At 41.4% G+C, this 57,671-nt stretch carries 49 protein-coding genes, 2 tRNA genes and 3 rRNA genes (2 of these 54 only partly in view); 24 read left to right on the forward strand and 30 right to left on the reverse strand.

Annotated elements, in window-relative coordinates; all coding sequences use genetic code 11:
* The 6 genes from ACLCDV_RS20610 to ACLCDV_RS20635 all read right to left on the reverse strand — a co-directional run.
* Positions 1–685: the 5' portion of an ABC transporter ATP-binding protein gene (locus ACLCDV_RS20610; RefSeq protein ID WP_411972133.1), read on the reverse strand. Its footprint begins 200 nt before the window's first position; the window shows 685 of its 885 coding nt (coding positions 1–685); it begins with the start codon at positions 683–685; the stop codon falls past the left edge of the window.
* A 260-nt stretch (positions 686–945) separates the two neighbouring features.
* The gene (locus ACLCDV_RS20615; protein ID WP_333577612.1) at positions 946–1,914 is read right to left on the reverse strand and encodes a hypothetical protein; all 969 of its coding nucleotides are present in this window, start codon (positions 1,912–1,914) and stop codon (positions 946–948) included.
* A 66-nt stretch (positions 1,915–1,980) separates the two neighbouring features.
* Positions 1,981–2,382, reverse strand: coding sequence for a VOC family protein (locus ACLCDV_RS20620; RefSeq protein ID WP_411972134.1), 402 nt, complete (start codon positions 2,380–2,382; stop codon positions 1,981–1,983).
* 9 nt (positions 2,383–2,391) lie between these two features.
* A complete protein-coding gene (locus ACLCDV_RS20625; RefSeq protein WP_411972135.1) occupies positions 2,392–2,841 on the reverse strand; it encodes an SRPBCC family protein in 450 nt (149 codons plus the stop codon).
* Positions 2,842–2,935: 94 nt separating this feature from the next.
* Positions 2,936–3,358 (reverse strand): DoxX family protein, encoded by a 423-nt coding sequence (locus ACLCDV_RS20630; protein WP_333577610.1) that lies wholly within the window; start codon positions 3,356–3,358, stop codon positions 2,936–2,938.
* Positions 3,359–3,420: 62 nt separating this feature from the next.
* A complete protein-coding gene (locus tag ACLCDV_RS20635; protein ID WP_411972136.1) occupies positions 3,421–3,843 on the reverse strand; it encodes an SRPBCC family protein in 423 nt (140 codons plus the stop codon).
* A gap of 135 nt (positions 3,844–3,978) precedes the next feature.
* Here ACLCDV_RS20635 and ACLCDV_RS20640 point away from each other — a divergent pair, with 135 nt between their 5' ends.
* On the forward strand, positions 3,979–4,968 hold the full coding sequence (locus ACLCDV_RS20640) for a GlxA family transcriptional regulator (protein ID WP_088162733.1): 990 nt from the start codon (positions 3,979–3,981) through the stop codon (positions 4,966–4,968).
* Between the two features lie 62 nt (positions 4,969–5,030).
* Here ACLCDV_RS20640 and ACLCDV_RS20645 read toward each other — a convergent pair whose 3' ends face one another.
* From ACLCDV_RS20645 to ACLCDV_RS20655, 3 genes are all read right to left on the reverse strand, one after another.
* Complete coding sequence (locus ACLCDV_RS20645; protein ID WP_411972137.1) at positions 5,031–6,785, reverse strand: DUF885 domain-containing protein; 1,755 nt, start codon at positions 6,783–6,785, stop codon at positions 5,031–5,033.
* Positions 6,786–6,853: 68 nt separating this feature from the next.
* Positions 6,854–9,553 (reverse strand): magnesium-translocating P-type ATPase, encoded by a 2,700-nt coding sequence (gene mgtA / locus ACLCDV_RS20650; protein ID WP_317664346.1) that lies wholly within the window; start codon positions 9,551–9,553, stop codon positions 6,854–6,856.
* Positions 9,554–9,626: 73 nt separating this feature from the next.
* Positions 9,627–10,331, reverse strand: coding sequence for an MgtC/SapB family protein (locus tag ACLCDV_RS20655; protein ID WP_317664344.1), 705 nt, complete (start codon positions 10,329–10,331; stop codon positions 9,627–9,629).
* A 224-nt stretch (positions 10,332–10,555) separates the two neighbouring features.
* On the opposite strand from ACLCDV_RS20655, the gene ACLCDV_RS20660 reads away from it, so the two are divergent.
* The 3 genes from ACLCDV_RS20660 to ACLCDV_RS20670 are packed head-to-tail and all read left to right on the forward strand — an operon-like array spanning position 10,556 to position 12,704.
* Complete coding sequence (locus tag ACLCDV_RS20660; protein ID WP_411972138.1) at positions 10,556–11,032, forward strand: carboxymuconolactone decarboxylase family protein; 477 nt, start codon at positions 10,556–10,558, stop codon at positions 11,030–11,032.
* Positions 11,033–11,072: 40 nt separating this feature from the next.
* Complete coding sequence (locus ACLCDV_RS20665) at positions 11,073–11,411, forward strand: YciI family protein (protein ID WP_317664342.1); 339 nt, start codon at positions 11,073–11,075, stop codon at positions 11,409–11,411.
* A gap of 51 nt (positions 11,412–11,462) precedes the next feature.
* Positions 11,463–12,704 (forward strand): RNA polymerase sigma factor, encoded by a 1,242-nt coding sequence (locus tag ACLCDV_RS20670; protein ID WP_336838489.1) that lies wholly within the window; start codon positions 11,463–11,465, stop codon positions 12,702–12,704.
* Between the two features lie 19 nt (positions 12,705–12,723).
* Here ACLCDV_RS20670 and ACLCDV_RS20675 read toward each other — a convergent pair whose 3' ends face one another.
* Positions 12,724–13,245 carry an STM3941 family protein gene (locus ACLCDV_RS20675; protein ID WP_411972139.1) on the reverse strand — a complete coding sequence of 174 codons (522 nt, stop codon included), beginning with the start codon at positions 13,243–13,245 and terminating at the stop codon, positions 12,724–12,726.
* Between the two features lie 4 nt (positions 13,246–13,249).
* A complete protein-coding gene (locus tag ACLCDV_RS20680) occupies positions 13,250–13,783 on the reverse strand; it encodes a hypothetical protein (protein ID WP_153845129.1) in 534 nt (177 codons plus the stop codon).
* 201 nt (positions 13,784–13,984) lie between these two features.
* Here ACLCDV_RS20680 and ACLCDV_RS20685 point away from each other — a divergent pair, with 201 nt between their 5' ends.
* The 3 genes from ACLCDV_RS20685 (at position 13,985) to ACLCDV_RS20695 (ending at position 16,741) form a co-directional block, all read left to right on the forward strand.
* The gene (locus ACLCDV_RS20685; RefSeq protein WP_317664336.1) at positions 13,985–14,803 is read left to right on the forward strand and encodes a hypothetical protein; all 819 of its coding nucleotides are present in this window, start codon (positions 13,985–13,987) and stop codon (positions 14,801–14,803) included.
* A gap of 211 nt (positions 14,804–15,014) precedes the next feature.
* Complete coding sequence (locus tag ACLCDV_RS20690) at positions 15,015–16,103, forward strand: DUF6688 family protein (RefSeq protein ID WP_411972140.1); 1,089 nt, start codon at positions 15,015–15,017, stop codon at positions 16,101–16,103.
* 77 nt (positions 16,104–16,180) lie between these two features.
* Positions 16,181–16,741, forward strand: a complete 561-nt coding sequence (locus tag ACLCDV_RS20695) for an AAA family ATPase (protein WP_411972141.1) — start codon at positions 16,181–16,183, stop codon at positions 16,739–16,741.
* On the opposite strand, the gene ACLCDV_RS20700 is transcribed toward ACLCDV_RS20695, so the two are convergent.
* Positions 16,735–17,313, reverse strand: a complete 579-nt coding sequence (locus tag ACLCDV_RS20700) for a TMEM175 family protein (RefSeq protein WP_317664332.1) — start codon at positions 17,311–17,313, stop codon at positions 16,735–16,737. The genes ACLCDV_RS20695 and ACLCDV_RS20700 overlap by 7 nt on opposite strands.
* Positions 17,306–18,025: an outer membrane beta-barrel protein gene (locus ACLCDV_RS20705; RefSeq protein ID WP_317664331.1), complete on the reverse strand. Its 720-nt coding sequence runs from the start codon at positions 18,023–18,025 to the stop codon at positions 17,306–17,308. Before ACLCDV_RS20705 ends, ACLCDV_RS20700 begins: the two co-directional genes overlap by 8 nt.
* A 265-nt stretch (positions 18,026–18,290) precedes the next feature.
* Here ACLCDV_RS20705 and ACLCDV_RS20710 point away from each other — a divergent pair, with 265 nt between their 5' ends.
* From ACLCDV_RS20710 to ACLCDV_RS20720, 3 genes are read left to right on the forward strand one after another with little or no spacing between them, the layout of a single operon-like run.
* Positions 18,291–18,719: an OsmC family protein gene (locus ACLCDV_RS20710; RefSeq protein WP_336838498.1), complete on the forward strand. Its 429-nt coding sequence runs from the start codon at positions 18,291–18,293 to the stop codon at positions 18,717–18,719.
* A gap of 12 nt (positions 18,720–18,731) precedes the next feature.
* Positions 18,732–19,046, forward strand: coding sequence for a hypothetical protein (locus ACLCDV_RS20715; protein WP_336838499.1), 315 nt, complete (start codon positions 18,732–18,734; stop codon positions 19,044–19,046).
* A 60-nt stretch (positions 19,047–19,106) separates the two neighbouring features.
* Positions 19,107–19,985 carry a pirin family protein gene (locus ACLCDV_RS20720; RefSeq protein ID WP_411972142.1) on the forward strand — a complete coding sequence of 293 codons (879 nt, stop codon included), beginning with the start codon at positions 19,107–19,109 and terminating at the stop codon, positions 19,983–19,985.
* Positions 19,986–20,055: 70 nt separating this feature from the next.
* Here the strand turns inward: ACLCDV_RS20720 and ACLCDV_RS20725 are convergent, their stop codons facing one another.
* The 7 genes from ACLCDV_RS20725 to ACLCDV_RS20755 form a co-directional block, all read right to left on the reverse strand.
* Complete coding sequence (locus ACLCDV_RS20725; RefSeq protein ID WP_411972143.1) at positions 20,056–23,922, reverse strand: TIM-barrel domain-containing protein; 3,867 nt, start codon at positions 23,920–23,922, stop codon at positions 20,056–20,058.
* A gap of 24 nt (positions 23,923–23,946) precedes the next feature.
* Positions 23,947–24,147: a hypothetical protein gene (locus ACLCDV_RS20730; protein WP_411972144.1), complete on the reverse strand. Its 201-nt coding sequence runs from the start codon at positions 24,145–24,147 to the stop codon at positions 23,947–23,949.
* Positions 24,148–24,204: 57 nt separating this feature from the next.
* Positions 24,205–24,316: ribosomal RNA gene (gene rrf / locus ACLCDV_RS20735) — 5S ribosomal RNA — on the reverse strand.
* 126 nt (positions 24,317–24,442) lie between these two features.
* Positions 24,443–27,324, reverse strand: a 23S ribosomal RNA gene (locus ACLCDV_RS20740).
* A 228-nt stretch (positions 27,325–27,552) separates the two neighbouring features.
* Positions 27,553–27,626: transfer RNA gene (locus ACLCDV_RS20745), tRNA-Ala, on the reverse strand.
* Between the two features lie 11 nt (positions 27,627–27,637).
* Positions 27,638–27,711 (reverse strand) — tRNA-Ile (locus ACLCDV_RS20750).
* Between the two features lie 120 nt (positions 27,712–27,831).
* Positions 27,832–29,361, reverse strand: a 16S ribosomal RNA gene (locus ACLCDV_RS20755).
* Together the 16S, 23S and 5S rRNA genes with 2 tRNA genes alongside form the textbook arrangement of a ribosomal RNA operon.
* 941 nt (positions 29,362–30,302) lie before the next feature.
* Here ACLCDV_RS20755 and ACLCDV_RS20760 point away from each other — a divergent pair.
* The 5 genes from ACLCDV_RS20760 (at position 30,303) to ACLCDV_RS20780 (ending at position 34,174) form a co-directional block, all read left to right on the forward strand.
* Positions 30,303–31,136 (forward strand): helix-turn-helix domain-containing protein, encoded by an 834-nt coding sequence (locus ACLCDV_RS20760; RefSeq protein ID WP_411972145.1) that lies wholly within the window; start codon positions 30,303–30,305, stop codon positions 31,134–31,136.
* A gap of 137 nt (positions 31,137–31,273) precedes the next feature.
* Positions 31,274–32,131 (forward strand): 4,5-DOPA dioxygenase extradiol, encoded by an 858-nt coding sequence (gene ygiD / locus ACLCDV_RS20765; RefSeq protein WP_411972146.1) that lies wholly within the window; start codon positions 31,274–31,276, stop codon positions 32,129–32,131.
* Between the two features lie 205 nt (positions 32,132–32,336).
* Positions 32,337–32,636, forward strand: coding sequence for a SelT/SelW/SelH family protein (locus tag ACLCDV_RS20770; protein WP_075993960.1), 300 nt, complete (start codon positions 32,337–32,339; stop codon positions 32,634–32,636).
* 67 nt (positions 32,637–32,703) lie between these two features.
* Positions 32,704–33,540: a methylated-DNA--[protein]-cysteine S-methyltransferase gene (locus tag ACLCDV_RS20775; RefSeq protein WP_411972147.1), complete on the forward strand. Its 837-nt coding sequence runs from the start codon at positions 32,704–32,706 to the stop codon at positions 33,538–33,540.
* 22 nt (positions 33,541–33,562) lie between these two features.
* Positions 33,563–34,174: an alpha-ketoglutarate-dependent dioxygenase AlkB family protein gene (locus ACLCDV_RS20780; protein ID WP_411972148.1), complete on the forward strand. Its 612-nt coding sequence runs from the start codon at positions 33,563–33,565 to the stop codon at positions 34,172–34,174.
* A gap of 123 nt (positions 34,175–34,297) precedes the next feature.
* Here the strand turns inward: ACLCDV_RS20780 and ACLCDV_RS20785 are convergent, their stop codons facing one another.
* Positions 34,298–36,178, reverse strand: a complete 1,881-nt coding sequence (locus tag ACLCDV_RS20785) for a M1 family metallopeptidase (RefSeq protein WP_411972149.1) — start codon at positions 36,176–36,178, stop codon at positions 34,298–34,300.
* A 198-nt stretch (positions 36,179–36,376) separates the two neighbouring features.
* Between ACLCDV_RS20785 and ACLCDV_RS20790 the strand changes: the two genes are divergently transcribed.
* The 4 genes from ACLCDV_RS20790 (at position 36,377) to ACLCDV_RS20805 (ending at position 43,998) form a co-directional block, all read left to right on the forward strand.
* The gene (locus ACLCDV_RS20790) at positions 36,377–37,687 is read left to right on the forward strand and encodes a BamA/TamA family outer membrane protein (RefSeq protein WP_411972150.1); all 1,311 of its coding nucleotides are present in this window, start codon (positions 36,377–36,379) and stop codon (positions 37,685–37,687) included.
* 107 nt (positions 37,688–37,794) lie between these two features.
* The gene (locus ACLCDV_RS20795; protein WP_411972151.1) at positions 37,795–38,586 is read left to right on the forward strand and encodes a hypothetical protein; all 792 of its coding nucleotides are present in this window, start codon (positions 37,795–37,797) and stop codon (positions 38,584–38,586) included.
* A gap of 18 nt (positions 38,587–38,604) precedes the next feature.
* The gene (locus tag ACLCDV_RS20800; protein ID WP_411972152.1) at positions 38,605–40,674 is read left to right on the forward strand and encodes a TonB-dependent receptor; all 2,070 of its coding nucleotides are present in this window, start codon (positions 38,605–38,607) and stop codon (positions 40,672–40,674) included.
* Positions 40,675–40,683: 9 nt separating this feature from the next.
* Positions 40,684–43,998 carry a DEAD/DEAH box helicase gene (locus ACLCDV_RS20805; protein WP_411972153.1) on the forward strand — a complete coding sequence of 1,105 codons (3,315 nt, stop codon included), beginning with the start codon at positions 40,684–40,686 and terminating at the stop codon, positions 43,996–43,998.
* Positions 43,999–44,070: 72 nt separating this feature from the next.
* Here ACLCDV_RS20805 and ACLCDV_RS20810 read toward each other — a convergent pair whose 3' ends face one another.
* On the reverse strand, positions 44,071–44,556 hold the full coding sequence (locus ACLCDV_RS20810) for a hypothetical protein (protein ID WP_317664310.1): 486 nt from the start codon (positions 44,554–44,556) through the stop codon (positions 44,071–44,073).
* 111 nt (positions 44,557–44,667) lie between these two features.
* The gene (locus ACLCDV_RS20815; protein ID WP_317664308.1) at positions 44,668–45,153 is read right to left on the reverse strand and encodes a hypothetical protein; all 486 of its coding nucleotides are present in this window, start codon (positions 45,151–45,153) and stop codon (positions 44,668–44,670) included.
* Between the two features lie 129 nt (positions 45,154–45,282).
* On the opposite strand from ACLCDV_RS20815, the gene ACLCDV_RS20820 reads away from it, so the two are divergent.
* Genes ACLCDV_RS20820 through ACLCDV_RS20830 form a run of 3 tightly spaced genes read left to right on the forward strand, consistent with a single transcriptional unit; the run spans position 45,283 to position 48,385 of the window.
* Complete coding sequence (locus tag ACLCDV_RS20820; protein WP_411972154.1) at positions 45,283–45,744, forward strand: MarR family winged helix-turn-helix transcriptional regulator; 462 nt, start codon at positions 45,283–45,285, stop codon at positions 45,742–45,744.
* A 32-nt stretch (positions 45,745–45,776) separates the two neighbouring features.
* Complete coding sequence (locus ACLCDV_RS20825; RefSeq protein ID WP_075993967.1) at positions 45,777–46,838, forward strand: HlyD family secretion protein; 1,062 nt, start codon at positions 45,777–45,779, stop codon at positions 46,836–46,838.
* Between the two features lie 2 nt (positions 46,839–46,840).
* Entirely contained in the window at positions 46,841–48,385 is a 1,545-nt protein-coding gene (locus ACLCDV_RS20830) for an MFS transporter (protein WP_411972155.1), read from the forward strand.
* Here the strand turns inward: ACLCDV_RS20830 and ACLCDV_RS20835 are convergent, their stop codons facing one another.
* The gene (locus tag ACLCDV_RS20835) at positions 48,386–49,135 is read right to left on the reverse strand and encodes a class I SAM-dependent methyltransferase (RefSeq protein WP_411972156.1); all 750 of its coding nucleotides are present in this window, start codon (positions 49,133–49,135) and stop codon (positions 48,386–48,388) included. It lies immediately after the preceding gene.
* A gap of 17 nt (positions 49,136–49,152) precedes the next feature.
* Entirely contained in the window at positions 49,153–49,851 is a 699-nt protein-coding gene (gene radC, locus ACLCDV_RS20840) for a RadC family protein (protein ID WP_120333384.1), read from the reverse strand.
* A gap of 164 nt (positions 49,852–50,015) precedes the next feature.
* On the opposite strand from radC, the gene ACLCDV_RS20845 reads away from it, so the two are divergent.
* Both ACLCDV_RS20845 and ACLCDV_RS20850 read left to right on the forward strand, forming a co-directional pair.
* The gene (locus ACLCDV_RS20845; protein ID WP_046671802.1) at positions 50,016–50,474 is read left to right on the forward strand and encodes a peptidylprolyl isomerase; all 459 of its coding nucleotides are present in this window, start codon (positions 50,016–50,018) and stop codon (positions 50,472–50,474) included.
* Between the two features lie 26 nt (positions 50,475–50,500).
* Positions 50,501–50,905: a DUF5606 domain-containing protein gene (locus ACLCDV_RS20850; protein ID WP_075993972.1), complete on the forward strand. Its 405-nt coding sequence runs from the start codon at positions 50,501–50,503 to the stop codon at positions 50,903–50,905.
* Positions 50,906–50,971: 66 nt separating this feature from the next.
* Here the strand turns inward: ACLCDV_RS20850 and ACLCDV_RS20855 are convergent, their stop codons facing one another.
* The 5 genes from ACLCDV_RS20855 to guaB form a co-directional block, all read right to left on the reverse strand.
* Positions 50,972–51,904, reverse strand: a complete 933-nt coding sequence (locus ACLCDV_RS20855) for a hypothetical protein (protein ID WP_317664300.1) — start codon at positions 51,902–51,904, stop codon at positions 50,972–50,974.
* 128 nt (positions 51,905–52,032) lie between these two features.
* Positions 52,033–53,358, reverse strand: coding sequence for a UDP-N-acetylglucosamine 1-carboxyvinyltransferase (gene murA, locus ACLCDV_RS20860; protein ID WP_046671805.1), 1,326 nt, complete (start codon positions 53,356–53,358; stop codon positions 52,033–52,035).
* A 211-nt stretch (positions 53,359–53,569) separates the two neighbouring features.
* Positions 53,570–54,406 (reverse strand): DUF4290 domain-containing protein, encoded by an 837-nt coding sequence (locus ACLCDV_RS20865; protein ID WP_411972157.1) that lies wholly within the window; start codon positions 54,404–54,406, stop codon positions 53,570–53,572.
* A 53-nt stretch (positions 54,407–54,459) separates the two neighbouring features.
* Positions 54,460–56,739 (reverse strand): ATP-dependent helicase, encoded by a 2,280-nt coding sequence (locus tag ACLCDV_RS20870; protein WP_070565989.1) that lies wholly within the window; start codon positions 56,737–56,739, stop codon positions 54,460–54,462.
* Positions 56,740–56,882: 143 nt separating this feature from the next.
* Positions 56,883–57,671 carry the 3' portion of an IMP dehydrogenase gene (gene guaB, locus ACLCDV_RS20875; RefSeq protein ID WP_317664294.1) on the reverse strand. 687 nt of this gene lie beyond the right edge of the window, so 789 of the gene's 1,476 nt are visible here — the last part of the coding sequence; its start codon lies beyond the right edge, outside the window; the stop codon is at positions 56,883–56,885.

Here is a 57,671-nt window from a genome sequence, read left to right on the forward strand (position 1 = left end):
AGATCTTACCATCCAATTGATCGATGGATTCTTTAGGAGTGCCTCTCAAAAGAATCTTTCCTCCATTCAGAATGGCCAACTCATGACACAGTTCACGCACATCATCCACAATATGCGTAGAAAAAATGACCGTATGATCTGTACCTATCTCCCGTAGAACGTTCAAAAAACGATGTCTTTCCGCGGGGTCAAGCCCTGCAGTCGGTTCATCTACAATGATTAACTTGGGATCATTCAGCAACAATTGCGCAATACCAAAACGTTGCTTCATCCCGCCCGAGTAACCACTTACGCTTTTATTGCGCACGTCCCAAAGATTGGTTACCTCAAGAACACGATTGATAATGGCATCCCGATCGGCTTTCGATTTAATTCCTTTAAGCTTTGCAAAATATTGCAGCAGATCTGATGCAGAGAGATTGGGATAAACACCAAATTCCTGTGGCAAATAACCCAAAACTTTCCGCAAATCGAGCTGATTTTTGAGTACATCAATATCACCAAAAGTAATACGGCCACTGTCGGGTTTCTGAAGTGTCGCAATTGTCCGCATTAAAGAAGACTTGCCAGCACCATTTGGTCCCAGTAAACCAAACATCCCAGGCTTAATTTCTAAGTTTACGGCGTCTAAAGCTTTTATTCCATTAGAATAGGTCTTACTAAGGGTCTCTATGGATAAATTCATAATTTATTTTAACTGTTAATAATATGTTAGTATACCAAAACAAGGATATGTTACATGAATATAGTAAAAGTTAAAAACAAACGAAAATGAAAGGCTTCCAATGGACGAATCTGCTGCCCAAAAAAAGTTTTTGCTTTTGGACAAATCCTCTAAAAGATGAGTCTCCAAGCGGGTCAGATAGCATTATCTGCAGACAAAAAAACTGTTTTTGCTTTGGACAAATAGCCCGCTAAGTGAGTCAGATAGCATTAAAAGATCTACTAAAAACTTCGCAATAATGGCTGTGTACTACATCGAAAGGATCCGCCAAAGCTACGGCTGATCTGGAAATCAACGTATTCAACATGAACACCACAAGCGGAGAGCTTATCTCCAATATAGCCAAAAACAGGATCAGTCACATAGACTGTCGGATTAATAGGCAGACCATTCGTTGCTAGCAAGCTCGCCTCCTTCAAATTGACCACAATTTTGTCCCATGTTTTCAGTTTTTGGGGTATCCCATAGGGTAGCGCTTCCTCACAAACGATCATCAATCCTTCGCGGATCAGTCCTAGTGCACAGTCCAAATGAAGTATATTGGGATGAAGCTTCACTTCTTCAACCTGATAACCATAAGGTTGTAATAGTTTAGCGAGCCACTTAATCCCAAGGCTGTTTGAGGAAAGCCCAGAGTTGCCGACAAAAATATGTTTACCGTATACCAGGATGTCGCCTCCTTCTATAAAAGGGCCATGCCATAATCCCAACTCCTCCTGCTCCGCCATGGCGGGTCTTGGCGCGGCCACATAAAGGCAGTCACTTTGATAAACTTCACGTTCCAACACATCCCGGATGGGCCATATTTCATTGCGGCGCTGCATAAAACGGATTGACCCCTCAATAACGGCATTTCCAATGGTAAAAAATGGGTCACGGACAAAGAAATTAGAATAACCGTGTTCTCCTCCGGACACTTTTTCAAGTGCTGTTAAGTTACGTGGCCGCAACACTTCAACGCCATATTTCTCCAACAGCAAAGCAAAATTATGCCGCTCTTGTTCCCATGCCTTTTGCAATTCGGGATACACTTCTCCAAAATCTTTTCCTGCATTGGCATATTCCCCCTCCAGCGCAGTGGAAGATAAAAACCGAAGATCTTCAACTTTCATCATTTCCGGAAAGCCAAATTCAGACACCGTAAGAATAACTTTCTTTAAAGGGGCAAACTCATTTTCTACAAAGATCATAGCACTGATTTTAAGTCCAATTTGCTTTTTTTTAACAAAAAAAACAAATGTATAGGAAAGCGGAATCTAAATTCCCAGCACCCAGCGTACATTGAACAAATCAGTTACTTCAATAAATTTCTGCTGCTTATCAACATCTATTCTTCTTTTTTGTTGGGATGTAAGTCTTTCAATCAATTCCCCACGCTCGGAAATATCCCGACAGGGCAAAAACACAGCGACGTAGTTTCCTACTCTCCGTCCCTCGTTGTGCACCAAATCAGAGCCGTAAATTGCGATACGTCCGGAAATAAGAGTGGCACTCACTACAGGTATTTCAGCACAGCCCTGCAAGGGTTCTTCGAACATATCAAAATGTAACGTTCCCCCAAAACAGGTCTGATAAAACGTAAGTGCCGCTCTACAATTTCCTGAGAAAGTAATGAAAATTCCGCTTTGCAAGCGTTCCATTGGCTGAACTAACATCATATCATTTGGCTATGCATCCGGTATTTCAGGCTCTACAAGTTTTCTCATTTTTTCCAACGACTCTTGCCATCCAAGATAGCACATCTCGGCAGGAATAACCTCAGGAATTCCAGTCTGTTCAATCTTAAGTTCTGTACCACAGATCACTTTACGCAAGGAAACAGTCGTAGTCATTTCGCCCGGTAAATTGGGATCATCAAATCGATCCACGTACTTGATAAAGGTATCTTGCTCAATTTCAAGGTACTCACCACCAAAAGAATGGCTATGACCGGTACTAAAATTAATGAAGGTCATTTTGAAACTTCCGCCTACTTTAAAATCCATTTGCTGTACTGTACAGACAAAACCATAAGGAGGTAGCCAGCTGGCATGTGCTATCGGATCTGCGAAAGCACGGAAAACCTTTTCAGGACTTGCCTGAATAATTCGATGTAATAAAACCTGATTCGTTTTCATATCTATATTGTTTATAAGTGAATAACCATTGCTTATTTTTTATTTTACTCGCTATTAGTACATTCTTTCAGTCCAATAAAATCCGGTAAACTTGCTACACTACTGAAGTCTGATGATATGCTCCTGTACTAGCTGTCTCCTTGTTGCTTAAACGAGCAATCTTAGCCTGATAGAAATAAGAAACAGCAAGTACCCCCAATACTAAAATGGGCATCAGCATAAATGCTGCATTTTTGTCAACACATGCGTGACTAATAAAAGCAAATATTAAATTGAATGTCAATCCAGCATAGGCCCATTCTTTTAATTTGGTTGGAACCTGCGGTACTGCAATTGCAATAACACCCAACAGCTTACAGATAATTAAAGCATAGGCAAAATAGTCGGGATATCCCAATGGTTTTGTGCCCGCATTGATATATTGCGGCGCAAATAACAGTGTTCCAAGTGGCATCAGTCCTTCCCAGAGAACTATAAATACCGTTGCTATCCAAAAAGCAATCTTGTTCTTTTTCATTGTATAAGTCGTTTGTGTAAATGTATAATTTCAGTGATAATCAGCCTTGAATCCTGGAATTACTAATTCGCAGATTCTACATAGTTTACGAAGTTATTTAAAATAGCCTGCCAGCCCGATTTTTGTAATTCAGGATCATTTTCCTGTTCCGCATCAAAAACTGTTATCACACTGGTTTTCCCTTCCGCTTCGGAAAAAAGCGTATTTACAGCTCTTCCATCAGCCATGGTATATGCAATTTCCCGGTATAAATTTACCGTATGGTAGGTTCCTTCGAAGTCAAATCCGAAGCTTCCATCTTTTGCCTCCATTCTATTTTTAAAAGTACCATCCACGCGAAGATCATTTTCACTGCTTGGGCAGTGCCAGCTCGGGTCTGCCGAGTTCCATTGCATAATATCCGTCGGACTGTTCCATAATTTCCATACTTTTTCTACAGGAGCATTAATCGTTGCTTCAACTGTAATTTTTGTCTGTCTTTCCATTGTTTTTCTATTGTTTATATTGATATAACAAAGATGCAAAGGATCACAACATTGCGGCTGTTGCAAAGACGACAACTTTAGGGGTAGATTACGACAAAAACTATTTGTACCTTTATATCATAAACCAAAAATGATATGCAAATCTCTGTTTTTGTTCCCGAATACGGCACTATCGAAGGTATTACCCCTGCGTTCAGAACCTTTCATACGGCCAATGAATTTCTAACGGCCTTTGGAAAACAGCCTATTTTTGAAGTCGAATATGTAGGTTTAACGACTTACGTTCCGGCCAATAGTGGGGAGTATACCATCAAGACAAACCGGCTACTACAGGACGTTCAGAAAACAGATCTGCTTATTATACCGCCTATTTTTGGCAACATAGAAAAAGGAATACGCGATAATGCCGAAGCGATCCCTTATTTCACAAAACTGTACCACAAAGGGGCTAGTCTTGCCAGTCTGTGCGTGGGTGCTTTCCTGCTCGCTGAGACAGGTCTTTTAGATGGAAAAAAATGTTCGACACACTGGGCACATATCGAAGAGTTCAAGGAAAAATACCCCCACATTGAAATTGAGGATGGCGCTGTGATCACTGAACATGAAAATATCTACAGCAGTGGTGGCGCGAGCAGCTTATGGAATCTGATCCTCTATTTAGTGGAAAAGTATTCCGACAGGGAAACAGCCGTACTCATAGCCAAATATTTTGCGCTGGATATCAGCCGGGATAATCAATCGCAATTCGCCATATTCAGAGGCCAACGTAATCATGCTGATCTGGATATCCAACAAGCTCAAGACTATATCGAGAAGAAGTACGAGGAGAAAATTACAGTCGAAGAACTGGCCAATCATGTCAATATTGGGCGGCGCACATTTGAACGGAGATTCAAAGAAGCAACCAACAACACGCCTGTCGAATACCTGCAACGCGTGCGCATCGAAGCTGCAAAAAAATTCTTCGAAGCTTCGCGAAAAAACGTTTCCGAGGTGATGTTTGATGTAGGTTATACCGACACAAAAGCCTTTCGGGATATTTTTCGAAAAATTACAGGCCTTACACCAATAGATTATCGAAACAAATTTGCCAAGGTAACTGCTGATGTCGCCATTGAGCAATAAGCTGTGATAAACAATAAAGCCACTCTGAGGAGTGGCTTTATCATTACTCGAATTCCTTCTATTTATTTTAACATCATTTCCCGAATATATTTCACGGGTGAATTACCAAAACTCAGGAATTTTTCATTGAACGCCTTCAAATTAAACTGTTTCCCTTCTTTTTGCTTTACAGCTTCCCTAAGGTCATAAATTTCTTTATATCCCGTAAAGTAAGACGTCAGCTGCACACTGCTCACAGACACACGTTTCCATTTACCGGCTGCTTCGGCCTGTTGTTGAAACGCTTCATCAACCAACAAATGCATGGCGTCTTTTTCACTCATATTTTTCACATGAACGCTATAATCGAGTATAGCATTGCACACGGTACGCAGATGCCATTTGTACCACATCAACCACATTTCAGGAGCATTGTCACCGTAACCGTTTTCGAGCATCATTTGTTCGGTATAGACAGCCCAGCCCTCAATCATTGCACCATTACCTAAAATACTCTTGATGAGACTCGGCGATTGGTTTGCATACACCAATTGGGTATAATGGCCCGGAATAGCTTCGTGGATATTGAGTATTTGCAAGATATAATGGTTATACTCCCGGAGGTAACTCTCCGTTGCCTCTTTGGTCCAGCCTGTTAGACTACCCACATTGTAATAGGTATTCCCACCTTTATCGTATGGACCAGGTGCACTGATTGAAGCTCCCGCAACCCCAGCCATATAAGCAGGCTCTTTACGCACCACGAGCGGCTTGCTATCATCGATGTACAATAAATCCTTTTGTTTGACAAACGCAACCAGCTTAGGTATCTGTGCTTCGATAGCGGATTGAAACTCTTCTGCTTTAACATGTTTGACCGACAGGGTGTCGATCATCTTTCGAATGACAAGCAAACTATCTGACGGCAAGGACAATTTCCCAAAATATTTAGGCCACAGTTCTTTGCTGATTTTATACATCTCTCCGTGTAAATAGCTTTTTCTCGCTAGAGCAGCCTGATAAATCTGTTCGGCCGTTGAACCCGATTGGATATCGAAATCAAATTTCTTGTCGTAAAGTTCTTTTCCTAATCTAAAACTTCGCGGAGAAGGATTCGGTGTCACTTTTAAAAATTGAACATATCCGTTGATCGCCGCAATAGCTTGTTGCGAAGCCTTCTGGATGGCATCCTTTTCTGAAGCCGGCAGATCGGATTTTTTCAGTGAATCCCGTAAATCGCTTTCAAAAACAGATAAACCGCCCAAATTCTGTTGAATTGCCAAATCGGTCAATACCAAGGCCGGATTTTTAAGCTGTACTTTCGCGGCCTCATAATAGGCCGGAATCTTCGTCAAACGTTGATAAATAGCTTTAAGTCGGGTCGATAATGGCGCATAATTTTCGGCAAGCATAAAAGCGATCGTCCCGCCAACATTGTACGAAGAAGGATTCCACTCATACGCGCGCTCTTGCTCAATGGACCAAACATTGGATTCAAGATAGTTTTGAATCAGATGATAATCTGTTTGCTGAGAAAGATTCAAGGTCCTCAGATCAAAACTTTTGAGGCTGTCCAAATGTCTTTTCGAAAACTCCAGACGTAGTTTTCGCGTATTGGCATCCGGAATTGTCAACAAGGAATCATACTGATGGAACCCTACTTGGGTAGCCCATTCCGGATTTTCTTTCCAAAGCTGCTGAATAAAACGGTCTTCATACGATTTAAATTTTTCATTCACAGCAGTATCAGCAGTAGATTGTCTGTTATGAGTTCCCGATCCACAGGAAGCCATTAGGCCCAATCCAGCGATAGCAAGGGTATATGTTATAAGTTTCATTGGAGTAATTTGTCTAAAATTAACATTATTGTTGATGAATTTCAGCATTTTACTCCAATAATTTAAAACTATAACCAGGTATGAAATTTCTGGATAAACCAATTTTTGACCCACTGTGTAAGTAAACAATAGCAGACCAAAATGCCGATTAGCCACGGAAAATAAGTCAGAGGCAGTGCCTCCATTTTTAAGGCAGCGGCAAATGGCGTAAACGGCAAAACGACACCAATAATCATAATTAAACTCGTCAAGGCAACAACCGGTGCAGCAGCCCAGCTTTGAATAAAGGGTATTTTCTTAGTTCTTATCATATGGATAATTAATGTTTGTGAAAGCAATCCCTCTACAAACCAACCAGTCTGAAAAAGTGTTTGATCCGATACCGTATTGGCCTTGAACACGAAAAACAATACCGCAAAAGTGGCGAAATCAAACAGTGAACTTATAGGGCCAATAAATAACATAAACTTAGAGACACTGCCAGCATCCCATTTCTTTGGCTCGACGATAAATTCCTCATCCATGCTGTCCCAAGGAATAGATACCTGCGATATATCGTAGAGTAGATTTTGAATTAGCAGATGCACCGGCAGCATCGGTAGAAAGGGAAGAAAAGCACTGGCCCCAAGCATACTGAACATATTGCCGAAATTGCTGCTTGCCGTCATCTTGATATATTTAATGATATTGCCAAAAGTTCGACGTCCATAAATAACCCCTTTGCGTAGCACCATAAGGTCCTTTTCCAGCAGAATGATATCTGCACTTTCTTTGGTAATGTCAACAGCCGTATCCACACTGATACCCACATCAGCCTCCTTAAGTGCCGCTGCATCATTGATACCATCGCCCATAAAGCCAACCGTATGTCCTTTTTCCCGCAATGCTTTAACGACACGAACTTTTTGGAGAGGACTCAATTTAGCAAATACCGATACCTCATCAACACATTGATTTAGCTCGGTGTCGGGAATGCTATCTAATTCATTTCCATTGACAATCCGATTCACCGGAATGCCGACATCCATACAAATTTTGCGTGTGATAATTTCATTATCTCCAGTCAACACTTTGATCCCGATTCCCAATTTTTGTAAAGCTTCAATAGCCGGCTGTGAAGAGGGTTTGGCCGGATCCAAAAAGCCGATGAAACCGGTTAAAGTTAACTTCTCTTCATCTGCAACAGCATAGGTCAAGGGGTGAGCACCGTCAAATTCGCGGATCGCAACCAATAAAACACGTAGTCCCTCCTCATTCATCTTTCTGGATGTTTTCAACACAATTTTACGCATCGTATCGTCCATCGGTACAGTACGGTCATTTTCGACATGCAGACTGCGGTCATCTCCCGGATCAAAAGCATGTGTACAAAGCTCAAGCATTTCCTCTACAGCCCCTTTACAGATCAACAGATGTTTGCCATTATGCTGTTTGAGGACCACAGACATCCTTCGCCGCTGAAAATCAAATGGAATCTCGTCAATTTTCAGATATTGATCCTCCACTTTCAAGTAATCGTGCAATTCGGCATGTTCCAACACAGCCTTATCCATCAAATTCTTGAGACCAGTCTGATGAAAACTATTGAGATAGGCCCACTTGAGCACCTCGTCATCTTCGACCCCATACACATTAAGATGTTTTTCCATGACGATCTTGTCCAATGTCAACGTGCCTGTTTTGTCGGTGCACAGCATATCCATAGCACCTATATTCTGGATAGAATTTAACCGCTTGACGATGACTTTACGCTTACTCATATTGACTGCACCCTTTGCCAAGTTAGCGGTGACAATCATGGGTAGCATTTCGGGGGTTAAACCTACAGCGACAGCAATGGCAAAAAGTAGCGCTTCCGTCCAGTTCCCTTTCATCAACCCGTTAATCAAGAAAATCAGCGGAACCATGACCAGCATAAAACGGATCAATAAGAAACTCACCTTATTTATACCCTTATCAAAACTTGTTTCGGGACGTTCGCCGGTAATCGATTTGCTGATACTCCCGAAATAGGTGTAACTTCCTGTCGTTACAATCACGGCTATCGCCGATCCACTAACAACATTGGTCCCCATAAAACAAATATTACAAAGTTCAATAGGTGATTTGTCCGCCGCATTCCGGATGGGCAAATAATTCTTCTCTACAGGAAGCGCCTCACCTGTCAACATGCTTTCACTCACAAAAAGGTCTTTACTTTGAACGATACGGCAATCTGCAGGTATCATATCCCCGGCAGAAAGGTATACAATATCTCCCGGCACCAGTTCAACAATAGGAATCTCTCTTTTCCCTTTAAATTTCCGCAATACCGTCGCCGTAGTTTTGACCATACTTTTCAATTTTTCTGCAGCGGCATTACTTCGATACTCCTGTACAAAACGAAGCAGCGCACTGACCAAAATCATAATGGACACCACAACAACTGTTTTATAATCTCGTTCGCCAACCTCTGGAAGCCCTACATCAATGATAAAGGAAACAGTTGCAATCAATAACAGGATATATATAAAGGGGTTAGCAAAAGATTTCAATAGCTGCACATACCACTTTGGGGCCTTTTGATGTTTCACTTCATTTAATCCAAATTTCTGTTGACGTTCCTTAGCCATTTCGTCTGTAATCCCCTCTCTGCTCGTTTCTAACATCGCGCAGGCAAGTTTTTCATCCTGACTGGCCACCCCCTGCAACTTGGTCACGGTCCCCACATTCATTCCATTGGAACTGATCATGTTGTGCAATGGATTCTTTGCTGTTTTATTGTTCATTTTAATCATAGCCCTATAGCCCCTTTCCTGTTAATTTCCGCAAATCCCGTTCTTATTACAGATCCGATTCTTATTACAGATCTGACTCTGTACCTATAATTTCCCAGCTTATTTTTGTTACTCTTTCTTCGATGGTCAATCGGCTAGCCATCCGTTCGATAAGACTGTCTTGCTGACCGATAGCTCTAACGATGGCCCTAATGACAACGCCATTGGTAGCGAGGTTATCGTCACTCGAAAGTGAAGACAACAACAGTTTTTCGTTACTGCTCAGCATCTGCATCAATAAAACACGAATATGATTTTCGATGTCTATCCCACAGCCTATGGTCAGTAGATATTCGGTCTGTGATGCTGCCGATTTATTAAAAGTCAAGAAGGCCATTTTTTGTCCGATTGGACGAAAGATCAGGTGTGTAAAAATAATAGCCAACGCAACGACAAATGCTTGGGCATGCAAACCTAGACCGGAGAGCGCGCCTACTGCAGCCGAACACCAAATCGTCGCCGCCGTGTTTAGACCATGCACATTCAAACCGTCCTTCATAATCACACCAGCGCCAAGAAAACCAATTCCGCTGACCACATAAGAAGCAATCCGTCCGGTAGCATCACCGCCAATTTCTATGGAAAGCAGCACAAAAGCTGCTGCTCCCAACGAAACTAAGGTATTTGTCCGAAGCCCCGCATTTTTCTGGCGCCATTGGCGCTCTACTCCCACAGCAGCCCCCAAAAGCAAGGCTGCAAATAATCGTATGGCAAATTCAAAAACACTCATCTCTTTTTCCTCCTTTGCCTGCAAAGGTCCACATTCCTGCTCCCAGAATCCGTTAGAGATCTTTTAGAAAATTATTAGAATTTCATTAGAGAAATAATTAAATTAAACAATTGAAAAACAATACTTTACAACTTAATTTAAAAATACACAGATCAACATGTCCAATTTCTTTAACTTCAAGCATTGTTGTGGTGTAAATCAGTTACACTAAAAACAATAAAAAAATGGAACAACGCATCAATTTTTTCGCAAAAGGGCAAAATGCCATGAAATCAATGTATGGAATAGGTACATATCTGAGCAAGTGTTCGATAGAACAAGAGCTTTTGCATCTTATTTATTTCCGTGTATCACAAATAAATGGCTGTGCGTATTGTCTGGATATGCATTCAAAAGATCTACTGGCGACCGGAGATCAACCACAACGATTGTTCTTATTGGATGCCTGGCGGGAAGCCCCCCTGTATAGCGAACGTGAACGTACAGCGCTGGAATGGGCCGAAGCCGTGACGAAAATTACGCATGGCAATGTGTCGGACGAGGTTTATACGAAAGCAACTGCTGTATTTTCGGAAGAAGAACTTATCGACCTGACCTTGGCCATTACAGCCATCAATTCTTATAACAGGATCAATATTTCCTTCCGCACACAAGCAGGAAGCTACAAAGTTGGGCAGCACAAAGTACAACCAACCTCATAAACACGAGGTCGATATTTATACGATAAATTAAACCATAAAAATGAAAGATTTCATCTTATTATTTCGTCAGGGGGCCAATGAACAAAGTCAGCTGACAGAGGAAGAAGCAAAAGCTGTGAACAAAAGATGGCACGACTGGATTAGTGACATCGATGCGCAAGGTAAGCTGAAGGATCATGGTTCCCGTCTTGATCCAGCCGGAAAGGTATTAAAGCCAGGCGGTATTGTTACAGATGGACCTTTTGTAGAAATTAGGGAAAGACTCGGCGGTTTTATTGTCGTCACAGCAGACGATCTCGACGAAGCTACAACCTTAGCCCATGGCTGTCCTATTCTCGAATTTAACGGCAGTGTAGAGATACGTGCACTGCTCAACTAATCATATACAGGGGCAGCTGTACACGCGCACAGCTGCCCCTATTTTAGACTTATGGATCCGGATTTTCTAAAACAGCTTTTCCAGCAAGAATTTACCAAAATAGTCGCTGTCATCAGTAAGAGTTTTGGTCTTCAATACATCGAAATCGCCGAAGATATCGTCAGCGAAACTTTCTTATTGGCCACAGAATCTTGGCAGACCAAAGGCGTTCCTGCAAATCCTAGGGCTTGGCTGTACACGGTTGCAAAACAAAAGACACTGGCCCAGTTTCGAAGAAATAAGATATTTACAGATAAAATCATCCCTGCAGTGCGGCAGAGCGAGCCGGAAGCGGAAAGTTTCGACGACTTTAATTTCTCACAGGAAAATATCAAAGACAGCCAATTAAAAATGCTGTTTGCAATCTGTACGCCAGCAATTGCCAGTGAGGCTCAAATAGGTCTTGCCCTTAGAATCCTCTGTGGTTTTGGTATAGACGAAATTGCCGAAGCATTTCTTTCCAACAAAGAAACCATCAATAAGCGCCTATTCAGAGCAAAGGAAAAACTACGCTCAGAAAAAATCGAACTCGAACTGCCCTCCGAAGCAGAAATTATTAAACGCCTCGATAACGTACTCCATATTATTTACCTCTTATTTAATGAAGGGTATTATTCTAAAACCCAAAATCAAATTTTAAGAAAGGAGCTCTGTATTGAAGCGTTACGCCTTGCGCTAATGCTTTCGACTTATGAAAAAACAAATACACCTAAGACCAATGCGCTCATTGCGCTGATTTGTTTTCATTCCTCCCGTTTCGAGGCAAGGCTGACCAATGAAGGTGATTTCATTTTGTATGAGCAACAGGATGAGGAGCGCTGGAATCAAGCACTTATACATCAAGGGCTTCATTTTCTGAAAAACGCTGCATCGGGCGACGAACTCACATCTTACCATCTGGAGGCAAAGATTGCGCAATGCCATTGTATAAAGGAAGACAGTCCAGAAAAATGGGCCGAAATCCTGCAATGGTATGACCGTTTATTAGTCGTCAATTATTCCCCGGCAGCTGCATTGAATAGAATATTTGCACTATATAAAGTAAAAGGTGTTAAAGCCGCATTAGTCGAAGTAAAAACCTTACAACTAGAAGACAATCACTTTTATCTTGTGCTCTTGGGAGAACTCTATAAGGAACTGGACAAAAACAAAGCCATCGCAAACTTTAACAAAGCAAAAATCCTGGCTAAAACAACATTGGAAAAAGAGATCATCCAACAGAAGATTGATGCTATAAAGTCTGCAATGGCCTAATTTGTTTACTACTTATCGATTACTTTGCCTCTTTCCAATAGGATACAAAAAGTTGGTAAAGCTCCGAGGGATCCAAATCAATAGTTGAGGACGAATACATGATACACAGTTCTTGAGTGGATTCCTGATAAGCCATTTTCCATAACAGCGACGAAAGCTGCTTTTTATATTTAATAGGATTATGCAGTGTTACAATGACCATCGTATCGCCACCGACTTTTTGTAAGTCGATGCTTTTAACATCCTGCCAGTCGCCTTGGCCAAAAGCTTTCGATACGGGTGTTGTCTTTCCAAGAAAATAACGGTCGTTCAAAACAATTTGCGCTGTTTTATCCCGAAGGCTCAGTAGGCTAGAAAACAATAAAACTAAGAGTACCAGTAATGCTCCTGCAGAAAAAACTGTCGGTTTGGCTTTAAATATACCGTCAAATAAACCGATACTGTACAATAAAACGAGTAGAAGCAATAAACATAGGACTCCCGAAATTGACAATAGCTGAATTGTTTTCTTTTTATTTCTGTATAAGCTTGTTTCCTTCATCTACTTAATTCCCCCAGTTAACATTCAGGTTATGTTTTTCAGCATACGCTTTTCCTAAAGCATATACGTTGTCAAACACCTCGTTAATGGAAGGCATATCGTTTTTTTCGATCTTTTGGAGTAATGCCTGCTTTTCTTCTGCCGAACCTTTGCTGTCGCATAACTTTGCATAAGCAGTATATTCATTTTTATAGACCGGCAATACTTTTTCAAATAATGCAATCGACTGCTCTTTCAATGCTTTCGCGTCGGCATCGGAAACATTCAGTTCCTTAATATCTTTTAAGGCCTTTTCGACAACCTGAATCTTGATTCCGACAGATTTTTGAGCTTCATCGCCTACTTTCTTACTGGAGGGCATATCCGCAAATTCAACGGTCTCCTGCTCGAGCTGTTTACCATAGCGTTCAGGGGCAAAATCTGCTATAAGATTTGTATTTAAAACAACTTTTCCGAAAAAAGTCTCTGGACTTGGGGATTGACAAGCGGTAAAAAATAAGCTCATCGACATGAAAATAATAAATAGTAAGTGCTTCATATATAAATTCTGTTTGTGACCAAAGTACTTAATATTCATGAAATAGGCAAACATGTCACCCTCGCACACCTCCTGTATAAAAGTGCCATCAACCTATCCCTTTAGGCGAAAAAAGCGGTATATTAGAGCGATTCATCTTGCACAAATTGCTAATTTTTAATATATTAGCAATTACAACATAAGAGATTAAAAACAGTCATTATGGGCTATGATATTAGTTACCACCCCATCTCAGAACAGCAGATAGAAACTTGGTATTTTGACTTACTCAAAAATCCCGAAAAGATTGAGGAAGTTTCTGCAGTTCACCAATTGGAAGATTTCTATAAAACCAAGTACCAAGACACCTTAAATGCGGGCCGGGAAACCGACAAAAATGATTATTTTGACAAAACCCACGGTTTTTTCATTGCTGTTGTCCAAGGTTTTTTCGAAAAATACTTCTATGTTCGAGGTGGAGCCCTGTCCTTCTCCAAAAATGACCATTTATCCAGCTATTACAAACAGTGGGAACAATTTGTTCAACAAGAATTTCTAACCAATAATATCGAAAATAGGCTTGTAGAAAATTATTGTTCGGGTGTGTTTATCCCAGCAGAAAAAGTCGCGCAATTGTTGATAGATTACCAAAGTGACCCGACGATCAAGGCTGAATTAGATACGCTATTTTCTGATAACCGTATTTCTATTTTCCTCAATGCACTGCAATATGCCAAAGATCGAAACCTTGGTCTCTTGGAAGCAACAGAAGTTGTAGAACCACAACCTTTTGATCTGAATGAATCAAAAAGTTACTCCAACCTCTTTAACTGCGACAAAGACGGACCGCTTTTATATCAGACAACAGCATTAAAACAGATCCAGGAAATAGAACAACGCAATGGACTTCCAGAAAATGAGATTTTGCCAAATGTCAAAACAGAGACGATCCATGCAGACCCTAAACATTTTGAAACCACAGACAGCTCTCAAAGCAGCAAAAAAAAGAATTTTTGGAGCAGATTATTCGGTAAAAATTAGACACTGGTCTTTGCTGGACATGGGCACTATAGATACCTTAATAGCTTCTACACTGTTGAGAAAATTTTGAATTCCGACCCATTAAACACTTCAATAATTTTGGATTCAATCCGTTATACGGATATATTCCAAAATTATTGATTGCCTTGTAACTGAATTAAACAAATGATTTGACGATATTCGTCTTAGAATTATAACTGTTCACCCCATTATGATCTTCATTTTTCTCCTTATTCTTCTTACGCTGTTCGGGATTTTATATCTACTTCGTTCGGCTGTCAAAAAACAACAGCGGAAAATAACAATTGTTGAGTATGCCATTATCATCGGCTACCTGATTTCATTAATGATAAGCGGGGTAGGGCTATTATTCCACTCGATTCAATATAATCAAGCCGTAGATCCCGTAGATGGTGATTGTTATATTCCCTTCGGCGGAAAACACCTTGTATCGCTATCATTTTATTTCATTGCATTCAATATTTCAGCAATAGCGATTTGGCTCAAGGGACGAAAAATCCCCCCTATTCCTCTTGTCCTGATGCTAATTATGTTAATGATAGGTAGTATTATCAGTCTGTTTGTGCTCGTTCAGGTCAGCCACCACGATACGTCCACATTGGATATGTATGTTGGCAACGAAGGAACTTTATTCTTTATTTTCACGCCAATATGCTGCTTGATTATGGGCATTGGGCTAATCCGTAAAATCATCGTTGAAGAACGGGGTTACGCTATGAGCAGAAGCTATGCCAACAGCACGCTCAATAAAATCAATAACCTGCTTTCCTCAAAGCTGAATTATCCGGCATGGGCTCTTATTTTACTTGTTCCGGTCTTTCTCCTACTAACGATCATCCTCATCCTATTGGGGCAGGATCGGGACTCCATGGTGAAAGTTTTTACAGAAACAACTACTTGGGCATTTTCACAAAAAATGCACCCTCCTATCCTCGATCATCAGGGCCATTACCTCTGTACAGTTGCGGCAAAAGGAGATCCTGCCCTTGTTAAACCCCTACGGCTAGGCACAAGACATGGCAACACGATCATTGTCAATAGACAGCTTCAGGTGGCCAACGCATTCGAAGAAATATTAAGCGATTTATCGCCAGCACTACATCGCTATGTCAGATATTGCTACGATAAATATGGTTTTAATATCTCCGTCAAAATTAATTCAAGCAGCGCATCAAATTTGACTTATATTTTGATGAAGCCACTAGAATATATATTTTTATTTTTCTTATATACATTCTACGTCGAACCCGAAAAGAAAATTGCAAAACAATACAGCTAATTTTTTTAAATTGTAGCGAGCAATCATTCTTTACATCCAATTTTTTCCATCTCGGAAATCACTTCATTTTAATCATTATGGATCAAACAAACTATTTTGTCGTTCTTACAGGAGGACCTGGAGTCGGTAAAACAACCTTATTAAAAGAATTACATAAGCGGGGATTTAGCATGGTGGAAGAGGATGCGCGTCGCATCATCAGAGAACAATTGGAAGCCGATACAGATGGACTGCCCTGGAAAAATAAACTTCACTATAGCAGGCTCATGTTAGCTGCTTCATCAGTCAGCTATTTGACGCAGCGAAAGAAAAACACAAAAGACTACGTGTTTTTTGATCGTGGAATCCCCGATACACTGGCTTATATCGCGATGGAAAATCTCGCCTTCGAAGAAGAGATATTACAAGAGGCAAAAAAACTACGGTATCACAACAAAGTTTTTATCCTCCCCCCCTGGAAGGCTATTTACGAAAATGACAATGAGCGGAAACAAACTTGGGCAGAAGCTAAATATACCTTTAAAGTGATGCGGGATACCTACCAGAAACTAGGCTATGAAACCATCGTTGTTCCGCAGACAACTGTCAGGGAACGTGCAACGTTTATCCTTCAAACATTGGATCAGCAAAGCTATTGATCCTGCAATTCTTTTTCAATACGGCGATCAGGTATAAGCCACATCACAGCGACTGTTCCATACATGAGCAAACTGACATAGGGGTTAATAAACGATAGCCCTATCCCCAAAAAGTAAAGAGTCGTAGAAATATTCTCCTTAACCTTCGATTTGACAGCTCTTTTCAATGCAGATTCTTCCCCTTCGATTTGAATCACAAAATATTCAACAATATGATATGCGATGGAACACATGATCAGAACAAAGCCATAGGCAATAATTGGGTCTCTTTCAAAATGTGACTCGCCAATCCAATTCGTTGTCACTGGCATTAATGACAACCAAAATAATAAATGTAAATTACTCCAAAGAACCTTCCCGTTCACTTTACGAACAATTTGGAACAGATGATGATGGTTATTCCAATAGATTCCCACATACATAAAACTTACGATATAAGAAATAATTTTGGGAAATATAGGTTTGAGGCTCGCAAAAGTAAATCCTTCAGGTACTTTTAATTCAAGTACCATAATCGTTATAATGATGGCCAAAACGCCATCACTGAATGCTTCTAACCTGCCTTTAGTCATTTTTGAAGATCGGAGTTAATAGCTGATACTGCAGGCCTAAGCGGAATACATTTAATCGTGCCACACCGGGATCAGCACCAAGCATCCCGTTGTTATAATCCTTCAATCCCCATGAATAACCGGCAAACACAGTATAACGGTCATAATTTACATTAAACTGTAAACGAGGGCGTAGATCCAAATCGATAACCTTGCCTCTGTCACGATCAAAACTTGTTTTATTTCCCTGTTTATCTTCAATGCTACCATTTTCTTTGATACTCAGCGTTTTCGCAATATCCATACCCAACTGAATATCCATTGTCATCGGCTCAAAAAAGACACGATAGCCAACAAAAGGATTAAAATTGATAAATTGTTGATTGAGACGGGTTTGGCCTCGACTTCCATTCATAAATTCATTGCCCTCCAAATCAATCTTTGTCTGCAATCGTTCATAGGCACCCTCTAAACCTAATATTAGGTTGTTGGCAAAAACGTAACGGTAGTTTAAAGCGCCACCAATATTGATTCCATATTTTTTTCCATAAGGATTATTGGTATAATAGTCCTGCTGCGTAGATCCATTCAACGTGCTCTTTGCTTCGGTTCCGGATCCCGTAAAGTTGGACACACCAGAGGTAACTCCCACACGAAGCTCATGTGATTGTGAGAAAGCCATAAAATGGGTTACACCAGCAAAAAGTCCGACAAGTAAAAATCTCTTCATCATAACCGAAATATTAAATTAAAATCCCTTAAAAAAATTGCATGTATTCGACTGTTAAAAGTAAGAAAATTTCTGCGATTGAACTTATTTCCGTCTTTTATTTTTCTTTGAAAATAACGATCGTCTATCCGAGAAAAATAAAGCTGTATTGTCCCCATCTTTTGGTCATAGGATTGCACAATAAGTCAATATTTATTGAACTACATCAATGGAAATGAATCAATTCCCACTTAATTTTGTAGTATCACAAATAAAAAGACTAGTTCGTATGAAGTACATTTTAGACAAACCGGTGTCTGGCCATATCACGGAACAGAAATATAAGACCACCATCCAATGGAGAAACGGAGAATTTATCACAGACGAACCTGAAAAACTCGGCGGTAGAGATCTTGGCCCCGATCCATATACACTACTAGTTTCTTCCTTGGTGTCCTGTACTTTAGCGACGCTAAGAATGTATATTGATAAAAAAGGTCTTGCTATCCAAGATATTTCCGTGAGTTCAAATATGTATCTTCGAATAGAAAAAGAACAGGTGGTCACCTATTTCGAACGTGAAATCTCATTTGATCAAACCTTGGCGACAGAAATTGCGGAACGTCTCAAGCAGATAGCAGAAGAATGCCCAGTTTCCAAAATCTTAAAAAACACGGCTGTTGTCCAAACCACGATCCATACAAACATGCAGTCTTAAAAATTTAGCGCTATGAGAACTTTAAGCTTTGTTGTATTTGGAAAAAATACAGACATCCTTCTAACGCTGAAGCGAATTATCGAGAGCAATACGAGCTGGCATGCCATTGTTCAAGAGGAGCTGGGTGCCTGTAAAAGTTACCTTAGGGATAATCCCGTAGACGTCATTTTATTGAGCTCAGGTCTTTCCCAGCAAGAAGAAAAGGAAATCACCGATCATCTTTCTCTTTTAAATTATCCGATCGGCTTAATACAACACTACGGTGGAGGAAGCGGCCTTCTAAAAAATGAAGTGTACAGCCTTTTTCCTGATTTAGTAACTGAGTAATTAGCGATTACAATTAATTAAATGCCCTGCATCTAATTAAATAAATAAATTAATGAAATCATGAACACACAAAACTTTATAAAAAAAGGACTTTTAGGTTCCGGCATATTCACAAAAAACTCTTCCGCTGGAGATGTCTTACAAAATGATATCGATGAAATAGAACCATTGGAAGCTTTGGAATCAAACGCTATTGAAAACAAAATATCCAAATTGGAAGATCACAGTGTACTACATAAAGCGTCCAGCCGAGGGTACGCCAATCATGGATGGCTCAAGAGCCATCATACTTTCAGCTTCGCCAATTATCACAACCCCGAGCGTATGCACTTCGGTGTATTACGGGTACTAAATGATGATATGGTGGCTGAAGGAAGAGGTTTTGGCAAACATCCACACGATAATATGGAAATCATCAGTATTCCATTGGAGGGTGATTTAGAACACGAGGATAGCATGGGTAATAAAACGATCATCAAAAAAGGAGATATTCAGATCATGAGTGCCGGAACGGGTATTATGCATAGTGAATACAATAAAAATGATGATCAAATTGTAAAATTCCTACAAATATGGGTATATCCAAATAAACGAAATGTAACACCACGATACGATCAAATCACGCTAGATGTCAGTCAGCGACACAACAGGTTTCAACAGATACTTTCGCCAGATCCAACGGATGAAGGGGTCTGGATCCATCAAGATGCCTGGTTTCATCTAGGTCATTTTGAAAAAGATATCGAAACGAACTATCAGATTAAACAAGCAGGCAACGGTGTTTACATCTTTGTACTTAAAGGAAGTGTTACAGTAGAAGGACAAGCATTAGAGACCCGAGATGGCTTCGGTATTTGGGATGTCTCAGAAATCAGTTTAAAATCTACTTCGGCTGATACTGAAATTTTACTGATGGATCTTAGCATGGCGCTAAATTAATCACACCAATCAGTTACGATAAAAAGAAGGGGGATCTATAAAGATCCCCCTTCTTTTTATCGTAACTGATTTAGAAAGAAACAGAATTTAGCTTCTTGTCTACTAAAATACCATCTATCGCTTTGAGATTGAAGTTGACATTACGTTTCGCTTTTAATTTAATCTTAAATAAAACTTCAGATCCATTCAAGGTCTCCTTGTTACCTAGATTAACAAAAGTAGCATACAGAGCCTTACTTCCATTGGTGTGAAGACGATCGTTGCTATAATTGTTCATCTCTTTTAAATGCAAGGACTCAATACCGACATACTCAAAATCACCCTGATTGTAAGGAAGGGCAAAACTAAGTGCATTGACAGCTTTAAGATTCTCTCCACTAACACTAATCTCCACAATATCACCTGACTTTAAGGTCGTTTTTGAGGGAACCAATTTTAATTTACCACTGACCTTTTCTTCTTTATTTGGTTTTGCACCACCTTCTATGACAACAGCAACATTGGAAATATCATAAGCGTCAATCAGATTATTTTTATTGACATCGCCATTGCTGACATAACCTTCGAAATCTCCATCTCCCAGTCGCAATCCCGTATAGTTAATGTAGGAAGTCAAGTCATTATGATCGATCAATCGGTCATTATTAATATCGCCCGGTAAGTAGCTTGACGATCCTGGTACTTTAAACACATATAATTCTCTTCCTGAACCAAAACCTCCCACAGCTTCAGAAACTGAAATTTTAATAAATCGGGCCACCGGATGGGTTCCAAAATCAAAACGTTTCATTTCGTCATCACGTTTCCAATCAAAACTACCAGCTTCCGTCCAGGTGTCCTTATCGTTGCTATAGAATACTTTTCCTTTTAAAATGATGCCATTTCCGCCATCGGTTCTTGGAAGATACTCAAACTTATCCAATTGATTAACGGATTTTAGATCTAAGGTCATATCAAATGGAACCGCTGTCTGTCCCCATTTTGTATGCCACATATCCCCCTCGTCATAATTGAACAATTTATTGATACCATTTCCACCTTGGTTATCCACAGAAGTCTCTGCTTTGATTCCTTCGATGGCAAATTCCAACGGGTTTGCTTTTGTTCTTGCGGCAAATGTACTCCAATCTGAAACACCAGATTTATTGACAGCTCTAATTTTAAACTGGTAATCCGTTTCCGCGGCCAATCCTTCGAATAGCAATTGACTGTCTTTGATGGTCGAATAGATCAGATTATTGAATTCAATTTCATAATAATCAGCATTTGCAACCTTTTCCCAGGTTGGCGTTAAGGTATATGCCTGTGTATGTTGATCTGTGATAACAGCTTTGGGCGAGGTCAAAGCACCAGTCTGAGCCAGATAGTTGTCTGCAGGAGCATATTCGAAACTCTCCAATTGTACTTCTATTGCGGTCGATGAGACATCCTGTTTGGCTAGTCGTACCAGCAACATCGGATTTTTCACCAAAGGTACTTTTTCAAATTCAGATCCCTTGGTTGCAAACTGATTCAGGTTTGGTTGTGCGTCATAGAAATATACGTTTTCAGAAGTATTAAACGCATCTATGCTATTCACTTCTTTAAGTTTGCTATTTTTCCCATTGACCTTTACTGTCAATTTCTTCGGTGCTTTGCTAACGTTGAAACGAATTTCCGTAGACTTCATTTTCTCAAAACCGTCAAATTCGCCTTGCGTTGGAGCAATCGCAAAAACAACTTTATTGTTGTTTAACTGCGAAGTTATGGATGTACTTGCCCCCTTACCATAACGGTAGGCCTCTGTCTTTCCATCATCATCATATTCCAGGAAACTAGAGCTTCCATAAGGATATACTTCATAAATACGTTGATCTTTTTTGATTTCCAGCACATTATTATTTGGGTTGGTGACCGGAATAATGGCTCCATTTTTCACGAAAACAGGCAGCTTCCAAATAGGCACATTAAAGTTATTGATAATACGCCCTCCCTGGTATTTTTCACCCGTAAAATAATCAATCCATTCACCATCCGGCAGGTAGATACCATTGCGCATATCATTTCCTTTCTCATCCACACGTGTTTCCTGGTAAATCGGTGCTACAAGGAAATTTGGACCATAGAGGTACTGGTATTGCGTTGCCTTTCCAAGCGTATAACTATTTGCTTGCTCTAAAAACATAGCACGAATGATAGGTAGTCCATCTACTGCTTGTTTCGCAACACTATAGCTATAGGGAACCAATTGAGATTTCAATTTCAAATACAGACGATTGATAGAAGTAGCCGGCTCACCCAAAGCATGCGGGTATTTCTCGTTCGATCCCCAGCCATCCATATTGAGTTCCATTGGTGTCCAGGTCTTCCATTGGAAATCACGAATATTCACCTTAAAGTTTTTACCACCAAAGATCCCGTCCATATCGGAGGTAATATTGGGCTGACCTGAAAGTCCCGAGCCGATATACGTTGGTATATGGAATCGAATATACTCCCATACGCCTCCAGTCTGGTCGCCCGACCAGATACCGGCATAGCGCTGTGTGCCTGCCCAACCATCCAATGAAATAATAAATGGACGAGCGTTGTTACCATAGTAAGGCATGGTATGTCCCACATCAGCGACCCCATTGAGACCAAAAGAGTATCCAGGACCAACCCAGGCCACATCCGTTTTTAGGACTCTCACCCCCGCATCCCGAACCTCTTTTACGATATCACGTTGTAGTAATGCACTTATACTATCTTTGGGATGAAGATCAGACTGCGTCCATAAACCGATTTCTACACCATTCTTACGTGCATAATCGCCAAACTCTTTCAAATTTTGGATATTTCCATCTAAAGATTCCGTTTGGCCATAGCCAGCACCATAGCCATCATTTGGAAGAATCCATCCCAAAGGCATATCATGAGCCTTATAACGATCTATTACAGCGCGAGCCGAAAATTGATAATTGTTTTTCTCACCGTTCAGCGATTCTTTGATTCCGCCATTGTCCTTTTGACTTTCTTTATAGCGTTTGCCGTCTTCAAATAGAATTCCCTTTTCATCTTCTTTCCAAAAATCGCGGTTATAGGCATTAAGATGCCCCTCATACAAACCAAATTTCGGTAGAAGAATTGGGTTGCCCGTCAATTGATAGAAATCGTTGAGCAAGGGTACTATCCCGTCATTAATCATAAAAAAGACATCCAGATAATCTGTGTCATGCGCCAATTTTACTGTCCCAGGGGTTTTGGCTCCAAAGGCATAACTTCCCTTCTTAAAGGTATGCCACATAAAACCATACCCTTTGGTTGACCAATAATAAGGGGTTGGAGAGGCAACACCACCATCGGTCCAGCTGTTCTGATTTTCGATTGCAATCACTTTTCCCTTATGTGAAAAACGCCCATTTTGAACGCCACCACCAAAAAAGTATTCATCCGCATTTTCCTTCAATTCAACGCTTACTTGTTTCTCTTCGAAAACAATTGGCTTTAAGCTTTCAACGACAATTTTATTGCTTTTCCGACTGAGGATACTAAACTGAGAAGTCTGTTTATCCATTGAAAAAAGAATATCATTCGTGGCGATGCTGACCTTATTACCTTCATCCTTTACCTCAAGCCCAGTGACTGTTTTCCGAGGTTGCTCTACCAATATTTTTGCTTCGGGTTTTGCTTCGGGATCACGGATAATACCGCCATGAACATCCTGGAACATCCTAAAAATATGATTACCGTAGAAATCTAAAGTAAGACGTTGACCATTATCGTATACAATCTCGACTGTTGTCGGATTAATTTTCTGAATCGTGATAATACGGTTTCCTTGATCGCGACCTATTGTATTATAATAATTGATCGTACTTACTTTAGCGTCAACTCGAGAGGGTTGAAAAATAAAAGGAGAAGCCAATCCCATCAGTAAACTGATTTGTGCTTTTGTGCTCCAAAAAGATATCTTCATGCGTATGATTTATAATGCATTAAATTAACATAACAATAATACAATAGTAAATCGAAGTAAAAAAGGGATTATGGAATGCAAACGATTGTCCAATAATAATGTTGCAGGATAGCGGCGGTTTCGGAACAGCTGCCGATGGACAGGGCTCACCGACGGTCCTGTGCTGCGATAAGCGATAGGCGGAGGATAGGCAGTGATGGTCAGTGGCCGAAGTGTAATGGCCATGGAAGTACTTAAACGAAAGAAGCCCTTGACTGTTTCCAGCAAGGGCTTCCGTGTAAAAAAAGGCACCGACCTACTCTCCCACCTGTTACGGCAATACCATCGGCTCTGGCGGGCTTGACTGCTCTGTTCGGAATGGGAAGAGGTAGACACCGCCGATATAGGCACCTAAAAATCTTTATTGGATGATCTATGATATTCATATCATGTTTTTCATGCCAACTGACATATGTATTGAAAGAGGTTCGTTTCCTGTATGTTTCAAAAATTAAAGAGGAAGACAACAGTGTCTGTCTGCTTGAGAAAGCTTCGGGCTATTAGTACCACTTGGCTTTGGTCTCTCAACCTTTACACCTATGGCCTATCAACGTAGTCATCTTCTACGACCCTATAAGGAAGTCTCATCTCGTGGCTAGTTTCGCACTTAGATGCTTTCAGCGCTTATCTATTCCAGACGTAGCTACCCTGCCGTACACCTGGCGGCATAACAGGTTCACCAGAGGTCTGTCCAACCCGGTCCTCTCGTACTAAGGTCAGATCCACTCAAACTTCCAACGCCCACAACAGATAGGGACCGAACTGTCTCGCGACGTTCTGAACCCAGCTCGCGTGCCACTTTAATGGGCGAACAGCCCAACCCTTGGGACCTTCTCCAGCCCCAGGATGTGACGAGCCGACATCGAGGTGCCAAACCTCCCCGTCGATATGAGCTCTTGGGGGAGATCAGCCTGTTATCCCCAGCGTACCTTTTATCCTTTGAGCGATGGCCCTTCCATACAGAACCACCGGATCACTATGTCCGTCTTTCGACCCTGTTCGACTTGTCGGTCTCACAGTCAAGCAAGCTTATGCCATTGCACTCCACGTACGGTTACCAAGCGTACTGAGCTTACCTTTGAAAGCCTCCGTTACCTTTTTGGAGGCGACCACCCCAGTCAAACTACCCACCAAACAATGTCCTCCCCATAAGGGAGTTAGAAACCGAATACAGAAAGGGCGGTATTTCAAGGTTGATTCCATGACTCCTGGCGAAGCCACTTCAACATCTCCCGCCTATCCTACACATCCTGTACCCAATCTCAATGTTAAGCTATAGTGAAGGTGCATGGGGTCTTTCCGTCCCGTTGCGGGTAATCGGCGTCTTCACCGATACCACAATTTCACCGAGCTCATGGCTGAGACAGCGCCCAGATCGTTACACCATTCGTGCAGGTCGGAACTTACCCGACAAGGAATTTCGCTACCTTAGGACCGTTATAGTTACGGCCGCCGTTTACTGGGGCTTCGATTCAATGCTTCTCTTGCGATGACATCCCCTCTTAACCTTCCAGCACCGGGCAGGTGTCAGGCCTTATACTTCATCTTGCGATTTTGCAAAGCCATATGTTTTTGTTAAACAGTCGCCTGGGCCTTTTCACTGCGGCTGCTCTTACGAGACAGCGCCCCTTCTCCCGAAGTTACAGGGCCATTTTGCCGAGTTCCTTAGCCATGACTCACTCGAGCACCTTAGGATTCTCTCCTCGACCACCTGTGTCGGTTTGCGGTACGGGTCTTCATAACCTGAAGCTTAGCGGGTTTTCTTGGAAGTCTGTTTACCTGCTCTATCAGCGCCACCGGAGCTTTGCTGTACTATTGGGGTTCAGCAGGGTCGGCGGATTTGCCTACCGTCCCTATACCTACGCCTTTCAACGAACTATTCCGTCAGTTCGCGGCAGTGTCACTACTCCGTCACCACATCGCAGTTATGAAGAGTACTGGAATATTAACCAGTTGTCCATCGGCTTGCCCCCTTCGGGTGCGCCTTAGGTCCCGACTGACCCTGATCCGATTAACGTTGATCAGGAAACCTTGGTCTTTCGGTGGGCGGGTTTCTCACCCGCCTTATCGTTACTTATGCCTACATTTGCTTTTCCATAACCTCCACAGTTCATTGCCAAACTGCTTCTCCGGCGATGGAATGCTCCCCTACCAGATGTACATCTTTCAGTACAAATCCATAGCTTCGGTACCGTTCTTGATGCCCGTTTATTATCCACGCCCGGCCGCTCGACTAGTGAGCTGTTACGCACTCTTTAAATGAATGGCTGCTTCCAAGCCAACATCCTAGCTGTCTGGGCAACCGGACCTCGTTAGTTCAACTTAGAACGAATTTGGGGACCTTAGCTGATGGTCTGGGTTCTTTCCCTCTCGGCCTTGGACCTTAGCACCCAAAGCCTCACTGCCGGCTATATTTGATAGCATTCGGAGTTCGTCTGGATTTGGTAGGATTTGACTCCCCCGCACCCAATCGGTAGCTCTACCTCTATCAAACTCTACGCCGACGCTGTTCCTAAAAACATTTCGGGGAGTACGAGCTATTTCCCAGTTTGATTGGCCTTTCACCCCTACCCTCAGGTCATCCGGAAACTTTTCAACGTTTATCGGTTCGGTCCTCCATTACATGTTACTGCAACTTCAACCTGCCCAAGGGTAGATCACAAGGTTTCGCGTCTACCTCATCTGACTATGCGCCCTATTAAGACTCGCTTTCGCTTCGGCTGCGTCCCTGAAGGACTTAACCTTGCCAGACAAGAGTAACTCGTAGGCTCATTATGCAAAAGGCACGCTGTCACAGGACCTGCCTGCTCCAACCGCTTGTAAGCACACGGTTTCAGGTTCTTTTCACTCCCCTGTTCGGGGTTCTTTTCACCTTTCCCTCACGGTACTGGTTCACTATCGGTCTCTCAGGAGTATTTAGCCTTACCAGATGGTGCTGGTGGATTCCCACAGGATTTCTCCGGTCCCGCGGTACTCAGGATACCACTATGTCAACATTCTTTACCTGTACGGGGCTCTCACCCTTGTCGCGCAGTTTCCCACCTGCTTCCAGTTCATAGCGCTGTACAATGTCGTGGTCCTACAACCCCGACCATGCCGTAACATGATCGGTTTGGGCTCTTTCCCGTTCGCTCGCCACTACTTGGGAAATCATTGTTATTTTCTTCTCCTACGCCTACTTAGATGTTTCAGTTCAGCGCGTTCGCGTTTTATACGACTATTCTTCAAATAGTCAGGTTGCCCCATTCGGAAATCTCTGGATCAAGTCGCATTTGCCAATCCCCAAAGCTTATCGCAGCTTATCACGTCCTTCTTCGCCTCTGAGAGCCTAGGCATCCCCCGTGTGCCCTTATTTACTTTCTTCACCGGCATAGCCTTTTGCTACTATGCGGCTGCTTTTGATATATATACACCTATGCTACGTAAAGATTCGTCCGGCCTTGACCGAGGGTCTCCTCTTTACATCAGACACATACACGTATTGTCTCTATACTGTTGTCTTCTCTTGTAATTTTTTTTCTCTTTCAATATGTCAAAGAACTCTTTTTCCGCTATATATGAAGTATATCGCTATACACTTCCCCGGAGATGTGGAGAATAACGGATTCGAACCGTTGACCCCCTGCGTGCAAGGCAGGTGCTCTAGCCAGCTGAGCTAATTCCCCAAACGTTTTCGTAGTCCCGAGCAGATTTGAACTGCTGACCCCTACATTATCAGTGTAGTGCTCTAACCAACTGAGCTACGGGACTAGCTTATCTTGTTCATCTCTTTCTCTCGGTCCTGCTCCCTTAGGGGCGGGCACTTTCTTCTGATGTTTTTTCTTCTGCAATCATATGTAACGTGACGAGCACCGATCTTCGATACTCTAGAAAGGAGGTATTCCAGCCGCACCTTCCGGTACGGCTACCTTGTTACGACTTAGCCCCAATTATCGGTTTTACCCTAACACGCTCCTTGCGGTAACATGCTTTAGGTACCCCCAACTTTCATGGCTTGACGGGCGGTGTGTACAAGGCCCGGGAACGTATTCACCGCGTCATTGCTGATACGCGATTACTAGCGAATCCAACTTCATGGGGTCGAGTTGCAGACCCCAATCCGAACTGTGAATGGCTTTTAGAGATTAGCATCATATTGCTATGTAGCTGCCCGCTGTACCATCCATTGTAGCACGTGTGTAGCCCCGGACGTAAGGGCCATGATGACTTGACGTCGTCCCCACCTTCCTCTCTGTTTGCACAGGCAGTCTGTTTAGAGTCCCCACCACTACATGCTGGCAACTAAACATAGGGGTTGCGCTCGTTGCGGGACTTAACCCAACACCTCACGGCACGAGCTGACGACAGCCATGCAGCACCTAGTTTCGTGTCCCGAAGGACGAGTGCGTCTCTGCACTCTTCACTAACTTTCAAGCCCGGGTAAGGTTCCTCGCGTATCATCGAATTAAACCACATGCTCCTCCGCTTGTGCGGGCCCCCGTCAATTCCTTTGAGTTTCACCCTTGCGGGCGTACTCCCCAGGTGGATAACTTAACGCTTTCGCTTGGACGCTGGCTGTCTATCGCCAACATCGAGTTATCATCGTTTAGGGCGTGGACTACCAGGGTATCTAATCCTGTTCGATCCCCACGCTTTCGTGCATCAGCGTCAATACCAGCTTAGTGAGCTGCCTTCGCAATCGGAGTTCTAAGACATATCTATGCATTTCACCGCTACTTGTCTTATTCCGCCCACTTCAAATGGATTCAAGCCCATCAGTATCAAAGGCACTGCGATGGTTGAGCCACCGTATTTCACCCCTGACTTAATAGGCCGCCTACGCACCCTTTAAACCCAATAAATCCGGATAACGCTCGGATCCTCCGTATTACCGCGGCTGCTGGCACGGAGTTAGCCGATCCTTATTCTTCCAGTACATTCAGCTAGATACACGTATCTAGGTTTATTCCTGGACAAAAGCAGTTTACAACCCATAGGGCAGTCATCCTGCACGCGGCATGGCTGGTTCAGGCTTCCGCCCATTGACCAATATTCCTTACTGCTGCCTCCCGTAGGAGTCTGGTCCGTGTCTCAGTACCAGTGTGGGGGATTCTCCTCTCAGAGCCCCTAGACATCGTCGCCTTGGTAAGCCGTTACCCTACCAACTAGCTAATGTCACGCGAGCCCATCTCTATCCTATAAATATTTAATCAACTGAACATGCGAACTGTTGATGTTATGCGGTGTTAATCTCTCTTTCGAGAGGCTATCCCCCTGATAGAGGTAGGTTGCTCACGCGTTACGCACCCGTGCGCCACTCTCACCATCTTCGAGCAAGCTCTCCGATGGATCCCGTCCGACTTGCATGTATTAGGCCTGCCGCTAGCGTTCATCCTGAGCCAGGATCAAACTCTCCATTGTAAAATGAAGTTTTTGATTCCAACTATTTATAATAATCAGAATTCTTTTTTTTATATCTCTGATCTTGGATCGAATTGAACGAATTACTTGAATTTGTTCATGACTTTCGTTTGTCTACTCGTCACGCTTACATGATTGTGTTTTCTTAAAGAACTTTTGTCGCTTCAACTTCCGTATCCGCTTTATTCCGATGGGCATTGCGCCACTCTTTATCGTTTTGTTTTTCCCTTCGTTTCCGTTGGGACTGCAAAGGTAGAAATCTTTTCCGAACTTCCAAAAACTTTTTTAAGTTTTTTTTCTTTTCCCTTTTTTCGATTTCCGCGTTTAAAATAAACTGAACGGGATTTTTGATCCTGCCAGACTTCTCTTAAACCCTTCTTTTTTCATGGCTTCCCTTTTCGGGGTAACCGTCCCTCCCTTGCGGAGTGGTGCAAAGATAGGGAGTTTAGGAACAAACTTCCAAGCCTTTTGTTCTTATTTATTTCATTTTTCCCTTAACTGCCTGTAACGGTGCGAGATTCTTTTTGTAAAACAGGTGATCGGAAGGCTGGGAAGGCTGATCCGGCCGCCAGATTGGACCTTCGGAGAACCCCAGGTCATCCTATAGCGTATGGAGGCAGGCTTCGCTCTGGATCCATTATCCTTTTCGTTCAATTTTTGTTAATAATTAGCAGGGGTATTACAGGGGGATAACAGGGGGTTAACAGGGGGTTAGCAGGGGTACAACCCCTATTAACCCCCTGTTAAAACGGTGCTATACTGCTGTTAATTACAAATCAGGATACAATTTGAGCCTAAGCGGGGTAACAACAGGCCCCCCTTTTGTCAAAACTGCCGCTGAAACAAGCAAAATATCAATATGAAAAGCCAAATGGTCTTTGACAAACAAAATGTAAATGAAACCGTATATTCGTAAATAGCAAATTAAAATCTTCCTTATTTTGAACGGACTTTTCAAAATTTACAAAGTTGACGCCAACGAGGCACTGCGCATACAACAATCCAAAAACGAAATACATCAACATGATTTCGAGGAATTGATTATTGGTGTGGCAGGAAAACTCGAACATTTTATCGATTTCAAAACAAAAACCTACACCGCTCCATTTATAAGTTTTGTCACTCAGGGCAAAACCCACCGCGTCAAACCTCTTTTGCATAATAATAACATTGAATTTTGGGTCATTCGATTTAAAAGTGAATTTATCCCCGAAACGACTTTTCAGCTCTACGCCCACTTTCATGAAAATGCGACATTGACCTTCGCCAGTCCCAACTGCTTTGGAAGATTGATCGTCTTGTGTGAGCTAATGCAACAGGAATGCTTACAAAATAGCGTAGACTATGCGGTTATCAAGCAGCTATTGAGCACCATCTTTACCATGATTGAATCTGAACGGAAAAGGCAATTTCCAGACAGCCAACAGCAATTGAAAAATCAGAGTACAACGTTCACAAGCTTTCTCTCTATACTGGAAGAGAACTACCGCCGTCCCGAAGGCGTTAATTTTTACGCGGAGAAGCTTTTTATGTCGACACGAAACCTAAATTTAATTTGTCAGAGCATATTACAACAAAGCGTTTCTGAGATTATCGAAACACGGAAACTTATTGAGGCAAAAAACCTCTTGTTGACAACGACTAAAACGATCTCGGAAATTGGTTTTGAACTCGGCTACCAAGATAAAGCCTACTTTACCAATGTCTTCAAAAAGAAAGCAGGCATGACGCCTTCGGAATTTAGAAATGAAATCCAAAAACTTATTTCCGAATAGCGTACAACAGATTTCCGAATAGTACAACAGATTGACAGGATAATGATACCGCCTAGCTAAGCCCATCCCCTACCTTTGTAATAAAAATTGACGCAGCCACATCATATCAAATGCGTAGAAAGGATTTTATTAAAATTATGGCAACATTACCATTAGCTGGAGTAGCTCATAAAGCAAACTCTTTATATAAATTTTCCGAGGAACTGGAGGCAACGGACAAATTTCCGGTCTTATTTTTAGGACATGGAAGTCCCATGAACGCCATAGAGGACAACGAATTTGTCCGGGGATTCAAAAAAATTGGCCAAACTTTCGAAAAACCGAAGGCGATTCTTGTTGTCTCGGCACACTGGGAAACACGTGGAACATTTGTCACAGCGATGGAGCATCCCGCCACAATTCATGACTTTGGCGGCTTTCCTCAGGCATTATTTGATGTCCAATACCCAGCTCCAGGCAGCCCGGCGCTCGCTTTAGAAACACAGCGTATTGTCAGCAAAACAGAGGTTCATCTCGACGACAAATGGGGGCTGGACCATGGATCATGGTCTGTCGTCAAACATCTATACCCTGATGCAGACGTTCCTATTATTCAAATGAGCATCGATTACACACAGCCTGCAGGATACCATTATGAGATTGCACAGCAATTAAACGCGCTAAGAAAAAAAGGTGTACTCATTATCGGTAGCGGCAATATGGTGCACAACTTACGGATGGTCGCCTGGGACAAACTCGATACGGCAGGCTATGCGTATGAATGGGCTACTATAGCCAATGAAAAAATGAAGAAATTTATTCAGAACGGCAACCATCAAGCGCTCATAGATTTCAGAAAACAGGGCAAAGAGTTCGACTTGGCAATTCCAACGCCTGAACATTACCTCCCTTTAATCTATACCTTGGGTTTACAGGAGAAAAATGATGAGTTGTTTCTCTTCAACGACAATTCAGTGGCTGGATCGCTGACCATGACTTCTTTGAAAATCGGTTAAGCCTCCAGCATACCTATCAGGAATATCCAACAATACCAGCCCATTCCATTAACCGAGAAAAAGGCCAATGGAATGGGCTTGTTGTATACAGGACTCCGCTGAGTTGGAAATAATCTCGAAATTTCCATGACAAAAAGCGTTAGGATTGCAGCGCTAGGATTGATAAATTTGTTTGGAACAAAAACAACGTACTTGAACTTAACCCATGGCAACAAAACCTGTTATTGAAATTGAATATTGTCCAAAATGCAATTGGATGCTGCGCGCCGCCTATATGGCGCAGGAGGTACTGAGTTCGTTCACGGATGAGATCCATGGAGTGATGCTGGTCCCCAGCGAAATTGCAGGCCGTTATACAGTACGGGTAGCGGATAAGGAGATATTCGATCGAAAAAGAGCCGGTCGATTCCCCGAAATAAAAGAACTCAAACAACTGATCCGTGATCTGGTCGCACCAGATAAATCCTTAGGTCATTCGGACAAATCTCCTTCATCCAACATGTAATTTAGCATAAATCGGATTTTAAAGACTTCTTCTTATTAGCAACTTTGTATAAATTAAATGAACAATCATGACTATTCAACAAGAAGTAGATTTTCAACGTATCGCCAAGGCCATACATTTCTTACAGGAAAACTTTAAGTCTCAACCTACATTGGGTCAGATCGCTTCTCATGTTTACATGAGTGAAGCTCATTTTCAACGCATGTTTACCGCATGGGCAGGTACAAGTCCCAAGAAATTCTTACAGTACGTAAGTATAAATTATGCAAAATCATTGCTCAAGGAAAATAACATTGCTGAAACAACATTCCAGCTTGGTCTTTCCAGCAGCAGTAGACTTCATGAACTATTTATCAACATTGAGGGGATGACTCCCGCTGAATATAAAAATGAAGGCTCCAATTTATTGATTTCCTACGCGTATTATCAGAGCTTATTCGGCACAATGCTAATTGCATCCACCTCAAAAGGTATTTGTCATATTGCCTACGCGGATGATAACATAACAGCTTTTGACGCTCTTCAGCAACGATTTCCGAACGCAACATACCTACAACAGGGGAACAGCATGCACGAGAATGCACTCAGCGCATTAAATCCCCAAGATAAAGATATCCGTCAGGTAAAATTACATTTAAAAGGCACTGATTTTCAATTGAAAGTCTGGGAAGCTTTATTAAAAATCCCTATGGGTAACTTAAGCACTTACGGTGCTATCGCTTCTCAAATCGGAAACCCCAAAGCTTCCCGTGCTGTCGGCACAGCTGTCGGAAGCAATCCGATAGCTTACCTTATCCCCTGTCATCGTGTTATACAAAACAGCGGTATATTTGGTGGTTACCGATGGGATCCAATGCGGAAAACAGCGATGATCGGATGGGAGACTTTACATTCGGCAATTTAGTAAATACACACAATACGATCACATGGAACTTTTCGACAATCTCTTCGATGGCAATAGAAATCTACTTCCTTACGATGGAACTGTCAATTATTATGGTAAAATACTGCCTCCACAGGAAGCAAACCACTATTTTGATAAACTCATGGACTCGATAGAATGGGTAAATGACCGTGCTATTATTTTTGGAAACGAAATCGTCACCAAACGAAAAGTGGCTTGGTATGGCGATCAGGCTTTCGAATATAGCTATTCCAACACCACTAAAAGGGCGCTTCCCTGGACAAAAGAGCTTCTTGAGCTGAAAAAGATTGCCGAAGAACAAACACAGGAGACGTATAATTCCTGCCTGTTGAATCTTTATCACAATGGCGACGAGGGAATGGCCTGGCACAGCGACGGTGAAAAAGACCTCAAAAAAAATGGAGCAATTGCTTCTTTAAGCTTTGGTGCTGAACGAAAGTTTGCCTTTAAACACAAAACGAGCAAAGAAAAAATAGACATCATCTTGGGCCATGGAAGTTTATTGGTGATGAAAGGTCTTACACAAACGTATTGGTTGCATCGGCTTCCACCGACAAAAAAAGCGTTCAGTGCACGAATTAATCTGACATTTCGAAGCATTGATCAGCTGTAGTCTTACAGGCCCAGGGTAAGGCTTACAGGAATGGACACCTAGTTGTAGGTAGACTTCACAACAACATTCAGTCATTAATCGTGTCAACCTTTTCAAACATAAAGGCTGACACGATCGATCGGGTTATTTAATCACGTCCCAGCTATTGTCCTTGGCTGTGTAATCCATAAAAATCCCTCCGTCCAAGGTAATATTTTTCACCTTTTTAGTCGAAGTCCAAGTCAGGATTACCTGTTTTTCATTGTGTTGCCAAATTGACGGAGTTTGATGTTTTGTCTCCACTGATCCATCCGTATAGGTAATCAACACATCAAACGGAATTGCAAATCCCCCAACATTAGTCATCGTAAGTGTATTTTTACCAGCAAGCTGTTTAAAACCATTCACTTTAAGGTCAATGTAATTATTGGTGAAATACCAATTTTTCCAATACCAGTTTAAATTCTGCCCAGCTCCAGCGTTGATGCTGTAAAAGAAGTCCCAAGGCGTCGGATGTTTTCCATGCCATAGCTCCATGTAATGGTGTAGTGCTTTTTTAAACAATTCATCACCCAGGTAATCCCGTAACGCAATATAAGACAATGCGGCCTTGATGTAGGCATTGTTGCCGTACCCTAAACCACTCAACTGAGAGGTCATGGTAATCAGGGGTTGGTCTTCTTCGGTAGAGGGGTCAAAGATATAGCGCTTTACACGGGCATCTTTGAAAAGTTCTTTATTTTTTTCGGCACCAATCTCCGCATTTCCAATCCAGAATTCCAATGCAGTAGCCCAGCCTTCATCCATATAACCGTATCGCGTCTCATTGATACCCATGTAAAAAGGGAAATAGGTATGTGCAATTTCATGGTCTGCTGTTTGCCGTGCATCCACGAGATTATCTGGGACACTCGAATCGTTGATCATCATCGGATATTCCATATCTGCAAAGCCCTGAACGGCTGTCATTGTTGGATATGGATAAGTGACACCGGGCCAATTTTTAGAAAACCAGTCAATGCAATATTGCTGCCAACCAATGTATTGTTCAAAATCTGGCGTTCCGGCGACATAGCTTGACTGCACACTCACGCGCTTACTTCCCAAATCTACACTCCCGCCATCCCAGATATAATTATCACTCACACTGAAACAAAAATCAGGCACATAGGTTGCTTTGAATTTCCACTTATTCCAGGCTTCTTGTGTTGTCACTTTCCCCGCTTTCATTTCGGCATCTGTCGCAATATGTATTGGCGTATCGCTGACTTTTGATTTTTCGAAACGGTCCAGAATAGGTTTCTGCAGTACCTCAGCCGCATTTGTCAATTCACCTGTCGCCCAAACAACAAAGTTCTTCGGAACGGATATCTCAAATTGATAATCGTTGAAACCATTGTAGAATTCTTGTCGGCCATTATGTTCCAGAAGATCCCAGCCATTGTAATCGTCGTATACAGACACACGCGGATAAGAGTAAGCACAATAAAAGGTGGAAGCATTCAACAGCCCTTCACGGTCGCTTTCGACAGATAACGGATATTCCCAGCTAATGTCCAATGTTGCAGTGCTTCCCGGAAGGATTTTCTGCCCAAAATCGCCTAACTTCACCGTTCCCCAGTCCTTGCTGTTTACGTCGTAAACTTGACCATTCAATTTAAACGATTTAATCTTTAGGCCCGAAGTCAGGTAGTCGTCCGAAGCGTATGCCGCACGTACCGCATTAGGTTTGTGCACATTGTTCACAAATCGGATAGCCAAGCGTTTCAATGTATCGGGACTATTGTTTGTGTACAGAATAGTCTCTGTTCCACTCACCATCTTTGTAGCCGGATCCAATTGCACCCGCACATCATACTTACCAAAATTCTGCCAATAGTTTTTCCCTGGTAGCCCCGTTTTGGTACGGGTTCCCTTTTCGATCGCTTGCTGAATATTTCTTGGGGTATACAGTTCTTGCGCATGAGCTACCCCTGTCAATAAAAGCAAAGTCAATCCATAGTTAAATATAGTGCGTCCTATCATATCCTAGTTTAAATAATCAAACTAAGATAAATTTGCTGTGATTTGCAAGTTTAATTCTCCAGCTCCGCAATAAAAATAAACTTCTTCAACACAATACCACATTTGCATTTGTTCAAAGATCAAAAAAAGACAGACTCCGAGTACTTGAGAAAACATTTTATTTTTTTTGACGTTTAGTTTTAAGATAGACCCGAATGTATGCATCAACTTTTACGTTATAACGATTTCTTCCGACAGGTTTTTTTAGGAATACTTTTAATTTCAATCCCTACGCTGCTCGCTGCTCAAACCGATGCAAACACAGACTCTCTTGCACAGTACAAACATCAGCGTGACTCGGCCATGGCCAGTCAATACGATATATCGGATTTAATCGGAAGAATAATCCATCCCAAACGAAAAAAGGAACACGCGAGTAAACGCTCTCCCATCACCTTAATGCCCAACATTGCCTACAACCCAACCATTGGTGGTCAGATCGGAATCAAGGCTGTCGCCGGGAAAGTACTGGGCGACCCCAAAACAACGACCATGTCGATCGCAGCGACAAGCGCCTCAATCACCACAAAAAACATCATGGTCTTCTATATCAGTCATAATATCTTTACCCCCAACAATAAACTAAATTTTCAGGGCGCTTTTGCACTTGTCAAAATGGTCGCTTTAGATGCGGGTTTGGGCATGACTCCCCATGGAAAATGGAACAATGCCGATGAAGAGATCCTTGCCAACCCCGACCATAAGAAATACGGAGCAAAATATAACGCGTTTACATTTAATGAAAAAGTCTATAAACGTATCGCCGACGGACTATTTGTTGGAGCCGGATTGGCGTTTGACTTACGACGAAAAATAACCAGCAGCGGCCCCAATGGCAACATTACGCCCAATACCATCTACACCGAAAAACATGGCTTCGAGCCCGACAGTTATAATTCCAATGGACTATTGCTCAATATGCAATACATGACAAGAGACAATCCCAATAGGCCTTACAAAGGAATCTATTCGGATATCGGTGTGCGGTGGAACACAACGCTGTTGGGCAGTAGCAAAAGTGCTGTACAGCTTACCACCGACTTTCGAAAATACTTTAGTCTATCTCAGTCCGACCCCGCTCATGTACTTGCCTTCTGGTATTGGGGCTCCTATAAACTTGGTGGTACACTTCCCTATTTTGATCTCCCAGGAACGGGAAGAGACGTAGCTGTCAGAAGCGGGCGCGGCTATACCATTGGTTATTTCAAAGGAATTTCTTTCGGTTATGCCGAAACAGAATACCGCTTCCCAATTTTAAAGAATCGCTTTTTGAGCGGAGCTGCTTTTTTTAACCTACAGACTGCCAGCGACGAACTGGGCACCAAACTTTTTGAAAGGTGGCAACCTGGGGGTGGCGCCGGATTACGGGTGCTCTTTAACAAAGCAACACGTACAAATCTATGTCTGGACTATGCCTTTGGAAAATATGGTTCCCGTGGTTTCTTTTTAGGCCTGAATGAAGCTTTCTAATTCCAGGTTGCGACAGCTTTGTTTGCCATAAAATAACTAAATTAGCCGATGTTGTTGCTCTTTCTATTCACAAAGAGTAACTGAATTGGCATTGACGGTATTTCATCATGAATTTAAAAACCTTTTTTCTATACATTGTATTATCATTGGCTCTTGTTTCCTGTCATCAGACAAAGACGCCAAAAACAACGAAAATTGACGTACAAAAGAAAGAACAGGTAGTCCCTCCTGCATCACCACCGCTCCCGTCGGATACTTCGAGCTACGATAACCCGCGTTTTGTAGACAGAATAAAGGAACAAGCGCAGCAGTTAATGAAAATGAACGATGCCGGCCTCTTCGATAAACTTCATCAGAAGTTAACGACAACACTAAGTGCAGACCAGAAAGATTATTTTCTTGGGCATCCTAACTTGGCTGTTTTAGCGATCGCGAAAGGGAATATCTTCGAAAATGGCCCCGGAGACTTTGGGTATACGGTATACAACAAAGGTAATCATCGCATCGAGATCACCTTGTTCGATCATAAAAACAATACATACAACACACTGTATAAAGAGTTAAAAGTTGCCAATACCCTTCAAAATCTGGATTGTTCATCCAGCTTTGGATCGCTCGATTATCTCGTTGCTTCCGAACTGATTTATCAAGAGGATTATATTCGTTTAAACAATTCAAATTACCTGATTGACGACAATTCCTTTGATGTGACTGATATTTCGACGAACAAAAACTTTGATTTGCAGCAGGGATGTCTGAACAAAAAATTCTCAAAAGAAGCTATGGCCAACAGTCTTTGCGTACCGACCAGCTCCGTATATGCAAATTTTCAATGCCTAAAATACAATAAGAAAAAGCAGATTTTTGAAATTTATTTCAGTCAGGAATTTGCAGACTAAGCCGACCAAACCTTAACGATGAAAAGATATTACCTACTTGCTACCCTTGGTTTATGTAGCAAATTATATGCGCAGGAAGTGGATACTACGACTAATCGGCTAGAACAAGTCGAAGTTAAAGCCTACTTCAATAAACAACCGCTATTGCGATTGACATCTTCTGCGGCTGTGTTAAGCAGCCAAATGATCCAATCCCAGCAGTCGCCCTCCTTTGTTTCAGCAATGAACAGGGTGCCGGGTTTACGCATGGAAGAACGTTCCCCTGGGAGTTACCGGCTAGCACTCCGTGGGAGTATGGTCCGTTCACCTTTTGGTGTTCGCAATGTCAAAATATATCTGGACGACTTTCCATTTACTGACGCCGGCGGGAACACCTATCTAAACTTGATAGATCCCTCCGCAATAGGGCAGATAAATATATTGAAAGGTCCCGATGGATCGATCTATGGGGCCAATTCAGGCGGTGTACTCTCCTTTTATAGTAAAGGATTTGATCGATCTGGCAAACCTGAAGTCAATCTTCAATTAACGGGGGGCTCCTACGGTCTTTTCCAGGAACAGCTCAATGCAATATTACCCCTCAGCCAGACTCAGCAACTTGCCATCAATCAAAGTTGGACAAGAAGTGACGGTTATCGCCAGAATTCAGCCTTAAACAAAAAGAATATCCAGCTCAATTACAATTGGCAATATGCAAAAACATCCGAATTAAAATTCACCGGTTTCTATTCGGATCTCGGTTACCAAACTCCGGGAGGGCTCACCGCAGCACAAATGGAGAGCGACCGCAGGCAGGCCCGGCCTAAGGGCGGACCAAATCCTGGTGCTGCTGAACAAAAAGCAGCAATCTACGATAAAACATTCTTTGGTGGACTGAGCAACCAGACGCATCTCAGTTCTAAGATGACCTTATTCGCCAGTGTATTTGGTTCATCCAATCAGATCAAAAATCCTTTCATCACCAATTACGAGAAAAGAGATGAAAAGAATTTAGGAACGCGCCTGTATTTATCTTATGTCGATCTGTTGAGCCAAGATTTAAAATATGAAGTCCAACTGGGCTTGGAAGCGCAAAAGGGCTGGTACGCTATTGACAATTATGACAACGCCCAAGGTGTCGCTACCGATCCTCAGGCCAAGGACAAATTGGAAAATAGTCAGCAATCATTTTTTGCACGCACCCAACTGGAGTGGCTAGAGCGTCTCCAGGTAGAGCTGTCGCTCGGATTAAATGAGAATAAAATTGGCTACCAGCAACGTTATCCTGTCGCACAAGAAAACAAAGAAAATATTGATTTCGGGAGTACATGGATGCCACGAGCAGCACTATCCTATTTGATCACTCCAATGCTTGCACTTAGAGCATCGATTTCTAAAGGTTTCTCTGCACCAACTGTTGCTGAAGTCCGCTCGTCAGACAATACAATTAATACGATGCTGAAACCAGAAACAGGTACAAACCATGAATTTGGGCTTCGTTGGCATTTGTGGAATCGCCGGATTATTTTAGATGCAGCGGCCTACACGTATCAAATGAACAATGCCATTATCCGACAGGTACGAGATAATGGCGCTGAATATTTTCAAAATGCGGGTAAAATAAACCAAAAGGGATTGGAAGCCTCGCTATTCATGTATTTGATCAGGCCTCAAACAACCGGTATGGTCCGTAGCCTACAGCTGACCAGCAATTTTTCCCTTAATGACTACAGTTTCACAACCTATCAGGTAGGCGACAAAAACTATAAGGACAATAAACTTCCTGCGGTTCCTAAAACGGTATGGGTAAATTCGTTGAATATATTTTTCCCGAATGAATTCCAGTTGGATCTTCTTTCCAATTTAACAGCAGCAATACCACTGGATGACGCAAACACTGTTTATGCCAAACGGTATCATCTTTTACAAGGCAAATTATCCTGGAGCAAATCTGTCTGTTCACGGCATAAAATCAGATTTTTTGTTGGGGCCGACAATCTACTCAATGAAAAATATAGTCTTGGAAACGATATCAATGCTTTTGGAGGACGGTATTTTAATCCTGCCCCTTTACGTAATTATTATGGCGGAATGAGTTTTAATTTTTAACCAAGCATCATGGAATTCCATCAGTATACATTGACCGATATCGATTTCACCAAGGTGAGCCGTTATTCTTATTTTCCTTGGATGGACCTGACACTGGCCCATTTCCAGGTCAATGCGATGGAAATGGAAATCAATCAGGCAACTTTTCAGGTACTGGAGAATTATACCGATTTTGAAGTGATGATCATCCATACATTGCCCACAACAGCCGTCTTTTGCAGTTGTCCACAAACAGGATTCTGCCGTCATCAAAAAGCGGCTTTAAGTAAACTATTTACACAGGAGAATTGGCTGGCATTTTTTGATCACAACCGCTATCAGCATCTCCTCAAGAAGGTTGCGGCACAATATGGGATGGAAAAGGAATCGTCTTTAGAAAACTATTTTGCTGCCCAGATCAAAACAGGGAAGCTGGAGTTTCTATTAAAAGACAAACAACTAACCTCCATTGATGACTTTGATTTAGTGGAGGAATCTCTTGCTCCGAAGGTCAAGACGACAGCCGAACAGCAGCATCATTTTGTGGTGTTAACGCGCAACCGGTATTACAAAAATCTACAAATACTCCTGTGTCAAGCTCCAATGACGAAATCCGGCCTTCCTAAAAACCCGATTTCCGCTAGTGAGAGCCAGTCTCATATCTGGCAAAGCAGCTCAATTGAGGAAATGCAATTTTACACCGCTGTTTACCAATTTTCCCAAGCTGTGCAACAGGATATTGAAATCAGCTCCAGCCTGAAGGCGGTTGCAAAAAACCCATTACACCTCGATTTTTATCTGCATGACTATGAAAAATCCGACAATATAACAGCCTCCACCTTATCGCCGGTTCAATTTAACCTAAACAAAGGTGATATTAAGCTCTTTATTACAAAAAAAGATGCGTTTTATGCCATTCATGGAGAAATTCATATTCATACGATAGCCTACAATTTACAGGATTTAGTTGTTCTTTTGGACCATTTCATTCTCATCAAAAATCAGCTTTTTCTGATTGAAAATAGGTTTCACCTCAAGTTGATCCGTTTGTTTGGCAACAAGGGGGAGCAATTATTGATCCATCAGCGTAAGTTCGAAGAATTCAACAGGTTGTTTTTGGAACAGATAGCACATTCCGTGGAGTTAAATTTTAAAGATATTCCCAAAGCAAGCAAGCCACAGTTGAAGGAAAATCTGTATTATCAGGACATGCAGCCATTTTTGTTTCTGGAGGAATCGGAAGATTTTGTCAACCTTATTCCTGTCATGCGTTATGGTGAGGTCGAAATTCCTATTTTAAGTAAGCGGAATATATTCGGTACAGACAGCAAGGGTACACAATTTTTGGTCGATCGGAAACGTGAAGCTGAAACAAAAGTTATTTCCCTGTTACTGAAACAGCATCCCTATTTTCAGGAGCAAATGGATGCGGGAAGTTTTCAGCATTTTTATTTGCATCGCAAATACTTTCTGGACAGTAACTGGTTTCTGGATGCTTTTGAGGAATGGCAGCATCAGGGTATACAGATCATTGGATTTAATACGTTACGTGGAAATAAATTAAGCCGTTTTAAGGGAAAAATACATGTGGAGGTCCTCAGTGGACAAAATTGGTTCAACGCCAATATACAGGTCAAATTTGGTCCCAAAAGTGTCTCCCTAAAAAAACTTGAAAAGGCAGTACGGAACCGCTCGCAATTCATCACCTTGGATGACGGCACCCAGGGCATTTTACCGCAACAGTGGCTCGATAAATTTGAGGCTTATTTTAATGCTGCCGAATCGATCGCTGATGATTTCATTGAAATTCCAAAATACAAATTCAATGAGATCGATCAACTATTTGATCAGGCTGAGTTAGACCCCATCGTGTTGGCGGAGCTCAGCACATTGAGAAAGCAGCTCGCTAATTTTTCTTCGCTATCCGAGGTCCAGCTACCTCCAACTTTTGTCGGAAACTTACGTCCTTATCAGCAACAAGGACTACAATGGCTGCATTTCTTGGATGGGCTTAACTTTGGCGGCTGTCTTGCCGATGACATGGGACTTGGCAAAACGATCCAAATATTAGCCTTTCTGGCTACTCAAACAGCAAAGGGACAATCTGCGCCAACATTACTTGTACTTCCCACGACCTTAATTTTTAATTGGCGGCATGAAATCCAGCAATTCCTTCCATCTTTCCAGACGTTGGTTTTAGATGGTCCAAATAGAATGGAAAAAGGGATGCAGTTTGAACAATATGACCTTGTTTTAATTTCTTATCACAACCTGCTGACGGATATTAATACGCTAAAAAAAATAACCTTCAATTATGTCATATTGGACGAATCGCAGCAAATCAAAAACCCGGATTCCCAGCGATACAAAACGGTAAATTTATTAAAATCAAGAAATCGCATTATTTTAACAGGAACTCCTATCGAGAATAATACGATGGATCTTTATGCCCAGCTTTCCTTTATTGTGCCGGGGCTACTAGGAAGCAAAAAATATTTCAAAGATGTCTATACGACTCCTATTGATGCTTTCCATGACCGCAAGAGAAAAAAAATGCTGAAAGAGAAAATAAAGCCTTTCATTCTCCGTAGAACAAAACAGGATGTATTACGTGATCTTCCTGCAAAAAATGAACTGATCCTTTACTGTGAGATGAAAACTGCCCAACGGCGAATTTATGATCTCTATGAAAAAGAGTTTCGGGATTTTATCTCTGCCAAAGATGGCGATGAAATCAAGAAAAGCCCCATGCATGTCCTAAAAGGTCTAACAAAATTGCGTCAGATATGTAATTCAAGCAAACTTCTCCAAAACGAAGATCTGACTACCGCTGCGGACTCTGCCAAAATCGAAATGCTTATCGAGCAGATTCAGCATAAAAAAGACCAGCACAAAATGATCGTGTTTTCACAGTTTGTCAGTATGCTCAACCTGATTAAAGAGGCTTTGGATAAACAGGGTATTCGCGCGTTGATGCTCACGGGCCAGTCCAAAAATCGAGGTAAATTGGTTAGTGACTTTCAATCCGACAAGGATATCCCCGTTTTTCTGGTTAGTCTAAAAGCCGGTGGTACCGGACTTAATCTTACCGCAGCCGATGTAGTGTACCTGGTAGACCCCTGGTGGAATCCTGCTGTTGAACAACAGGCAATCGACAGGATCTATCGTATGGGGCAACAAAAGACGGTCACCGCTGTTCGATTAATCAGCCCTAACACGGTCGAAGATAAAATTCAGACCTTACAGCAACATAAAAAGGAGATTAGCAACAGTATTCTGGATGAGGGCGGAAGTTTAGATGTCTTTTATCTCGACAAAAGCTATTTAATGAATTTGCTACGATAAACTATTGAAATCAAAAAAGGGGACATCGATCGTACTGTCCCCTTTTTGATATAATTCGTTTTCAGCTGCTCTTTATTTTTTGTCAGAAATGTACGTTTTGTTACCATTTCCGTTGATGTAATATTTGCCACCTTTTGGACCGAGATAGACTGTATGGCCGTTGTATTTTTCACTTGTTGCTTTATCAGTTGTTGCTACGGCATCCTTTTTAACAGCAGTGGCTTGTTTTTCAGATTTAGCGCTTTCTTTTTTTACGGCTTTTTCCTTCGCTTCCATTGGTGCTGCTGGCGGTGTTTTTGTATCAGCCATCTTTTTCGTCTGCGTTGACTTTTCCTTGACTGCAGCTTCCTTCTTCGCTGTAGCTTTCACTGGCGCTGCCTTCGTTTTCGTTTCGGCCTCGTTGGCTTTAGTCTTTACTTCTTTTGCTTTTTGTTCAGACTTTTTGGCTTCTTTTTCCATTTTTTTAGGAGCCGTTTGTGCATAGGATTGTCCCAATCCCACTGCAGCGATCAAAGCTAATGCAGCTGTGATTTTTTTGAAACGATTTATTGCTTTCATAACTCAATTGTTATTTAAATAATTGTAAATAAAAGTACAATACAAATGCCATATTTTTATTTAATTTCTTTAACAAAACATTTTTAACATACTTTTAACTTAGCGAAGGAATTATTCAACAACTTGTTTTCTGAATTTCGAATCAATTATATATTTTACGCCCTTCGCATCGATAAATACAGGCTTTCCATGATAGTACTCATTACTCCTTCGATCAATGGCAACACGATACCGTGTGGATGAATTAGTGGACATGTAGGTTATATTTCCAACAGATTCTCTAGAGCCAACGGTTACTTCCGAACCTTCATATATGCACTCACTCACCCTGCCCGTAAAACGTTGTTTTCCCCTTGGCGTCTTTATTTTCTCCTGCTGCTCGGGCTCTTTATCGATCGGCGCAACATCCAAGGTCATCACATCGACCTGTGGGCTTAAAGGGAAGAACGGATCTACCCACCGATATACAAAATGATAATCATTTTCTAAGTTATTAAAAGCATGCATTTGCTGCGCCCTTACAACACTTATCCCTCCTGCTAAAATCAGCAGTGGCAGCAGGCAACGTCTAAAAAAGATTAATTCAACTCTTAACATATCTTTTTTCCTTTCGTTTAAGTATTCCCAAATAAAATGCCATCTCTCTCTAAAGCACTCATCTTTAACACATTTTTAACTAAAGTAAATTAGTTTGATATTTAACTGTTTTATATTTAACTTTGTACTATGAAAAACGAATCCATGAATCCAGTAAAACCCTTAGTGGATAGTATCATTGCTTTGCGAACGAGCTTAAAACAATACTATATCCAGAAAATAAAGGAACAGCAATTGGATATCACCTATGAAATGTTACAAGTATTGGCAGCACTGTGGAAAAAGGAGCAAATGAATCAGCAAGATATAGCCACAGCAATACAGAAGAACAAAGCAAGTGTCACTCCGCTGATCGATAATCTTTGTAAACGGGATCTGGTTAAACGCGTCAGCGATCCCAATGACAGACGAAATAATTTAATCGAATTAACGGTAAAGGGAGACGAATATAGGACATTATTAGATCCTGTTCAGAAAGACCTCTACTGTGCTATCCTGCAGGAGATATCAGAAAAAAAAGTATTGGAAATTACAGAAACGCTCGAAAAATTGACTGCAATTATTGATAAGCAATCGTATCGGGAGCCTTGATTTTCAGAAAAAAGAAGATAAGTAATTGAGTCATGAGCAATTCAACATTAAGTGAGAAAGAAATAAAACGAAGGCGGAAGATATGGATCATCAACATCCTATCTGCAGTCGTCATTGTGGTTACAATTATCTGGGGTATCTTAGTCTTTTTCCACATCAACGAATCTGTTTATACAGATGATGCCCAGGTAGACGCCCATATTACCCCTATAAATTCGCGTATCAGCGGTTATATCAAAACAATTCGATTTGATGAGCATCAAAAAGTTCACAAAGGCGATACACTCGTCATTATTGATGATGCTGAGTACAGAATTTTATTACAAAATGCACAAGCCACTCTTGCCGATGCCAAAGCAAGTAAAACAATATCGCAATCTGGAATTGCCATTGCCGGCAATAGTACTGCGATAGCAAATGCCAATATCGATGAGATGAGAGCCCGGCTAGATAATATGGAATTGAATTATAGGCGTTACGAGAGTCTGGTGAAAGATGAGGCAGTAACGCAATATCAATTCGATCAGGTAAAAGCAGATTATGAGGCCATGTTAGCCAAATATAAGGCACTTTTGGCGCAAGAGCGTGTATCGAAACTTAACACACATGAGTCTGAACAGAAGCTGTCAATCAATGATGCCTCATTACTAAAGGCAGAATCTGCGATTGATCTAGCCAAATTAAACCTTTCGTATACGGTGATCACTGCACCGTACGACGGCGTATTGGGACGGCGGACGATAGAAGAAGGCCAATTGGTGCAAAACGGTACGCCATTGGTCAATATTGTACGTGATGAGCAGAAATGGATTACCGCAAATTATACCGAAAGTCAACTAAAAAATATTGCCCTCGGGGCAAAAGTCAACATTGAAATTGATGCATTGGCCGGGAAGACATTTGAAGGTGAAGTGGCGGCCATATCCGAAGCAACAGGATCTAAGTATTCTGCTGTTCCGGTTGACAATTCTACGGGGAACTTTGTTAAGGTACAACAGCGCATTCCGGTTAGAATTAATTTTACAGCATCCAATACCCCAAAAGATCTCGCCATGCTTCGCGTAGGTATGAATGCTATCATACGTATTAAATAATCATGAGAGATCGCATATTCAGAGATTGGTTGAGTTCAGGTTGGGAATTGTTCTTTCTGTTTGTACTCAATATTTTATTTTCGTTCAATAATGGAATCCCAACATCCATTAACACGTATGTCATGAATGGATACGCCGGTATTACCGCAGATCTGAGTATGGCTACATATTGTTATTATGCGGGAATGGTATGTGCCATACCACTGGTATTTAGGTTGTTGAAATTATTTTCCAAAAAGACGATATTAATTGTATCTATCTTCATTATCCTCGCTTCCAATGCGGTTTTGGAACATGCCAATAATGGTGTCAACATCTGTATGGCCACATTTTTTATTGGGAGTGCCAAGATTATTGTCACGATGGCTATCATTGGGGAAATGATCCCTTTTCTCATGCCACGTGGAGAACGGTATCAATTATATGCAGTCTACTACCCCATGACAATGATCATTCCTGCCTTGGCAAGTTATGTATCTGTTCTATTTGCAACACGTTTCTATTGGGAAACTGTCTTTTTATTTCAAAATATACTACTTGCAGTAGCGTTGTTAATCTGCATCATCTTTATGAAATCGTCAGATTTTAAAAAGGTACCGCTGTATCAATATGACTGGTTTGGAAGTATTTTACTTTGTATTTCATTATTGAATTTTGCCTATTTCAGCACATATGGTCTGACACAAAATTGGTTTCATTCCAGGTTTATTTTGGTCACCGGAATCGCATCGCTCTGTTTTTTTATACTTTTTATAAATAGAAGTGTACTAATCCGAAAATCACTCTTAAATTTTGAAGCCTTTTCAACACGGATTCTGCCTATCTCCATTGGAATAATTTTTATTTTCGGCATTTTTTATAGCTCGACCTCGCTGTACTCCTCCCTTTTGGGAATTACGGTTGGTACAAACCCCTTGGAAGTCGCCGAAATAAATACCTATGTAATTCCCGGTTATATGATTGGCGCTGTAATCGCTTATATATATTTCAAATTAACAAAAAAATGCAAGTTCATTTTGGCATTCTCCGCAGTGTGTTATGCCCTATCTTGCTTTTTCTTTGCAAGGATTATCGACCAGCAAACAAACACGGCTTTGTTCTATCTCCCTTTGACATTAAGAGGAATGGGCGTGATCACTTCCTACATAGGAATAGGCGTATATATGGCCGGTAATATTCCCAGCAAATATTACCTCTCGGGGTTAGTATTTTTGATTCTTACACGTTCATTTTTGGTGCCTGTAGTCTGGTCAAACATCATTGCCAATTGGTATTACCACCTACAGATCCTTCATGCCAATAATCTTGCTGGTATAATCGATCGAACAAATAGCTTGGTGCTACAAAGAGGAAATATAATGAAATCGGTCCAAGTCCAAGCCTCGCTACTATCCTTACGCGACGCCTACTCCGGGCTATTTATTATCGGGGTAATCTTAACGTTATTCATCTTAATCTTCCCTTTTCATTCTTCTCCTATACGAAGAGTTTTCGACTGGAAGAGAAAAAATGCAACGAAAGAAGCTTTGCAAATTCCTATTTCTTAGTTAACTGATATAAATTTCGGTAATATACTTGAATACGATACGCTCAGCGATTGCGTACTTATCGAAAAGTGTACGGAGATCGTCATAGAGCGTTTTGTTTTCAGCCTGCTCTTTGGGAAAATAGGATGATGAACGTACTCTTCCCAAAAACGACCGAAGGTCCAATATCTGTTGATTTGGTAAGGTTACCTTGGTCATTGAACGTGATCCAAAAAATTGTTTGAGATCATCATCACTGATATTTTTGTGACTGACAGATTGATAACTTGGTATATGACTGAGCAGAAAATCTTCGTACTCCTGTTGAAAAGCGTCGCCGGGATCACGCTGGTTCCAGACCAGTACAATACGTCCATTTTCTGTGAGAATGCGAACGAACTCCCTTTTACATGCTTCCCGGTCAAACCAATGAAACGATTGCCCTGCAAAAATGAGATCTACACATCCAGATTCAATTGATGTATTTTCGGCAGTCGCATTCAGCGCGATTAAATTTCGATAGGTTTTAAAATGATGCAGTAAAGATTCACGCATTTCCCGATTGGGTTCAACAGCAAAAACGTCATTCCCATTTTCGAGAAAAAGTTGCGTAGATAGCCCTGTACCACTACCGATATCGGCAACCAACCACTTTTTATCCAGTCCTATTTGTTCTTTAAGCACCTGAATAATCTCTTTTGGGTAACAAGGTCTAAATTTCTCGTAATCGACAACCCTGTCTGTGAATCTATCAATACTGTTTTTGTTCATACTAAGAATTGCTGTAACTAGTCGATTATACCTTCATCTTTAAAACTATAATATCCGTTATCGGTAAAGATTAAATGATCGGCAACTCTAATATCCATAATTTTAGAGGCTTCAACAATTTTTTGCGTCAGAATTTTGTCAGCATTGCTTGGATACAAGGTGCCCGAGGGATGGTTATGAACTAATATAATTGCATGTGCTTTAAGGCTAAGTGCAGATCGTAATATAATCCGGACATCGACTGGCGTAAAATCATTACCCCCCCGTCCAATCAGTTGTTTGTCTAATATTTTATACCCCGTATTGAGATACAGCGTCCAAAACTCTTCATGGGGCAGATCCTGAAGTATGGGTTTCATAAAGTTGTAAACGAAGCGGCTGCTATTTACGAGCTTACGTTCTTCTGCGGGGAGGTCGTTTTTGCGGCGTGCGAGCTCCAATGCGGCAAGAATAGCGATGGCTTTTGCCTCGCCTATCCCTTTATACATGCTCAGTTCTGAAACCTCCATCATCGAAAGCGTCTGCAGGTTGTTATTGACATCGGCCAATATGCGCCGGCATAATTCAACAGCACTTTCATTTTTGGAACCAGATCCGATCAAGATAGCCAGTAATTCGGCGTCGGTAAGTGCCCTACGGCCCTGGCTCAATAGTTTCTCTCTCGGACGATCGGCCTCTGCCCACTCCCGAATGACTAGTTTGTACGGATTTGACATATACAGTTAATTATAATTGGCTAGCGTACATAAATATACAAAAATACGGTTACTTAATATCCTGAGAAATACACAATCTATCAATTAAAAAAAATTGGCAATGGGGATTTACTTCACATTTCACTCTGAAACGTTATCTTTGTATTTCATAAAAATTTTTGAATATGAGTAAAGCGATTATTAAAACAGAAAAAGGCGACATGACTGTGGAGTTCTACACAGCTGATGCTCCAAATACAGTAGCCAATTTTATCAAACTTGCTAAATCAGGATATTATGATGGATTGGCATTTCACCGTGTGATCCCTGATTTCGTTATCCAAGGTGGATGTCCAAATTCACGTGAAGGAGCTGCAGGAATCCCTGGAACAGGTGGCCCTGGTTATAAAATTGACTGTGAATTAACAGGCGAAAACCAATACCACGATAGAGGTGTATTGTCTATGGCTCATGCAGGCCGTAATACTGGTGGTTCTCAATTTTTCATCTGTCATAGCCGTAACAACACTGCTCACTTAGATCGTAACCATACTTGTTTTGGAAAAGTTATCGAAAACGTAGACATTGTTGACGATATCAGACAAGGTGACCGTATTTTATCAATTGAAGTTATCGAAGATTAATTCTTGGAGATTTAAATCGTATTAAAATGAATTTAAGAGCATTAGTATCCGTAACTGGTAAACCAGGATTGTTCAAATTGGTTGGACAAAATAAAGGTGGTTTTATTTTAGAAACCCTTGATCAGGCAAAAATCAAAACTGTAGTAAGTTTATCTTCTACAAAAATGGCGACTTTGGAAGATATCACCATCTATGGTGAAGAAGAAGAAATTCGTCTATTGAATATTTTTGAAACAATCAAAGAGAAAGGCATCGCTCTGCCAGATACAAAATCTGATGGCGCAACATTAAGAGATTTCTTCCGTGAAGTAGCTCCTGGCCATGATGAATCACGTGTTTATTCTTCGGATATTAAAAAGGTAATCACATGGTATAACATTATCAAGGAATTCCCTTTATTTGAAGAAGAAGCACCTGCTCCTTTAATGTAAACTTTTACATATATTCCAAATAAAAAAGGAGTTGATCAATTGATCAACTCCTTTTTTATGGTGTTTCTAATGAAACACTACATCAAGTACATTTTTTTCGATGCTGTTTTGATCCTTGGCCCCGTCAAGCTTGGCATGTGCTTCTCTTATCTCAAAATCTTTGGGTTCAAATTTTTTTTCGACGACAGCTGTGGTTGTAAAGCGCAATAGGGAATTTTCATCTGCATTGAGATAGGCATCGATTTCAAGAATTCCTTCTTTTTCATCAAACACATAAGGATGTAACAAATTAATTCCTTTTGGAATCCTTGGACTTTTCCAAACGACAAATTTGGGGAGTATATTATCATTTGCATCAATTTTATTGTAAATAGCCTGCTGGCAGGTAATGCCGGCAATTACTTTTGTTTTTCCGGTCTTATCGATCATATACTCTTTGGGATTTATTCGTATCTGCACTTTAGCGAATTCTTTATGTTTTCCTTCAGGAAAGTTCAGTGCTAAATTGATCCCCTCATTTTCGCGATTTGCAAGAAAACCTTCGCCCGAGCTCTTGCCATAATTCACATAATTTTGCAAACGATAGGTCAGGCCCTCCGCATCAGATTTTGCCTGTTGTTGATCGAACTTGATTTCCATCTTGCGCAAAGGAACAAGCATAAGCTCCATGCGTTGCAGGGGATTTTCAATATCAAAGCTATCTTTCTTCATTTGCTCTAGCGGAGGTAGCGCGGATATCGTTTTCCACAATGCTGCGGGCGAACTATCCTTTGTCAGATTCATCAACCTGATCAGTTCAGCAAATGGCATATTGGGAAAAGTAACTTTTTGTACAATTACCGCAGCATTGATCCGTTTAGAAGAGCGGATATCCGTTGTTGTATTTGATTCTTCATGTAGCTTAACCTCTTTAGGTGTAGAGGATTGACAATTGTGAAAAAGAAGTACTATGCCTAATAATGGGAAAACTAAGGCGTACTTTTTTAGATATTTTTTCATATCTATAGCTATTTAAATGTAGTATAGACAAATTTACCTTATTTGACGCAGATATCACAAAAAAAGCCCCAGAATTTATATCCGGAGCTTCTTTTATCTTACACTAGCACATAGGCTATTCGCTTTAATTAGTGACCCTTTGGTTCGGCATCGATACGTTTAATATCGGCTCCTAATTTACGCAAGCGTTCTTCGATATCTTGATAGCCACGTTCAATCTGTTCGATATTGTGGATCACAGATTTTCCTTTGGCAGATAGCGCTGCAATCAATAAAGACACCCCGGCACGAATATCTGGCGAAGTCATCTCAATACCTCTCAGGTGGTGTGATTTATTCAGTCCAATAACGGTTGCTCGGTGCGGATCGCACAAGATAATCTGCGCCCCCATATCAATCAATTTGTCCACGAAGAACAAACGGCTCTCGAACATTTTTTGGTGGATCAATACGTTTCCTTTTGCCTGAGTCGCCACAACAAGTACTATACTTAATAAATCGGGCGTAAAACCTGGCCAAGGTGCATCTGAAATCGTCAGGATAGATCCATCGATAAATGTATCGATTTCATACGATTCTTGCGCCGGAATAAAAATATCATCACCACGTAATTCAAACTTGATACCTAAGCGCGAAAATACAGATGGGATAACGCCAAGTTCTTCGAAACAGACATCTTTAATGGTGATTTCTGAACCTGTCATTGCTGCAAGTCCGATGAAAGAACCTATTTCAATCATATCAGGCAACATGCGGTGTGAAGTTCCCCCCAGACGCTCTACTCCTTCGATAGTCAACAAATTAGATCCAATACCGGATATTTTAGCACCCATGCGATTCAACATCTTACATAGTTGTTGTAAATAAGGCTCACAAGCAGCGTTGTATATCGTTGTTGTCCCTTTTGCCAATACAGCAGCCATCACGATATTCGCCGTACCCGTTACAGAAGCTTCGTCCAAAAGGATATAACTTCCTTTTAACTCCGTCGCATCAACGTTAAAAAAATGGGTAGTCGCATCGTACACAAACTTAGCGCCCAATTTTTCAAAGCCCAAAAAGTGTGTATCTAACCGTCTACGTCCGATTTTATCACCCCCCGGTTTCGGAATAGCGGCTTTTCCGAATCGAGCCAACAAAGGACCGACAATCATGATAGAGCCCCGCAATCCACCACCTTTTTCTTTAAATTCGGGTGACTGGAAATAGTCTATATTTATATCTTTGGCTTCAAAAACGTATGTGTCCTTATCTATGCGATTAATTTTAACACCTAAAGCAGCCAATAGATCGATCAACTTATTGACATCCTTAATATCTGGGATATTACTGATGGTCATAGGTTCTTCTGTCAGTAAAACTGCAGAAAGGATCTGTAAGGCCTCATTTTTTGCTCCTTGAGGAATAATCTCTCCCTTTAACGGTTTTCCACCGATTATTTCAAATGCGTTCATTTATATATAAGTGATATCTTCTTAGTATCTTATCCCGGTTCTTGTATTAGCCCTGGGATATTCAGCCTTCCGCCTAACATACAGGGATCGGAGACCAAAGAACCTTGTTTTTTATTAAAACAGCGCGATTCTTAAAAAAAAGAAGGCAATTGTAAAGAAATCTGTTAATCACTTCGCAATTGCCTGCTTCTTTAAACAAAATCTTTAAGAACTAGCCTCGTTTATTATTATAATTACCCTGCGGCTTTCTGTTTCTGTTATTGTTGTTATTGTTGTCCCTACCGTAACTGTTGTTATTGTTATCCCTACTGTAGCTGTTGTTATTGCTTCCGTAGTTATTGCGCTTCGTATTGTTATTGTTGTTGTTGTTTGTCATACGAGGCTTACCTCCACCTTTCGACTGGTGGCCAGAATTATTGTTATTATTGTTATTGTTATGATTTCCGCCCGAATTATTATTGGCAGGTCCCTTAACACGATTTCCCGGCGGCGGAGTTTTAAAGTCAAGTTTAGTCAAAACGGTACCTTCCGGTAAGGTCAATTGATAACCTGACAACTCTTTGAGATCCTGGATGATCAACTCGTCCGAAACAGAATCCTTATTCCAGGTCAGGTAAGCCATTTTCATAAAATTGGCGATACCGATAACCATCTGCTCTCTTTTAGCCTCGTCATTAGCCAATAAAGCCTTTTCAATCATTTTCTCTACGGTAAAACCATAGTGCTTGAATCTAATGGAATGCTGCGGATAGCCCAAATGCTCAACTTCATGTTTCACACTTTTCGCTGTAGCAATTGGATAAGGTGAGTCAATATCCAATTTAAAATCAGATATAATCTGTAGGTGATCCCACAGTTTATGTTTAAAATCAGACACGTCTCTCAAATGTGGGTTCAATACCCCCATCATATCGATTACAATCTGCGCATGTTTATTTCTTTCTTCCTTTGTGGGTAAAGTACAGATGTAATCTACCATATTTTGCACATTGCGACCATATTCTGCAAGGATCAATTTTGGTCTAGTGCTGTTGTAGTCAAAGTTCATATAGCTAATATAAGTACCTAATTAAACGATCAAGATGCCGTTTTGGTATTTTATTATTGAATTATTCTAAGTTTTGCAAATTTAAGCAACAATTGTTTCTGTCCCAACTCTTTAAAGAAAATAGTTGCTTTTATATCTCCTTTGTTTCCTTCGAGATTAACAACTTTCCCAAATCCAAAGCGTTCATGTTCAACTTCCATGCCGACTTGAAGATTTGATGTATCTGAAGGAGCAAAACCCGCAGTAGGTTTGTGGGCTTTCGGTAGTATTGATGTCGTTTTCACCATCGGCTTAGGCTTAGGTTTAGAAAACGTATCATCACTGTCCTTTTGTTGCCATGCAATTCGTTCGCCTTGAAAACTTCCGGCTGAGGCAGAAGTTTGTCGTGGTTTAAAATCCAATGCAAGACATGCCGGATTCAATTCATCCAAGAAGCGACTGGGTTCGCAGTTATTCAGCGTTCCCCAACGATATCGCGAAGTAGCATACGAAAGTAGTAATTTTTTTTCAGCTCTCGTAACAGCGACATAAAAAAGTCTTCGTTCCTCTTCCAATTCCGACCTGGAATTCAACGATAACTGGGAAGGAAATAGGTTTTCTTCTAAGCCTACAATGAAAACAATCGGAAATTCCAATCCTTTGGAAGAGTGAATGGTCATCAATGATACAGTATCAGCATTTGGATCTTTATCATTATCGTCGTTTGTCAACAGGGCGATATCCTGCATATAGACATCAAGTCCACGCTCTTCGATATCTTCCCGTTCCGAAAACTCCTTGATACCATTGAGGAGTTCCTGGATATTTTCGTAACGCGCCAACCCCTCTACCGATTTATCTTCATACAATTCTTTCAGAATACCACAGTGCTGCGCAATATGCATTGCCGTATCAAATGCGTTATTGTTTTTGGCAAGAGCCTGAAAACTCTGTATCATCTGTGCAAAACCACCGACAGATGTTGCACTACGTCCGTCTAGAAACTGGGCTGCATTTGCGACAACATCCCATATACGGTATTGATTCTGATCTGCAGCGATCATGATCTTCTCTATCGTCGTATCCCCGATCCCTCTACGTGGATAATTGATAACACGCTTTAGTGCTTCCTCATCATTTGGGTTGAAGGTGAGTCTGAAATACGCGATCAGATCTTTAATTTCTTTCCGTTGATAGAAAGAAGTACCACCATATATTTTATAGGGGATATTAATTTTGCGTAAGGCCTCCTCCATTGCCCTGGATTGGGCGTTGGTACGATACAGAATAGCAAAATCTTTATAATTAAGTCCTTTTAATGATTTCTCTTCGATGATCTGGTCAGCAACGATCTTACCTTCCTCATTGTCAGAGAAAGCACGTGAAACCTTGATCTTTTCGCCCTCTTCATTATCCGAGAAAACATTTTTTTCCAATTGATTCTGATTATTCGCAATCACCGAATTGGCCGCATTCACGATCATCTTAGTCGATCGATAATTCTGCTCCAGTTTAAAGATCTTCACATCTGGATAATCCTTCTGGAAATTCAGGATGTTCTGAATATTTGCACCACGAAATGCATAGATCGATTGTGCATCATCCCCTACCACGCAGATATTTTCGTTGACTGCTGCCAGACGTTTTACGATGAGATACTGGGAAAAGTTGGTATCCTGATACTCATCGACCATCAGATAACGAAACTGATGCTGGTATTTATGCAAGACCTCTGGATGCTTATTTAGCAACACATTTGTCTTAAACAACAAATCGTCAAAGTCCATTGCTCCTGCACGGTAGCAACGTTGCGCATAGGTCATATAAATCTGTCCCAATTGACCACGACCATTGGAAATATCTTCAGCCAATATAGCCTCATTTTTATTATATTCCTGTGGTGAGATCAAGTTGTTTTTTGCCTGTGAAATACGTCCATACACATGATTGACATTGTACAGCTTATCATCGAGATTCATTTCCTTTAAAATGGCACGCAACAAACTTTTGGTATCGTCCGTATCGTAGATGGTAAAGTTTCTGGGATAACCGATCAATTCTGCTTCGACACGGAGTATCTTTGCGAATACCGAGTGGAATGTTCCCATCCAAATATTTTTCGCTTCGCTTCCAACGACAGAAACGATACGTGCGCGCATCTCTTTGGCGGCCTTGTTGGTAAATGTTAATACCAAGATATTGAATGGATCAACACCTTTTCGAATCAAGTGTGCTACACGATAGGTAATTACCCGTGTTTTTCCTGAACCAGCTCCCGCAACAATCATCACAGGACCTTCTGTTTGCTCTACGGCTCCTCGTTGTGAAGGGTTTAAACCCGCTAAATAATCCAAATTAACTCCTTAAATTTTAAAACCTGAGAATAGGGTATAAAAGTACAAATTTCCTATTGATCACTGGGGCTATCTTGCTAATATTTTTACACAAAAAAAACCGATAATCAAGATTATCGGTTTTTATATCATCCAGGCAACATCTAGCCTCTGCTGTTATAATTTGGTGCTTCCTTCGTAATGGAAATATTATGTGGATGGGACTCTCTCAACCCTGCTCCTGTAATACGGACAAATTGTGCTTCCTGTAATTTTTCAATTGTTGCAGCTCCACAGTATCCCATAGAAGCGCGTAATCCGCCAATATATTGATAAACGACCTCAGCCAATGTACCTTTGTAAGGAACACGCCCAACAATACCTTCCGGAACCAATTTTTTGATATCATCTTCTACGTCTTGGAAATAACGATCTTTAGATCCTTTTTCCATGGCTTCGATTGAACCCATACCGCGGTAAGATTTAAACTTACGTCCCTCATAGATAATTGTTTCACCTGGAGCTTCTTCCACACCAGCGAATAAAGAGCCAGCCATAATTGTGCTTGCTCCGGCTGCAATTGCTTTTGCAATATCACCTGTTTGTTTGATACCACCATCTGCGATCAATGGCACGCCAGTTCCTTTAAGTGCTTTGGCAACTTCATATACAGCATAAAGCTGAGGAACACCGACACCAGCAATAATACGTGTTGTACAGATTGACCCCGGACCGATACCTACTTTTACGGCATCTGCACCTGCTTCAGCCAAAGCTGTTGCCGCTGCACCGGTCGCAATATTTCCAACGATTACCTGTAATTCAGGGAATTGAGATTTCACCAATTTCAACTTATCAATTACACCTTTAGAATGCCCATGTGCCGTATCAATTGTAACCACATCCACACCTGCTTTCACCAAAGCCTCAACGCGATCAAGGGTATCTGGTGT

This window comes from Sphingobacterium sp. Lzh-3 (genome assembly GCF_046764375.1).
GTDB lineage: Bacteria > Bacteroidota > Bacteroidia > Sphingobacteriales > Sphingobacteriaceae > Sphingobacterium.

Excerpts from the sequence above, each read along its gene's own strand:
- ACLCDV_RS20615 (WP_333577612.1), bottom strand. The coding sequence starts at position 1,914 with ATGATCTTTGTAGAAAATGAGTTTGCCCCTTTAAAGAAAGTTATTCTT.
- ACLCDV_RS20620 (WP_411972134.1), bottom strand. The coding sequence starts at position 2,382 with ATGATGTTAGTTCAGCCAATGGAACGCTTGCAAAGCGGAATTTTCATT.
- ACLCDV_RS20625 (WP_411972135.1), bottom strand. The coding sequence starts at position 2,841 with ATGAAAACGAATCAGGTTTTATTACATCGAATTATTCAGGCAAGTCCT.
- ACLCDV_RS20630 (WP_333577610.1), bottom strand. The coding sequence starts at position 3,358 with ATGAAAAAGAACAAGATTGCTTTTTGGATAGCAACGGTATTTATAGTT.
- ACLCDV_RS20635 (WP_411972136.1), bottom strand. The coding sequence starts at position 3,843 with ATGGAAAGACAGACAAAAATTACAGTTGAAGCAACGATTAATGCTCCT.
- ACLCDV_RS20640 (WP_088162733.1), top strand. The coding sequence starts at position 3,979 with ATGCAAATCTCTGTTTTTGTTCCCGAATACGGCACTATCGAAGGTATT.
- ACLCDV_RS20645 (WP_411972137.1), bottom strand. The coding sequence starts at position 6,785 with ATGAAACTTATAACATATACCCTTGCTATCGCTGGATTGGGCCTAATG.
- mgtA (WP_317664346.1), bottom strand. The coding sequence starts at position 9,553 with ATGAACAATAAAACAGCAAAGAATCCATTGCACAACATGATCAGTTCC.
- ACLCDV_RS20655 (WP_317664344.1), bottom strand. The coding sequence starts at position 10,331 with ATGAGTGTTTTTGAATTTGCCATACGATTATTTGCAGCCTTGCTTTTG.
- ACLCDV_RS20660 (WP_411972138.1), top strand. The coding sequence starts at position 10,556 with ATGGAACAACGCATCAATTTTTTCGCAAAAGGGCAAAATGCCATGAAA.
- ACLCDV_RS20665 (WP_317664342.1), top strand. The coding sequence starts at position 11,073 with ATGAAAGATTTCATCTTATTATTTCGTCAGGGGGCCAATGAACAAAGT.
- ACLCDV_RS20670 (WP_336838489.1), top strand. The coding sequence starts at position 11,463 with ATGGATCCGGATTTTCTAAAACAGCTTTTCCAGCAAGAATTTACCAAA.
- ACLCDV_RS20675 (WP_411972139.1), bottom strand. The coding sequence starts at position 13,245 with ATGAAGGAAACAAGCTTATACAGAAATAAAAAGAAAACAATTCAGCTA.
- ACLCDV_RS20680 (WP_153845129.1), bottom strand. The coding sequence starts at position 13,783 with ATGAAGCACTTACTATTTATTATTTTCATGTCGATGAGCTTATTTTTT.
- ACLCDV_RS20685 (WP_317664336.1), top strand. The coding sequence starts at position 13,985 with ATGGGCTATGATATTAGTTACCACCCCATCTCAGAACAGCAGATAGAA.
- ACLCDV_RS20690 (WP_411972140.1), top strand. The coding sequence starts at position 15,015 with ATGATCTTCATTTTTCTCCTTATTCTTCTTACGCTGTTCGGGATTTTA.
- ACLCDV_RS20695 (WP_411972141.1), top strand. The coding sequence starts at position 16,181 with ATGGATCAAACAAACTATTTTGTCGTTCTTACAGGAGGACCTGGAGTC.
- ACLCDV_RS20700 (WP_317664332.1), bottom strand. The coding sequence starts at position 17,313 with ATGACTAAAGGCAGGTTAGAAGCATTCAGTGATGGCGTTTTGGCCATC.
- ACLCDV_RS20705 (WP_317664331.1), bottom strand. The coding sequence starts at position 18,025 with ATGATGAAGAGATTTTTACTTGTCGGACTTTTTGCTGGTGTAACCCAT.
- ACLCDV_RS20710 (WP_336838498.1), top strand. The coding sequence starts at position 18,291 with ATGAAGTACATTTTAGACAAACCGGTGTCTGGCCATATCACGGAACAG.
- ACLCDV_RS20715 (WP_336838499.1), top strand. The coding sequence starts at position 18,732 with ATGAGAACTTTAAGCTTTGTTGTATTTGGAAAAAATACAGACATCCTT.
- ACLCDV_RS20720 (WP_411972142.1), top strand. The coding sequence starts at position 19,107 with ATGAACACACAAAACTTTATAAAAAAAGGACTTTTAGGTTCCGGCATA.
- ACLCDV_RS20725 (WP_411972143.1), bottom strand. The coding sequence starts at position 23,922 with ATGAAGATATCTTTTTGGAGCACAAAAGCACAAATCAGTTTACTGATG.
- ACLCDV_RS20730 (WP_411972144.1), bottom strand. The coding sequence starts at position 24,147 with ATGGCCATTACACTTCGGCCACTGACCATCACTGCCTATCCTCCGCCT.
- ygiD (WP_411972146.1), top strand. The coding sequence starts at position 31,274 with ATGGCAACATTACCATTAGCTGGAGTAGCTCATAAAGCAAACTCTTTA.
- ACLCDV_RS20770 (WP_075993960.1), top strand. The coding sequence starts at position 32,337 with ATGGCAACAAAACCTGTTATTGAAATTGAATATTGTCCAAAATGCAAT.
- ACLCDV_RS20775 (WP_411972147.1), top strand. The coding sequence starts at position 32,704 with ATGACTATTCAACAAGAAGTAGATTTTCAACGTATCGCCAAGGCCATA.
- ACLCDV_RS20780 (WP_411972148.1), top strand. The coding sequence starts at position 33,563 with ATGGAACTTTTCGACAATCTCTTCGATGGCAATAGAAATCTACTTCCT.
- ACLCDV_RS20785 (WP_411972149.1), bottom strand. The coding sequence starts at position 36,178 with ATGATAGGACGCACTATATTTAACTATGGATTGACTTTGCTTTTATTG.
- ACLCDV_RS20790 (WP_411972150.1), top strand. The coding sequence starts at position 36,377 with ATGCATCAACTTTTACGTTATAACGATTTCTTCCGACAGGTTTTTTTA.
- ACLCDV_RS20795 (WP_411972151.1), top strand. The coding sequence starts at position 37,795 with ATGAATTTAAAAACCTTTTTTCTATACATTGTATTATCATTGGCTCTT.
- ACLCDV_RS20800 (WP_411972152.1), top strand. The coding sequence starts at position 38,605 with ATGAAAAGATATTACCTACTTGCTACCCTTGGTTTATGTAGCAAATTA.
- ACLCDV_RS20805 (WP_411972153.1), top strand. The coding sequence starts at position 40,684 with ATGGAATTCCATCAGTATACATTGACCGATATCGATTTCACCAAGGTG.
- ACLCDV_RS20810 (WP_317664310.1), bottom strand. The coding sequence starts at position 44,556 with ATGAAAGCAATAAATCGTTTCAAAAAAATCACAGCTGCATTAGCTTTG.
- ACLCDV_RS20815 (WP_317664308.1), bottom strand. The coding sequence starts at position 45,153 with ATGTTAAGAGTTGAATTAATCTTTTTTAGACGTTGCCTGCTGCCACTG.
- ACLCDV_RS20820 (WP_411972154.1), top strand. The coding sequence starts at position 45,283 with ATGAAAAACGAATCCATGAATCCAGTAAAACCCTTAGTGGATAGTATC.
- ACLCDV_RS20825 (WP_075993967.1), top strand. The coding sequence starts at position 45,777 with ATGAGCAATTCAACATTAAGTGAGAAAGAAATAAAACGAAGGCGGAAG.
- ACLCDV_RS20830 (WP_411972155.1), top strand. The coding sequence starts at position 46,841 with ATGAGAGATCGCATATTCAGAGATTGGTTGAGTTCAGGTTGGGAATTG.
- ACLCDV_RS20835 (WP_411972156.1), bottom strand. The coding sequence starts at position 49,135 with ATGAACAAAAACAGTATTGATAGATTCACAGACAGGGTTGTCGATTAC.
- radC (WP_120333384.1), bottom strand. The coding sequence starts at position 49,851 with ATGTCAAATCCGTACAAACTAGTCATTCGGGAGTGGGCAGAGGCCGAT.
- ACLCDV_RS20845 (WP_046671802.1), top strand. The coding sequence starts at position 50,016 with ATGAGTAAAGCGATTATTAAAACAGAAAAAGGCGACATGACTGTGGAG.
- ACLCDV_RS20850 (WP_075993972.1), top strand. The coding sequence starts at position 50,501 with ATGAATTTAAGAGCATTAGTATCCGTAACTGGTAAACCAGGATTGTTC.
- ACLCDV_RS20855 (WP_317664300.1), bottom strand. The coding sequence starts at position 51,904 with ATGAAAAAATATCTAAAAAAGTACGCCTTAGTTTTCCCATTATTAGGC.
- murA (WP_046671805.1), bottom strand. The coding sequence starts at position 53,358 with ATGAACGCATTTGAAATAATCGGTGGAAAACCGTTAAAGGGAGAGATT.
- ACLCDV_RS20865 (WP_411972157.1), bottom strand. The coding sequence starts at position 54,406 with ATGAACTTTGACTACAACAGCACTAGACCAAAATTGATCCTTGCAGAA.